Raw genomic sequence first — 57,671 nt, forward strand, 5'->3', positions numbered from 1 at the left:
TCAACAGAACGGGGGACCGAAGCCCCCCGTCGCGAACCACGTCACGCCTTCAGCGCGTCGTCGTGCCGGCCCCAGCTCGGCGGCAGGTCGGCCTTCCGGCAGTTCGCCAGCGCCGTCTTCGCGCCGGCGAACTTGTCCGCGTCGTTGTCCTCCCACTCGATGCTCACCGCGCCCTCGTACCCCACGCGGTTCAGCTCGATGAAGATCTCCTCCAGCGAGTTGGCGTCGCGCTGTGTGCCGGCGGTCACGAACTTCCAGCCGTTGGTCCAGTGGCCCATCGACCGGTGCCCGCCCAGCAGCCCGCCGCGGCAGTGCTCGCGCTCCACCTGCACGCCCTTCACGTGCGCGCAGTGGACGTACTTCTGGAACTCGCGGATGAACTGGATCACCGACACGTTCTGCCATTCCATGTGCGAGCCGTCGAGGTTGAACCCCACGACGCCCTCGTACCCGGCCTTGTTCATGTGGTTGATGTAATCCGCGGCGCTCTCGAGGTCGCCCATCGCGCGCTCGGACGGGTGGCACTCCAGGTCGTAGGTCACGCCTTGCTTCTTGCACTCGTCCCACACCGGGCCGAACCGCTCCACCAGCAGTTCCAGCGACACCTGGTACACGTCCGGCAGCGCGTGCCCGTCAATTTCACCGGGGAGCCACGGGAACAGGAACCAGTGGCTCCAGCAGTGGGCGGGGCTGCCCACGAAGCCGGGCACCGCGACGCGGCGGTTCTGCAACTTGGACAGGTGCCCGGCGTACCGCACCGCGGCCAGGAGGTCGCGCTGCGCCTCCTTGTGCATCAGCGCGCCGACCTCGTCGGGCACGTACATCGGGTTGGTGCGCGGCGGGTTGTTGCCGGCGGCGCGCCACGCCTTATAGGCGCCCCGGGCCTCGCCCTTCCCGGAACAGAAGTTGAGGGTCTTGGCGCTCGGCTCGTCGCCCAGCACCTGCCCCTGGAGGTGCGTTGCGACGGTGAAGATCTCCAGCCCGTGCGCCTTCGCCAGCGCGACCCGCTCCTTGGCGTACTCGGCGGCGCCGGCGTCGGTGTCGCACCGGCGCAGGTCGAGTTCCCAGGACGCCTCTTCCCAGCCGTCGAACCCGGCCCCGGCGATGAACGTGAGCCACTCCGACTCGGGCACCCCGCCGAACTGGCCGCGGACGAGCCCGATCTGGTGGTAGCTGCCCTTGCCGGGCCGGTGAACCGGCTTGCCGCTCTCGTCAACGGTCTGCGCGAATCCCATGAGGTGCCCCCGGAGAGTGAGTGTTCGATGACGTTTAAGCGTGTCAACGCACCGCAGACTTTACGGCAGGCGCGGGTGCGGGGCAAGCGCGCCGCGGTGCGGTTTCCGCCGGCCCGGGACCGGTTCATCGCATTGCACCGGCGGCGGCAACCAGGCACAATAGCGCGCATGACCGACCGCGAAGCGTTCATCGAAGCCATTGCCGCCCGCCGGGACGACGGCACCGTGCGGCTGGCGTTCGCCGACTGGCTCCAGGAGCACGGCGAGGAAGACCGCGCCGAGTTCGTGCGGCTGTCGCACGCTCTCGCCGCATGTTCCCGAGAGCAGGAAAAGCCGAACCCGATTTCGGCCGAACTCCAGCGGCTCCGAAAACAGGTTCTCAACCTGCTGGAGACCCACGGCCCGCGGTGGTTCGACCCGTTCTGTCGCGCGCTCGGTCAGGAATCCGTTTTCGGCCACCGCGGGCGACGCTCGGCTCAGGCCTACTGGACGGGCCGACTACGCCTCGACAATCCGTCTTACCAACGCGATTTCGATTCGGGCCAAATCGACCTGAACGAACTGTCGGCCGGCGTGTTCTCAGGCATCAAACTGCGGCACGGCTTTGTGCAGCAGGCGACCGTTCTTCTCGCATCCGAGTCCCATGTTGGTGACGTAGCAGGTGCGTTCCGATGCGAACCGGTCGAGGAGTTGACCATCCGAACGGCCGCCGCCCCGGACCAGTGGCGCCGTTTGAACGTGCCGTCCCTGGCCCGCATCCAAACGCTCAACGTCGAAGCGCCGCCCGAACCCACTCCCCAAGCAATTGAAGTGTTCGACGAGGTGCTCGCGGGAGAGCACTGGTCAGGGGTGCATGACTTCTACCTCGCGTGCTCGGACGCCGATCTTGAACTCCAAGGCGGATACGCAGCCCGGCTGCTACGGGCGCCACTACTGTCCGGCCTCAAAACGCTCTGGCTCCGTGACGCGCAACACGACCTGATGCCCCTGGTATGTTCGCCACGGCTGACATCACTCCGCTGCTTCATCGCCCTGGGCTGTGAACCGGCTGACGCGGTTTTTCGTGCTCTTCGCGATGCGTCGTTCCGGCCGAACGTAGACGTGCTTATCCTTTCACTCACGTGTCACAGAATTGACGAGAGCGTCGAGGCGCTCACCTCGGCTCCGTGGCCGAAGCTACGTATGCTTGCGCTTGAGGAGGTGACCGACGCCAGCGTCCGTCATCTGCTACCTCTCGTTCCTCAACTCACTTACCTATACCTGAGAGGCAAAATGATGACCGACGCCGGAGCTGCCGCGCTGGCCGCCGCGGTTAACCCCGAGTACCTCCAGACCTTGGACCTGAGTTACAATCCGCTGTCCGAAAGTATGGTAGCCGCGCTTCGCGCCCGATTCGGTAGCCGGTTCAAGTTCACTCCCGCGTAAATGAAACCATATGACTGCTGACCGACTGCTCTGGTGGCTGATGCGTCTCGACGCCTGCGTGGTCCTTTGCGCGGCCCCGTGCGCGCTGCTGCCGTTTGAATGGATGAGTACCGTTCACCGCGACTGGCTCGGGTTGGGGGAACTGCCCGACGCCGTCATCACCCGGTACATGGCGCGGTCGCTGTCGCTGCTGTACGCGCTGCACGGCGCGGTCGTGTTCACGATCACCATCCGCTGGCGCGAGTACCGGTCGATGGTGCCGGTGCTCGCGTACCTCCACACGGCCCTCGGCGCGGGCGTGTTCCTCGCGGACCTGAACGCCGGCGTGCCCTGGTGGTGGGTGGCCTCTGAAGGCCCCGGGCTGGTCGCGTTCGGGTTGGTCAAGCTGTTCCTGTACCGGCGCGCAAGTCGGGCTGGGCCGGTTGCTTCTTGAGTGATGAGTGCCCGGCCACGTGCGGCGCGCGCCGCTCTCCTGACCGCTTGGTCGGCGCCCCGATGGCTTGGGGGCGATGGAATACGCCAGACTACTCGAAGCCCGGCGGGCGCAACTGGCTGGGTTGTGAAGAAGGTCCAGTCAAATGGCCGGATCGAACCCGTCGAGGCCGGCGAGGAACTCGCGGAACCGGCGCACGAGTCCGGCGAGCACATCAGGCGAAACCGGTCGCTCAAGAGCCGCGTGAACCCCGGGCACCCCGAGCCCTTCTCCGTGGGCGGTGAGAGTCACCACGAACGGCTTGCGCCACGCCGACCGCTCCGCAATCGCCGCGGGTACGGACTCCCACCCCGGCGCCGTCGGGACCAGCACAACAGCATCCGGCTGGGCGAGGACGGCGAGGTCCACGGCCCCTGGGCCGACGGTCGTCGTAACCACATCACACCCGACCGTTTCCAGCGTCAGGGCAAGAACTTCGGAGTCACGCTCGCGGTCGGCGGCCACCAGCACCGACAGTCCGCGCTGGGGCAATTGGTTCGAAACCGAGGGCCGAACGGACGGGGTCGTCAGCGCCGCCATGCCTATACTCCACTAAGTTAATTCCTTAAGTAGAGTAACACATTGCCAACCAGACGCAAGCGCAGAGTTTCCCGCCACTGGCTGCTTTGTCAGGTCGCCGCCGACCGCTGCCGCCTGAACCGGCGGAGGGGTCAGGAGAACGGCAGGCATTTGCGGGGTCGCAAACGCGGTCATTCGTGCTGATCCTTTATCAGCCACGGGTCGTTCGTCTTCTTACGCCAGTCGGCGAGCTTCGCACGCAGGTCGTCCAGCACCTTTGCGGCGCCGGCGTCGGCGGCGATGTTCTTCAGTTCGTTCGGGTCGGCCGTGAGATCGTACAGCTCCTCTTTCGGACGGTGCAGAAACGCCCCCACCGCGCGCCGCCCCATCATCGTGTCTTTACGCTTCAGAACGCCCTGCCACATGTCTGAGCCCCACAGGTCGCTGGCCGACGGGAACTCCAGCGGGTGCGCGAGGTTCAGGATGTACTTGTGCGTGCGCGTGCGGACGGCCCGCATGGGGTAGTACATCGTGACCTCGTGGTACTGGTGCGACGCGAACGCCGCGTCCCAGCCGTCCGCCTTTTCGGTCTCCAGCACCGGCAGCAGCGAGCGCCCCGGCAGCGGCGCGTCCTTCTTACCGACGGGCGCCGGCTTCACGCCGCACCAGTCGAGGACCGTCGGGGCGATATCCGTCCAGCTCGCCATCGCACCACACGCGACACCGGGCTTCTGGCCCGGCTTCCGCACGATGAGCGGCAGGTGGATGCCGGCGTCGTAGAGCGTGGCTTTCGCGCCCGGGAACGGGATGCCGTTGTCGCTCAGGAAGATCACCAGCGTGTCGTCGAGCTTCTTGGCGGCCTCCAGTTCCTTCAGCACCAACCCGACGCCGTGATCGAGGCGCGCGACCGACTGGTAGTAGTCGGCGAGTTCGCCCCGGGTTTCGGCGTTGTCGGGGAGGTGGTACGGCACCGGCACCGTTTTCGGGTCGAACGTCACGGCCGGGACACTCGCGGGGTACTTGCCGTCGTTGGCGAAGCCCTTCGCTGCGCGGTGCGGGTCGGTGAACCCCACGAGCAAGAAGAACGGCTTCTCGCCGCAGTCCGCGATGAACGTCTTCGCCTGCTGGGCGATCTGCACCGGGTTGCGCCCGCCCCCCGGCACCTCCACGTCGAACGGGTACACCTCTTTCGGCTGAACGTGCAACTTCGCGATCACGCCGGACCGGTACCCCGCCGGTCCGAGCAGCGCGGGCAGGCCCTTCACGGTCTTGAACGAGGACGCGTTGTGCGTCGCGTGCGCGAGCCCGTACTGCCCGCACTGGTGTGTCGGCATCCCGGTGAGCAGCGTGGCGCGGCTCGGACTGCACGACGCCACCGACGCGAAACCGTGCGTGAACCGGGTGCCGTTCTTCGCCAGGGCGTCGATGTTCGGCGTCTTCGCCACCGGATCGCCGTAGCACCCGACCTGAAAGCCGAGGTCGTCGGCGACGAGCAGCACGACGTTTTTCGGGGCCGCGCCCGCGGGGAACGCGGGCGCGAGCGCAAAGGCCAACGCGAGAAGCAAACGCATAGGGGGGCTCCACGGGCGAGGTGCCGCGAAGTGTAGGCACCCGAACGCCCGGGTGCAAACCGGTTCCGGTCAGGCAAAAAACCGACCGCTCGAACGTTTGCGTCCGCCGCAGCGGGCGTTTACACTCGGCCGTCCCACCCACCGACCCAACAACCAACGCTCTCCACATGAACCGTCGCGAATTCCTGGCCGCCGCCGCCACCGCTTCTTCCGGCCCGATCCTGCTCGGCATGACGCGCAAGGCAGAAGAGAAGAACCCCGTCATCGGGGTCGAGGGGCACAAGTACGAGTGCGTCCACAACTGGGGCGAGTTGCCGGGCGGGTACGAGTGGCAAACGACCCACAACGTCGCACTCGACGCCGCGGGGAACGTGTACATCACGCACCAGGGGTCGAAAGCCACCAGGGCCAATCGCGACACGGTGATGGTGTTCGACCCGAAGGGGAAGTTCGTCCGGTCGTTCGGCAAGGAGTGGATCAACGGCGGGCACGGGATCGCCATCCGCAAAGAGGGCGGCGAGGAGTTCATCTACCTGTCCAACACCTGGGAACAGCCGAAGCTGGTGAAGACCACCCTGAAGGGCGAGGAGGTGTGGCGCAAGGGCCGCCCCGAGTGCAAGGAGTACGAGAACCCGAAGGCCGCGTACAGCCCGACCAACATCTCCTGGCTGCCCGACGGCGGGTTCACCGTCGGCGACGGCTACGGCTCGCACTACATGTTCAACTACGACAAGGACGGCAAGCTCCAGAAGGTGTTCGGCGGCGCGGGCACCGAGCCGGGCAAGTTCAAGACCCCGCACGGCCAGTGGCTCGACGACCGCGACCCCAAGAACCCGGTGCTGGTGGTGTGCGACCGGGCGAACGCGCGCCTGCAACGGTTCACCCCCGACGGTACGGCGATCGACGCCACCGAGGGCGGCAAGGTGGTGCTGTTCCCGGCCCACGCGAAGACCCGGGGCGACGTGCTGCTGGTCCCCGACCTGCACGCCCGCGTGAGCCTGTTCGACAAGGAGAACAAGCCGATCGTTCACCTGGGCGACGACGCCGCGTGGCGCAAGAAGGTGCTGGACGGCTTCAAGGTCCGCTCCCAGCCGAAGGAATGGCTGCCGGGCAAATTCGTCCACCCGCACGACGCCGCGTTCGACGCCGACGGCAACATCTTCGTGGTCGAGTGGGTCAGCACCGGCCGCATCACGCTCCTGCGCAAGGTGTGAGCGCGTTCGGCGCCGCTCACCGCCGGAGGACGAACCGGCCCGAATCGCGGCGGCTGTTGAAAGTCGCGTCGAAGGTCGTGCCGGTGACGACCGCGGTGGTGCGGAACGTGCCGAACGGCCCCAGCGGCTTCTCCGCGGCGAGCACTACGACGCCATCGCCCCGCCCGACCACGTCCATCGTGGTCGAGTAGCGGAACGGGATCACCTTCGCGAACCGCCCGCGGTAGGTCACGCGGTAGGCGTCGTCCCCCTGCGGCGTGAACCGGGCGTGAAGGGGGCCGGTGTGGCCGTTCGCGTCGCTCACCCAGTACCCGGACCACTTCCCCGAAAGCTCGGGCGCCGGTTGTGCGAGTGCCGCCGCGGGCAGCACGCCGGACACGAAGACCGCCAGAAACAGCCGCATGGGTTCGACCTCGTGAGAATCGGGTATCCATCTTGTTATTTCGCGGCGCGGCCGGGCCGGTCCACAGCACTTCGCGGCGGTGAACCGGGCGAGCTGCGGGCGTCCTGCGCGTTATTCCGGTCGTAACGGATTCACGGAGCTTGCTACCATGTTGCGCCTCCTGCCCGTGCTCGCGCTGGCCCTGTGCAGCGCGCCCACAACCGCCGCAGAGCCGGAAAAAATCGACGTGTTCGCGGCCGGCTCGGGCGGGTACGCGATGTACCGCATCCCCGGCATTGTGGTGACCCAAGCGGGCACGGCGCTCGCGTACTGCGAGGCCCGCAAGACGGGCAGCGATTGGGCCACCATCGACATCCTGCTCCGCCGCAGCACCGACGGCGGCAAAACGTGGGACGATCCGAAGAAGGTCGCGGACGTGAAGGGGCCAAAGGAGCGGAACCCGGTCGCGGTCGCGAAGAAGCTCGGGAAGCCGGACGATGTCACGTACAACAACCCCGTCATGATCGCGGACCGGTCGGGCGCCGTTCACCTGCTGTTCTGCCTCGATTACATGCGGTGCTTCTACTCCCGGTCGGGCGACGACGGCAAAACCTGGAGCGAACCGACCGAGATCACCGCCACCGCCTTCGAGCCGCTCAAGAAAGCCCACGACTGGAAGGTCATCGCGACCGGCCCCGGCCACGGCATTCAGCTCAAAGGCGGGCGGCTGGTCGTCCCGGTGTGGCTCGCGCTCGGGACCGGCGGGGGCGGCCACGGCGACAGCGTAGCCGCGACCATTTACAGCGACGACGGCGGCAAAACCTGGAAACCGGGCGAGGTCGCGGCCCCGCGCACCGCGGACATCCTCAGCCCGAACGAATCGACGGTGTGCGAGCTGGCCGACGGGTCGGTGATGTTCAACGCCCGCAGCCCGTCGAAGGCGAACCGGCGGCTGGTCACGATCAGCGCCGACGGCGCCACCAAGTGGAGCAAGCCGACGTTCGTCGACGCGCTGCCGGAGCCCCTTTGCATGGGGTCGCTCCTGAGCGTCCCCGGCACGAAGCTGGTGCTGTTCAGCAACCCCGACAACCTGGATAAGGCCGGTGCCAAGTCGCCCCCGGCGCCCGGCACCGGCCGCGACCGCAAGAACCTGACCGTGCGGCTCAGCGACGACAGCGGGAAGACGTGGGCCGCGAAGCGGAGCGTGGAAGCGGGGTTCAGCGCCTACTCCGACCTCGCGCTCGCGAAGGACGGCACCGTGCTGCTCTTCTACGAGCGCGCCGACGAGAAGGGAACCAAGTACGGGCGGCTCACGGTCACGCGGTTCCCGGTCGAATGGGTCCGCGGGAAGTAGAACGAGTGAGTTCGCCCTCTATCCGCGAGCGCCAGATGATCGACCTCCGCAGCGACACCGTGACCAGGCCGACGCCCGGAATGCTGGCCGCGATGACGGCCGCCCCCGTCGGCGACGACGTGTACGGCGAAGACCCGACCGTCAACGAGCTGGAGCGCCGAACGGCCGCGCTGTTCGGACTCGAAGCGGGCCTGTTCGTCCCGAGCGGGACGATGGCGAACCAGATCGCGGTGCGGGTCCACTGCCGCCCGCAGGACGAGGCGCTGCTCGAAACCACCAGTCACATCCGGCTGTGGGAGGCCGGCGGCGCCGCGGCGCTGAGCGGGGTCACGCTCACCCCGATCGACAGCCCCACGCGGGACGGCCGGCTCGGCGCGAGCGACTTCGCGGGCCGGGTTAGCCCGGACGACATGCACTCGGTGCGCACGCGGCTGGTGTGCCTTGAGGTGACCCACAACCGCGGCGGCGGGACCGTACTCTCACCGGATGCGATCGGCGACATCTCCCGCTGGGCGCGGCAGCACAACCTCGCCATGCACCTCGACGGCGCCCGGGTTTGGAACGCGATCGTGAAGACCGGCGTGCCCGCGGACGTGTGGGGCCGGATGTTCGACACGGTCAACGTGTGCTTCAGCAAGGGGCTCGGGACGCCGGTCGGGTCGATGCTGCTCGGCCCGCGTGACTTGATCGCGCAGGCGCGGCGCATCCGCAAGCTGTTCGGCGGCGCGATGCGGCAAGTCGGGTTCCTCGCCGCCGCGTGTCTGTACGCGCTCGACCACCACATCGAGCGCCTGGCCGAGGACCACGAGAACGCCCAGGTCATCGCGAAGGCGGTCGAAGAGGTGCCCGGATTCACGCTCGCCCCGCGCACGGTCGAAACGAACCTCGTGTGGTTCGAGGTGGACGCGCGCCACGGGAACGCGAAGGCGGTGGCGGAACGGCTCAAGGCGAAGGGGGTACTGGTCGCCCCGCTCGGGGCGCATGTGGTGCGGGTCGTCACACACCTCGACGTGTCCCGCGAGCAGTGCCAGAAAGCGGCCGGTGCGATCCGGGCGCTCGCGGGCTGAAGGCTACTTGTCGCCCGGGTTCGGATCGGGCTTCTTCTTGATCCGGGCGAACTCTTCCTTCAACCCGTCGGGGTCCACAACGATGAGTTCGTGTGTGGTAAGCTTTTTGATGGTCAGCGTCTCTTTCTTAACCGCCCCGCCCTGGTTGACCTCGTAGGGGAGTTCGTTGCCGACGACGCGATACGAGCCCTCGTACAACGACACCCGACCGTTCCCGAGCCGCTGGCGGATCACCATCTTCCCGCCCTGGTGGAAGTCGAGTTCCACGTCGGTGCTCGTGCCCCCACTCGAGTCGAGTGTCATCCGCCAGGTGCCGACCACCTTTTCGGCGTCGGAGCGCTCCTTGGGCACCGGCGCCGCTCCAAGAGCACCGCACACCACACACAGCACGACGAACGCGTGTCGCATAACCGGCTCCAGTGGGGCACTCCAGTCTGGAGCAAACCGCCGCCTCCTGTCAAGCGGCGAGGAGGCGTGGTGAACAAGTGCTCGCGCCGGATTGGAACGACAGCCGGGCTCATGTCACCCGCGGTCACTTCTCGGGCTTCGCCTTCACCTTCTTGAACGCGGCCTCTTCGTTGTCCTTGCTCTTGCCCGCCATTTCGTCGTCGGTCAGCTTGGTCAGGGTAACCGTGTCCTTCACTTCCTCATTGAGCACCTTGAGCGCGAAGGTGAGTTTGTCGCCTTCCAGCTTGTAGGTGCCCTCAATCTTGACTTCCTTCCCCTCCGCCCCGTCGGTCAGGACGACCTTCCCGTCCTTGGTGAACTCCACCACCATGTTCTCGTTCTTCTTGGACTTGTCTTCGGCCTTCTTGGACTTGATCGGCTGCCATTTGCCGATCAGCTTCTTGGCGTCAAACTTCTCGTCGGCCGCTCCCGCCGCGGTTCCGGCGGCCAGAGCGAGTGCCATCCCGATTCCGAGTAAAGTCCGCATCAACGTGCTCCTGTGTACGGGCGCCGCGCGGTGCCGCGCCGGTGAGCACACATTACGTGTCCGTCGAATCGGTGTCTGCGCGGGCCTCCCACTCCCGTTCCGACTCGTCCGCGTCCTCGGTCCGCGGCGGCGGCACGGCCGAAACGCCCAACCCCTTAATCAACAGGGGCAGCGTCAGCCCTTGACCGACGAGGGTAGCAAAGATGACCGCGAACGTGAGCAACTGGATCAGGTCGCGCCCCGGGAACGGTCTCCCGTCTTCGGTCGTGAGCGGCAGCGCCAGCGCCGCGGCGAGCGACACCGCGCCGCGCATCCCCGTCCACCCCACCACCGTCACGCTCCGCCACGACGGGTACGGCCCCGCGCACCCGAGCCGGTTATCAACCCACCGCGGCACGTACGCGCCCGGGAACATCCACAGCAGCCGCGCGACGATCGTCGCCCCGCACACGCCGGCGGCCCCGATGGCCAGTTCGCGGGGCGTGTGGGTGGTGTCCCCGAACTGCTCCAGGATCTGCCGCAGCGCGAACCCCACCAGGATGAACACCAGCCCGTTCAGCAGGAACTCGATCCACTCCCACACGGCGCGGGCTTCCTCGAACAGTTCGTGCGTGAACACTTCCTCGCACCGGTTCCCGATCCACAGCCCGGCGGACACCGCCGCCAGCACCCCCGACAGGTGGAGGTGTTCCGCGGTCAGGTACACCGCGAACGGCGTCAGGAGGGTGACCGTAATCACGAGCTTGCTGTCCGCCACGCCGCTCCGATCGAGCCACCGGTGGAACCGGTACACGAGCCACCCGCCCGCCACACCGACCCCGACCCCGCCGGCGCTGACCAGCACGAACTCCCCGCCGGCGTCCGCCAGGGAGAACGCGCCGGTCGCCACGGCCGCGACCGCGAACCGCAACGCGACCAGCGCGGTCGCGTCGTTGACGAGGCTCTCACCCTCAAGGATGGTGACGATCAGCCGCGGCACCCGGAGCCGCTGGGTGACCGCGACCGCCGCGACCGCGTCCGGCGGTGAGACGATCGCCCCGAGCACGAACGCAACGGCCCACGGCAGGTCGAGCAGGTAGTGGGCCGCCGCCGCGACCGCCGCCGTGGTGAACAGCACGAGCCCCACCGCCAACAGCGTGATGGCACGCAGTTGCGCCCGGAACTCGGGCCACGGGGTCCGGAACGCCGCCGCGTACAGCAGCGGCGGCAGGAACAGCAGGAACACGACCTGGGGGTCGATGCGGAACCCCGGCACCCACGGCTGGAGCCCCAGCAAGAGCCCGCCGACGACCAGGAAGATCGGTTCCGCCACCCCCAGTTTGCGCGCGATCAGGGCCAGCGCCACCGTGACCGCCAGCAGGGCCAGGACCAGTTCGACCGGGTGAACCACCGCGCACCTCCGTGACTCGCATTCACACGAGCATATCCGGTGCGCGTTGACGCCGACAGCCCGACCCGCGTACCCTCTCCTCAACCCCGGAGGTTCTCCCGTGCCCCACCCACGCGCGATCGCACCGCTGCTCCTGTTGCTCTCCGCGTCACCCGCGTGCGCGGGCACGATCGCACTCGTCGCCGGCGCGGTGACGGCCCGACGGCACGGAACCGACCACCGCCAAACTGCTCCAACCGTCCGCCGGTGCGAGGTGTGGGCGGAAGCCTCTTTGACGAGAGGTGCGGGGATCTGTGAGGCAGACGGGTACGTGGATGCGCAGAGCTTTTCAGACGTGATTCTTACTCACGACAAGGGTTGTGGCAGGAGCGGGAGGCGTAAACCGGTAGTGCAATCACGGCCGAACCAAACGCGGCATAGGCGCTTTGGGCGGAATGATTACAATCGTCCTAGACTCACTCGGATACGGACTGTCGTACAGGAGACCATCTTTGTCAAGGAAGCTGGGCATGTACTCCCGGGGATAGGGAGTCCTTTTTTCCTCCCACGCTTGGTGAGCATTCATTCGACCGTGGTGCTCACCCTTGTCCAACGCTTTCTCTCCAGGCGGAGGGGGCACAACCCCGCCAGGGCGCCGAAGAATACAAATGGTTCTGCATGTGTCAACGCCATCCTTGCGATCGTAGTGGATGTAAACCCTGTCGCCAACTTTAACATCAGTAATGCGGTAGGTGTCAGCAGACCACGTCTTGGCATACCCACCTTTGGCCAGCTCGCTAGCGAGTGCGAATGTCTTGGCCGGAACCTCTGGATAGTGCTTCTCCTTTAACGACAACTGGGCACCCGTCCTGGGGTTAAACTCCTCGATGAGCAGCCTATGTTCAGGCCAGTACAACGTAATCCCTTGGGCGTCTGCCTTCTGGACAAATCCAGAAGTGGTACGGTCCGAGAAATTCCACGTGAACGGAACAGAAGGATCGGGCGGAGGTCCCGAATCCCACGGATCTGCCACCTGCGGCCTCGCTTGTTTTTGCCCCCCCGGAACCTGTACCGGGGGGGCAAAAAACATAATCGCAACAGTTAATCCCGTCAGCATACGAGTTACTCCAGATCGCGCATCACTCCCAGCTTAGGCAGGCACAAGATCGTAAACTCCTGTATCGTCCATTACAAGCGTGCTGCCTTGGAGCTTCAAGCTAGGCCCCCCCGGAGGCAAAGCCAGTGTGGTATTACGGCGGCGCGAAAGATAAGCAGGGCTGAAGCGCTGGATATCACAAGCAATAAGGGCCGGACCGCTGGCGTTAATGCGTATCTTGCGCGCCGCCGTAATACCGCGGGTGTAATTTGCGTGAAACTCGCGTGTGGTAACGCAATCATACGTCACACTCGCCCTGGAAAGGCTTTCAGTCAACGTGGGGCAAAGGCGAATAGAAAATGCCGACAATCACCCAATGAAAGTGAAGAAGTTCTACACCATAGAAGAACCCTTGCGGACGCTGGCGCCGATGCTGCGGTCTGTTCGGCCGGTCAACGGCTCGACGGTGTTCCACGGGTTGCTCACTGCATCCGTTTGGTTGCGGTGTAATCAGACACGCTCGTTGACGAGCCGAGTTCCGCGACCGCCGCTGCTTTCATCTTCTCGGTCCAGTAGGTTCTGCATTCCTCCCGCGTCCATGTCCTCGCTGCGACCCGAGGCTTCGGAATGGCGCCGAATTGCTCTCACTGCAACCAAACCATTCCAAGTGCCAGAACCAGTTCGGCCGGGTGAACCACCGCGCCCCTCCGTGACTCGCACGGAGGGGCGCATATCCGGTGCGCGTTGACGCCGACAGCCCGACCCGCGTACCCTCTCCTCAACCCCGGAGGTTCCGCCATGCCATACCCCCGCGCGATCGCACCGCTCCTCGTGCTGCTCTTCGCGTCACCCGCGTGGGCCGACATGATCGCCCTCGTCGCCGGCGGCGGTGACGGCCCCGACGGCACGGAACCGACCACCGCCAAACTGCTCCAACCGTTCGGCGTGGACTTCGACGCCCGCGGCACCACCTACATCGTTGAGATGGCGAAGGGCGAGCGACTCCGCGCCGTCACAGGTGGGAAGCTGGTGACGCTCGCCGGAACCGAGGGCAAGAAGGGCGGTGAGGGCGACGGCGGCCCGGCCGCGCGAGCCACCTTCAACGGGATGCATTCGCTGGCCGTCGGACCCGGCGGCACGGTCTACCTCGCCGACACCTGGAACAACCGCGTCCGCGTGTTCGACCCGGAGGCCGGCACCGTGAAGGCGTTCGCCGGCACCGGAACGAAGGGCTTCTCCGGCGACGGCGGCCCCGCGAAGGACGCCAAGTTCGGGGGCGTGTTTTGCGTCGCTTTCGACCCGGCGCAGAAAAACCTCTACGTCACCGACCTCGACAACCGCCGCATCCGCAAGATCGACATGAAGACGCAGACCGTCACGACGGCCGCGGGGAACGGCGAAAAGGGCGTGCCGAAGGACGGCGAGAACGCGCGGACGCAACCGCTGGTCGATCCGCGGGCGCACGCGGTGGACCGGGACGGCAACCTGTGGGTACTCGAGCGCGGCGGCCACGCGCTGCGCGTGGTGGATCCGAAGGGGACGATTCGCACCGTCGCCGGGACCGGGAAGGCCGGCCGCGGCACGGGTCCGGCGCTCGAGGCCGCCATGAACGGCCCCAAGCACCTCTGCGTCGATAAAGACGGAACGGTCCTGATCGCCGACACCGAGAACCACCGGATCGTGCGGTTCGATCCCAAAGCGAGCACCCTCACCGCCGTGGCCGGAACCGGTAAGAAGGGTAACAGCCTGGGCGGCGGCGATCCGCTGAAGGCCGAGTTCAACCAGCCGCACGGCGTGACCGTTCACCCGAAAACCGGCGACATCTACATTTCCGACGCGAACAACGGCCGCGTGCTCAAAATCACCCGCGAGTAGAGCCCGCGGCGCCCCTCCGGACCGAGGTTGCCAATGACACGCATTTACCTGCTCCTCCTCGCGGTCGGGTTGGCCGCGGTGCCATCAGCCGCGCAACCGCTCAAGCCCCTCGCGAACCGCAACGTGCGGTTCGGGATGCCGGGCGAGGCGAAGGCCGACCCCGACAACAAAGAGGCGTACCTGATCGAGCGCCCGCAGTACGTGCTCTCCTACAACGACAAGCGCAAGACCGCGAACTGGGCCTGCTGGCAGCTCGCGAAGAAGGACATTGGCAAGGTCGCCCGCGGGGCGTTCGCGCCGGACAAGGGGCTGCCGAAGGACTTCACCGCGATCGGGTCTGGCGTCTACACCGGCAGCGGCTTCGACCGCGGCCACCTCGTCCCGTCGAAGGACCGCTCGGACACCGAGGCCGACAACGACGCCGTGTTCCTGATGACCAACGTCGTGCCGCAGTCGCCCAAGTGCAACCAGGGCGCGTGGGAGAAGTTCGAGCGGTACTGCCGCGAACTCGCCGAGGACGGTAAGGAGCTGTACATTGCCGCCGGTCCGTATGGGATCGGCGGGACGGCCGGCGACGGCACCAGGAAGATCACCATCGGCAAGCACGCGCCGTTCGTCACCGTGCCCGCGAGCGTGTGGAAGGTGGTGCTGGTGCTCGACCGCGGCACCAACCCGAACCGGCACAGCCGCGCCATCGCGATCTGGATGCCCAACGACGGCACGGTTGATGAATACGACTGGGCCAAGTACCGCGTCCCCGTGGCCGAAGTCGAGAAGAAAACGAAACTGAAGTTCTTCCCGCTGGTCACCGAAGAAGTCGCGACAGCGCTCAAAGAGAAGGCGGACGCGGTCCGGGTCGCGCCACACAAAAAGTAACGAACGCGAGGCGAAGAATGGCGAAGCAAGACCCTGTCCTGAAGGAACTCCGATCGGCCGCCAAGGGGCTCCTGTTCCCGAGCGAGACGGACGCGCCGCTGGAGGCGTTCGCGTGGCCCGGCGGCGACGGCCCGCCCGACGAGGCCGCCGTTCGTGCGAACGCTAAAGTTGATGCCGAGGCGCCGGTCGAGCGCCTCACGCTGGCGGAACTCACCCGCACCATCCCCGACGAGGGCCGCGGCCCGTTCCTGCCGCTGTTCGCGGTGCTGGCCCACCACCTGAGCGGCGCCGCGGTGTTCAAGGTCGGCGAAACCGAGATCGACGTGTACATCGTGGGCCGCACCACCGACGGGCGGTACGCGGGCGTGAAGACCAAGGTCGTGGAGACGTGATTCGCGGGAGCTGAGGAATGGCCTCGAAGAACTTTCTGGACACCCTGACGCCGACCCAGCGGATCGTGGCCGGCGTGCTGATCCTCATCATCGGCGGCATCGCCGCCCTGCTGCGGATTCAGCAGGAGAAGCACGCGCCGCCGGGCGGGCCGACCAACGACAACCGCAACGTGCGGTTCGGGACGCCGGCGCCGGCCGAACGTGACCCGAACAGCCGGGACGCGTACCTCATCGAACGGCCGCAGTACGTGCTGTCCTACAACGACTCGAAGCGGACCGCGAACTGGGTGTGCTGGAACCTGACGAAAGGCGACATCGGCAACACCCCGCGGCTGTCGCACTTCGACCCCGACCCCGATCTGCCGGGCGCGTTCCGCAAGGTGAAGCACGACGACTACACCGGCAGCGGGTTCGACCGCGGCCACCTGTGCCCGTCGAAGGACCGTACCGACAGCGCGGACAACAACGCGGCCACGTTCTACACGACCAACATCGTCCCCCAATCACCGGCGTGCAACCGGGGCGGGTGGGAGCGGTTCGAGTCGCACTGCCGCGACCTCACCCGGGACGGCAGCGAGCTGCACATCGCGGCCGGCCCGCACGGCACCGGCGGCACCGGTGAGAAAGGCCCACACGACACCGTCGGGGGCGCGAAGGTGAACGTCCCGAGCGCGACCTGGAAGGTTGTGCTGGTGGTCCCGCCCGGAACCGCCCGCCCCGGCCCCGACAGCAAAATGCTGGCGGTCTGGATGCCCAACGATCAGAGCGTCCCGGAGGCGTGGAAGCCGTACCAGGTGTCGGTGGCGACGGTCGAGCAGCGCACCGGGTACAAGTTCTTCCCGCTCGTCCCCGACGACATCGCGGCGCCGCTGAAAGCCCGCGAGCCGTAGCGCCCGCGGTCACCACGCCTCGTCGGTCGGGGGCGGCGCATACGCCCCCGGCTTCAGCTGCTCCGCGTACCGCGAGATCTGGCGCCAGTAGAGGATCGCGTACACGAAGGCGATGGGGTACGTGATGAACGCCGGGTAGAACAGCACGCCGCTCGCCAGCAGCGTGAGCAGGGTGAACCCCCGGGTGCGCCCGTAGGTCTCGCGGCGGCTGTGCATCTGGCGGGCCAGGAACTCGTTCCGCAGGGACTCCGCGACCCGCTCCACGGTCACCGTACACCAGACCAAGTTAAAGATCGGGATCAGGTTCAGCCACACCTGCCCCGGCGACATGCGGCGGTTCTCCGGCTCCACCCGGAGCAGCGCCCGCTGGAGCGCCGACAGGAACCCCGCTCCCAGAACAATTGCCAGCACGATCGAGGTGACGAAGCACCCGAGCCCGCACAGCACGCCGAGGAAATCGCTATCGAACATGGGCGGGCTCACCTGAGCGAACGGGGGTCAGCGCCGCGGACGGTCCCACGGCTTGCGGTCGTCGTCATCATCGTCACGGCCCCGGCCCCGCGGCCGGTCGTCCCCGTCGTCGTACTCGTCATCACGGGAGCGGCGCCGCGGCCGGTCGTCATCATCGTCGTAGTATTCGTCGTCCTCTTCGTCGTCCCAATCCGAGCCACGGTAGGGCCGCTCAATTTGTCGGCTCAAGTTCGCGATCTTGACCCAGTACATGATCCAGCACACCAGCCCGGCCAGACCAAATAACGATCCGCAGTACGGGATAATCGAAGCCAGCATCAGACAGCAGTAGGCGAGCCCGATACCGTACCCGTAGTCCTCGCCCCGGCGGTGCCACCGGCGGTACCGAAACTCGTTCCGCAGCGACTCGGCCACGCGGAGGACGTTAACGAAGATCCACGCGATCCCCACCAAAGGGATCAGCGCGAGCCACACCATACCGGGCTCCATCGTCCGGCTGTCCGGGTGGCACCGGTGCAAGGCTTTGCTCAGCGTGAGCAAAAAGAAGATGTTGATCACAAGGCCGATCAACATCGCTACCACGACGAAAAAAATAACAACCGCGAAAAATTCGACGGGGGGGCCACCGTTGTTTTGCGCGAACAAGGTCGGGGGCGACATCACCGCATCCTCTTGAACCGTCGGGTACAAAGGGAGCGGCCCCGCTCGGGACCGCTCAACGTTCGCGTCACTTCGCGGCGAGCAACTGCCGCAGCACGTACGGCAGGATGCCGCCGTTCTTGTAGTACTGCACCTCTTGCGGCGTGTCGATCCGGCACACCGCCTTGAACGCCACCGTCGTGCCGTCGGGCTTCGCGGCCGTCACGGTCAGCTCGCGCGCCGCGCCGTCGAAGTTCTTCTCCAGCCCCGCGACCAGCCCGCCGATGTCGAACGTCTCCTCGCCGGTCAGCCCGTGGCTCGCGGCGCTCTCGCCGGCCTTGAACTGTAGCGGCACCACCCCCATGCCGACCAGGTTGCTGCGGTGAATGCGCTCGTAGCTCTCGGCCAGCACCGCCTTCACACCCAGGAGGTTGGTCCCCTTCGCCGCCCAGTCGCGCGACGAGCCCGACCCGTACTCCTTGCCGCCCAGGATGATGAGCGGGACGCCGTCCTTCTGGTACGCCATCGAGGCGTCGAAGATGCTCACCACCTCGGTGCCGGGCAGGTGCCGGGTGAACCCGCCCTCGACCGGGGTGCCGTCCTCGCGGGGCGGGACCAGCCGGTTCCGCAGCCGCACGTTGGCGAACGTGCCGCGCATCATCACGTCGTGGTGCCCGCGCCGCGCCCCGTACTGGTTGAAGTCCTTCTGCTCCACCCCGTGGTCGAGCAGGTACTTGCCGGCGGGCGAGTCCTTCTTGATGTTGCCGGCCGGCGAGATGTGGTCGGTGGTGATGCTGTCGCCCAAGAGCGCCAGCACCCGCGCCCCGGTGATCTCGGCGATGGCCGGCGGCATCACGCCCATCCCGCGGAAGTACGGCGGGTTGGCGATGTACGTCGAGCTGGCGTCCCACGCGTACAGGTCGCCGGTCGGGACCCGGAGCGCCTTCCACGACGCGTCGCCCTCGTACACCGCCCCGTAGATCCGCTCGAACGACTCCTTCTTGATGGACGAGCCGACCGCGGACGCGACCTCCTCGTGCGTCGGCCAGATGTCCTTGAGGAACACCGGGGCGCCGTCCGCGCCGGTGCCGACCGGCTCGCTGTCCCAGTCGATGTCCACGCGGCCCGCCAGCGCGTAGGCCACCACCAGCGGCGGGGAGGCGAGGTAGTTGGCCCGCACCTCGGGGTGGACGCGCCCCTCGAAGTTCCGGTTCCCGCTGAGCACCGCCGACACCACCAGCCCCTCGGCCCCGACCTCGCGGGACACGGCCTCCGGGAGCGGGCCGGAGTTGCCGATGCAGGTGGTGCAGCCGTACCCGACCACGTTGAACCGGAGCTTCTCCAGGTCGGTCAGCACCCCGGCGTTCGTGAGGTAGTCGGTGACCACCTGCGACCCCGGGGCCAGCGAGGTCTTCACCCAGGGCTGCGTGCTCAGGCCCTTGGCCACGGCCTTCTTCGCCAGCACCCCGGCGGCCATCATGACCGACGGGTTGGAGGTGTTGGTGCAGCTCGTGATGGCGGCGATCACCACCGAGCCGTCGTGCAGCGCGCCCGGCGGCACCGTCACCGCGGCCGGCTCCTTGGCGCCGAACGGCCCGGTCGCCGGGGCGGCCAGCGCCAGCGGCACGGCGGTCGGCTTCTTCACCCCGGCCTTCAGCTTGGGCAGCGCCTCGGCGAACGCCGCCTTCATCGTCCGGAGCGGGACGCGGTCCTGCGGCCGGGTCGGGCCGGCGAGGCTCGACTCCACCGTGGACAGGTCGAGCTCGAGCGTGTCGGTGTAGCTGGCCTCGGGGGTGTGCGCGTCGTGGAACAGCCCCTGCTCCTTGTAGTACGCCTCGACCAGGTTCACCAGTTCCGCGGGGCGGCCGGTCAGGGTGAGGAACCGGAGCGTCTCGGCGTCCACCGGGAAGATGCCGCACGTGGCCCCGTACTCGGGCGCCATGTTCGCGATCGTCGCCCGGTCCGCCAGCGGCAGGTCGGCCAGCCCCGGGCCGAAGAACTCCACGAACTTGCCGACCACGCCCTTCTTGCGGAGCATCTGCGTGACCGTCAGCACCAAGTCCGTGGCGGTGGCCCCCGGGGACAGCTTGCCGGACAGCTTGAACCCGATCACCTGCGGGATCAGCATGGACACCGGCTGGCCCAGCATGGCGGCCTCGGCCTCGATCCCGCCGACGCCCCAGCCCAGCACCCCGAGCCCGTTGATCATGGTGGTGTGGCTGTCGGTGCCCACCAGCGTGTCCGGGTACGCCACGCCGTGCGCGTCGGTGAACACCCCGCGCGCCAGGTGCTCGAGGTTCACCTGGTGGCAGATGCCGGTGCCCGGCGGCACCACCTTGAAGTTGCGGAACGCGTTCTGGCCCCACCGCAGGAACGTGTACCGCTCCTGGTTCCGCTCGTACTCCAGCGCCACGTTGTCGCGGAACGCGCGGTCGGTGCCGTACTCGTCCACCTGCACCGAGTGGTCGATGACCAGCTCGACGGGCACCAGCGGGTTGATCTTCGCGGGGTCGCCGCCGAGCGTCTTCATGGCGTCGCGCATCGCCGCGAGGTCCACGACGCACGGCACGCCGGTGAAGTCCTGCATGAGCACGCGGGCCGGCGTGAACGCGATCTCCACGTTCGGCTCGGCCTTCGGCTGCCACAGGGCCAGCGCGTCGATGTCGGCCTTGCGCACCGCGAGGCTGACGCCCTCGGTGCGGAGCAGGTTCTCGAGCAGGATCTTGAGCGAGTACGGGAGCTTCTTCGCCTGCGGGTGGACCGCCTCGACCGCCGCGAGCTTGTGGATCGTGTACGGCTTACCGCCGACGGACAGGGTGGAGAGGCTTCCGAAACTGTTTGGCATGACTGAAACCCGCGGGCAGGAGGAGTGAGCGCTGATTCTGATATTGTTGGAGTTGGAGTGGGCAGTGGGTAGGCGGCCGACCGGGTACCGAAGAGGAATGGCCGCAAAAAAGCACAAAAAGCGCAAAACGGAACGGACGGGCACGACCGGCCCGGGCGGACAACGCGTTCTTCGGCGCGGGCCATTCCGCTCGCCTTTTGTGGCTTTTGGGCTTTTTTGCGGCCGTCCCTCGGTCCCGCTTTTCACCCCGTGGCCCGGAGCAGCTTGAGGTACTCGCGCATCCACGCCGGGTTGTCGTGCCAGGTACGGCACGTCACGAGGTTCCCGCTCACCACCACCTCGCGGTTCACGTACACGCCCCCGGAGAAGGTGCAGTCCAGCGCGCACTTGGCAACGGTCGTCACCTCGCGCCCGCGGATCACGTCGGCGGCGGCAACGATCTCGATGCCGTGGCACACGCTGGCGACCGGCTTGTTGGCGGCGAACAGCGCCCGGGTGATGCGCAGCAGGTCGGCGTCGTAGCGGAGGTACTCCGGCGCCCGCCCGCCGGTGATGACCATGCCGGCGAGGTGGTCCGGGTTCACGTCCCGGAACGCGACATCGGCCTGAAGGGTGTAGCCGGGCCGCTCCTGGGTGATGTCCCAGCCGTCGGGCCGCTCGTGCAGCACGAGGTGATAGGGCCGGGCCTCCGGCCCCGCGACGAGGACCGTGTACCCCTCCTCGCGCAGCCGGAACAGGGGGTAATACGTGTCAAGCACCTCGGCCGCGTCGCCGATCGGGAGCAGAACGGTTTTCACGCGAGTCCCCTGAAGCGTAAGGAAATGAGCCGAGTCTGAGAACCAGGAGTGATTTACGGTTCTTTGCGGTCCGCACTGTTAGAAACTCGGGTTTTAAAGCGTACCGTCTGCACGCACCGCCCCGCAACCCGGGAGCCGTGCGACCACGCGCCGTGAGTGTGGGTCGGATCGCAGGGCTCGAACTCTCACAAACTTTTTTGGTTGATTTTCAAAGTCCCGTAACCGAAAGTTGAGTTATCTAGGCCACCCTCACACCGGCGGTACCCCCACACTCGTGGGTTCACGCAAATTGTCTCATCCAATTACTCCCGCCTCAGGAGTCCCATGTCCGCGTCAAACGTTCGGTGTCATCGGCGTGGGTTCACGCTGATCGAGTTGCTCGTCGTCATCGCGATCATTGCGATTTTGATCGGGCTGCTGCTGCCCGCGGTGCAAAAGGTCCGCGAGGCCGCCGCGCGCATGTCGTGCAGTAACAACATGAAACAGATCGGGCTGGCTCTGCACAACTGCCACGACCAGAACCAGAAGTTGCCCCCGGGGTGCTCGAACGACGTGGCCCCGTTCGGCAACGGCTCCAACGGTTGGGGGTCGTCGTGGAAGGTGTACATCCTCCCGTTCCTTGAGCAGGACAACATCTTCCGCCAGTGGCAGTTCAACAACAGTAGCGGCTACACGAACGGCACCAACATGTCCCAGACGGCGCCGCTCGTCCACCGCAACACCATCAAGCCGTACCGCTGCCCGTCGTCGCCGCTCCCGGACTTCTACAGTTCCTCGTACAACGGCGGGGCGATCCAGATGTTCAGCTCCTACGTGGGCGTTGCCGGCTCGGCCATCGCCAGCGATGTGGCGAACATGACCGAGTGCTGCAACGGCAGCGGCAACCTCGTGAGCGGGGCCGGCGTGCTGTACCCCAACAGCCAGGTGAAGTTGACGGACATCTCCGACGGCACCAGCAACACGATCCTGGTCGGCGAGCAGAGCGACCACCTGCGCGACGCCAGCAACCAGCCGATCACCGGCGCGTACACCGCGATCACCAGCCAGGGGCCGCACGGCTGGACGATGGGGTGCGCCACGAGTGGGAGCGGGAACGTGAACATCCGCACGTTCAACTGCACAACGGTCCGCTGGCAGATCAACCAGCGCGGGCTCGGCAACAGTGCGGCCAACGGCACGAACGAGAACGCCGGCACGAACATCCCGTTCTCGTCGGGCCACAGCGGCGGCGCGCAGATGCTGATGGGCGACGCCAGCGTGCGGTTCGTGTCCGCCTCCACGCCCCTTCAGACGCTCCAGTGGCTGGCCACCCGCGCCGGCGGCGAGGTGATCCCGAACTTCTGATCCCGACGAGCCGCGCCCAGCGACCCGGTCCCCGGGTCGCTTTTCTTTTGAACCTCCCCGGACCTCTTCAACGCCCCATTAACATGACCACATACCTGTTCCGCGCTCTCACGTTTTGTGCCGGCATCGCTCTCTTGGGGTGCGGCAAGCCGCCGGAGGAGCGGTCGGCGACCGTGACCGGCAAGGTGACCCTCGCGGGCGGCAAGCCGCTGACCGGGGGCACCATTCACTTCCGCTCGACCGTCGCCGTCCACCGCGTCGGGTCCGGAGACGTTGCCGCCGACGGCACGTACACGGTCAAGTCGGTGCCAATGGGGCCGTGCAAGGTGTTCGTCGAGAACGGGTTCCTGCGGCCCGTCGATAAGTCGTCCGGTTACACCATGCCGGAAGGGGTCAAGCAGCCGCCCCCCGGCGCCAAGTGGGTCCCCATCCCCCAAAAGTACACCGCCGAAAACAGCACCGACCTGACCACCGACGTGAACGCCGACCCGTTCACCTACAACGTCGAACTCAAGTAGCGAAACGAGGGAGGAACCGAATTCTCAGAAAGTTCCCACTTGATTTTCTCACTCGCCCAGATGAAAGTGGGTTCGTTCAGCTCATGCTCACCCCGGCGATACCCCACAGCGACGTGGGTTCACGCAAGTCGACTCATCGGTTTCTCCCCGTCCAGGAGCCCGTCCAATGCCCGTGTCGAACGCCCGGACCAGTAGGCGTGGTTTCACGCTGATCGAACTACTCGTCGTCATTGCGATCATCGCGATCTTGATCGGGCTGCTGCTGCCCGCGGTGCAAAAGGTCCGCGAGGCCGCCGCACGCATGTCGTGCAGCAACAACCTCAAGCAGCTCGGCCTCGCCCTCCACAACTTCCACGACCAGAACAACCGCCTGCCCCCGGGCGCCGCCAACGACATGCCCCCGTTCGGTACCGACACGGCCGTCCGCTGGGGCTCGTCGTGGAAGGTGTACATCCTGCCGTTCATCGAACAGGACAACATCTACCGCCAGTGGTCCCTCACCGGCCACAGCGGGTACAGCAACACGGCCAACGGGGCACTCATCACCAACATCATGATCAAGCCGCTGCGGTGCCCCTCCAGCCCGGTGCCCGACTTCCAGACCGGCGCCGGCGGCACCACCGCGGTCAAGATGAACTCCTCGTACTCCGGGATCGCCGGCTCCGTGATCGTGTCCACCGCCCCGGGCATCCACCAGGTGACCTGCTGTAACAGCGGCACCGGCGCCCTCGGCAGTTCCAACGGCGTGCTCTACGCCGGCAGCCGGCTCCAGTTGACCAGCATCACCGACGGGACCAGCAACACCTGGATGGTGGGCGAGCAGAGCGACCACTTGCGCGACGCGACCGGCGCGCCGATGACGGCCGGGTTCACGACCGGGGTCGGGAACAGCGCCACGCTTTACGGGTGGACCATGGGGGCGGCCCACCCGAACGGGAGCGGTTGGGCGGCCACCGGCGCGGACGGGCGGCACTTCAACTGCACCGCGAACCGCTACCAGCTCAACCAGCGCGGGGTCATCCCGGCCGGGACCGCCGGGAACACGGCGACGGCACAGGCCGCCGGCGTCCACAACGACGCCGGCCCCAACTTCCCGCTCAACTCCGGTCACTCGGGCGGCGTCAACATCGTCCTGGCGGACGGCAGCGTCCGGTTCTTCTCGAACAGCTTGGCCCTGGCCACGATCCACAACTTTTCGACGCGCGACGGCGGCGAGATCATCACGGAGCAGTAATCGGCGCGGACGAAGCAGTCGCTCGGGACCGTTCTTAATGCGATTCCGGGGTTCTGCCCGCGCCCGTCCATAACGAAGCCGCCCGAGCGCAAAAGCTCGGGCGGCTTCGTTGAGATGAGTCACGCGCCGGGCACGTCACATCGTCGCGGTGAGCTTCAGCATGGCCCGCGTCTCGCGCAGCGAGTCCACCACCGCCCGCGACACGGCGGCCCGCACGGCCCGCGTCTTCTCGGGACCGACGTTGGCCAGCAGCCGGATGAAGCCCGGGCACTTCTCGGGCCGGTAGTTGGTCAGCTTGCGCTCGCGCTGGGCGTGGTTGGCGATCCCGTCGGCGACCGCGGCGAGCGCCACCAGCACCGGGAACTCGCGCTCGGCTTGCGGGTAGTGGTGGTTCAGGATCGCGTTCGTGACGGTCGCGGGCAACTGGTTGGCGCGGGCGAACCGCACCCCGATCTCGCAGTGGTCAAACTTGATCGCGTCCCGCTCCCGCGCCAGAACGCCGCCGTCCTCCTGGAACGTGAGCGGGTCCAGGGACGCGAACGCGGCCGGCGCGCGGACGCACATGATGACGCGCCCGATGTCGTGGAGCAGCCCGGCGGTGAACTCCTCGCCGCGGAACCCCAGCTCGCCGGCGGCGTTCAGGCGCGACGCGATGTTGGCGGTGAACAGCGAGTGCCGCAGCAGGGTCTCGCACATCAGCTCCGCCAGCGGCGAGGTGTACTTGAACACCCCGCGCACGCCGACCGTGGCGATGACCTGCTGGCACCGGCGCATGCCCAGCCGCACGGTCGCCTGTTGCACGTTCTCGCTGGCGCGGCGGCCGCGGTTGGCGGCCGAGTTCGCCACCTTCAAAACGCCGACCGACAGCACCGGGTCGTGCCGGATCAGTTCGGCCACGTCCGCCAGCGTGGCCTTCGGGTCGTTGGTCAGCGCCATCGCCCGCACGGTGACGTGCGAGAGCGTCGGGAACGACTCGATGCGCCCGAGGTCCCGCACGAGGTCCGAGGTGTGTAACTGGGGCGACGGTTCGCGTCGGAACAGCCGCCGGAAAGCAGTAAAGAACATCGGCGTACTCACACGCACCGGGGCGCAAAGCGCTAGATACACTTCTCATAGGACAGTAACACACGTTCTGCCGGCTAATAGAAAATATGCGCGGTGGCGCAGAATTCGGCCCGGCGCATGATTTCGGAGCAGCGACGCATGAAAGTCGGTGGAATCGTCCTGTGCGGGGGCAAATCCGCGCGTATGGGGCGTGCGAAAGCGGCCCTCCCCTTCGGCAACGAGCTTTTGCTCCAGCGGGTAGTTCGCGCGGTGCGCGAATCGACCGACCTTGTCGTCGTGGTCGCGGCGCCGGACCAGGAGATCCCACCGTTGCCGGACGGCGTGCCCGTCGTTCGCGACGAGGTGGAGGGCCGCGGCCCGCTCGGCGGGCTGGTCGCGGGGCTTACGGCCCTCGACGGGGCGTGTGACGCGGTGTACCTGTCCGCGTGCGATGCCCCGTTCTTGACGCCGGCGTTCGTGCGGTGTGTGGTCACGGGGCTAAGCGGACCTCCCACCCACACACCGAAGGGAAGAGATGAGAACGACAACCCGCACCCCGGCCCCCTCCCTGAAGGAAGGGGGAGCCAAGACCCTTTAAAACTGCTCAGCGAACTCGATTCGCAAAGCGGAGCGAGCGAACTCCCTCTCCCTTCAGGGAGGGGGCCGGGGGGGCGGTTGTCGCTCTCACCCTCCCTCCAGGAAGAGGGTTGGTGGGTGAGTGTTTGGGCCGCGGTACCTCAAATCGGCGGCCGGCTCCACCCGCTGGCCGCGGCCTACCGCGCGCGCGTGCTACCGGTCGCGCGCGCGATGCTGGCGGCGAACCGGCTGCGTATGACGGACCTCTTCACCCTCGTACCGCCCCGGGCCTTGAGCGCGAGCGAGTTGCGCGACGCGGACCCCGAACTCCGGTCGCTCCGCAACCTGAACACGCCGGAGGAGTACGCCGCGGCGCTGCGCGAACTCGGCGTCATAGAATGCCCCTTTGCCCCCGACCCCTGACCCACGGACGCCATGCACCCGCACAAGCCGAGCTACGACCGCCACGCCGGGACGGACGCCAACAAGGAGTTCCTGCACAAGATCAGCCGCCACCGCATCGACCCGGCGCCCGTCGCGCCGGGCGCCGGGACCGCGGACCTCATCGACGGCGCGTTCCTCTCGTACAACGGCGGCCGGCTGCGGGAGGGGTGCCAGCTCTTCGTGCGCAAGATGCTGGCCGACAACGGCACCATCGGGCTGGCGCTCTCGGGGGCGCTGACGCCCGCCGGCTTGGGGATGTCGTGCTTGGTGCCGCTGGTGGAAGCCGGGTTCATCGACTGGATCGTCTCGACCGGGGCGAACCTGTACCACGACACCCACTACGCGCTGGGCATGGACCTGTTCCAGGCCGGGCCGAGCCTGCCGGACCACGAGCTGCGCGAGAACCAGGTCATCCGCATCTACGACATCGTCTTCGACTACGAGAACCTGCTCGGCACGGACAAGTTCTTCCGCGCCCTGTGCCGCGGGGACGCGTTCCAGCACACGATGGGAACCGCGGAGTTCCACAACCTGGTCGGGAAGTACCTCGCGGAGCGCGAGGACCAGACGGGGGTGAAGGGCAAGAACCTGCTGGCCGCGGCGTACCGGCACGGGGTGCCGATCTTCACCAGTTCGCCGGGCGACAGCTCCATCGGGATGAACCTCGCGGCGCTGATGCTGGAGGGCTCGCAGCTCCGCATCGACCCGCTCCGCGACGTGAACCAGTCGGCGTCGATCGTGTGGGACGCGAAGGCGGCCGGCGGCACCAGTTCCGTGCTGATCCTGGGCGGCGGCAGCCCGAAGAACTTCATGCTCCAGACCGAGCCGCAGATTCAGGAGGTGCTCGGGCTGCTCGAGGCGGGGCACGACTACTTCTTGCAGTTCACGGACGCCCGCCCGGACACCGGCGGGCTGAGCGGCGCGACGCCGAGCGAGGCGATGACGTGGGGCAAGGTGGACCCCGAGAAGCTCCCGGACTCGGTGACGTGCTACGTCGATTCGACGATCGCGCTGCCGCTGCTGACGGCGTACGCGCTGACGCGGTGCGAGAAGCGGGCGCCGAAGCGGCTGTTCGACAAGTTCCCCGAGTTGACCCGCCGGCTCGAAGCCGGGTACGCTGAGACCCGCGCCAAGCGCACGGAGTAGACGGCTCGGCGCCGGCGTGCGATAATTCGTCCGGGGATACGAGATGGGCGAAGGTGCTTTCGATATCGAGAACGCCGGCCGCGAAGTCACGAAGGGCGTCTTGTGCGGCATTTGGGAATGGCTGAAGGACCAATTCAATCGCCCCTCGCGGTCGGATGAAGGGCTTCCGGAACCGAGTCGCGGTGTTCTCATCATCGGTCCTGGTGGCGTGGGTAAAACCACGCTCGCGCGGCTCCTCGCCGGTCAGTTGGACTGGTTCGACGAAAACGCCGGCAAGTACACAGAAAGCGACGGTATCGAGGAGTTCCCACTACAAGACGACGAGACCGTTAAGGTCGTCGTGGCACCGGGCCAAACGTTCCGCAGAGAACACACGTGGCCCGGGTTGCACCGCCAAATTGCGGAGGGCGCGTTCCGGGGCATCATTTTGGTGAGCGCGTACGGATACCACACGTTCAGTACGCCGAGCTACAAATCTCATGCCTTGTGGGCGACGACTGGAACCAAACCGGGCTTCTTGTCGGCTCTCCCCACCGACCGCCGGCAAGAGGAGTTGCGCGTCCTTCGGCAGTTGGCTCCGTTCGTTTCGGTCTGCAAACAAAAGATCTGGTTTCTGTCGGTCGTCGCGAAACAGGATCTGTGGGCCGGGCAACAAGGAGAGGTCGAAAGCCACTACCAAGCGGGCGAGTACATGACCGCGGTGCGGGAGATGCAAAACGCTCTCGGCGCTCACGCATTCCGACACGATTTCGCATTCGTTTCGCTGATCCTCAAAAACCTCGAAACGCTTGCGGGCGAAAAGCTGTACTCGACCGCGTCTGGCAGTTTCGACATGCCACGCCTGGCCGCCACTGTGCAGCGCCTTGTGCGGGTGTTCCAAACGATCCGAGCTTGGGAGGAGAAGCCGTGAGCAAAGAAGTCGTGATCGATCCGCCCGAGACCTTCACTGCCACGGTTGTGCCGCTCTTGCGCGAGTACCAGCAAAAGATGTCCGGCATTCACACACAGCTCAGGGACTTGAAAGAGGCGGCGACGAAAAGCCTCTATGGGAAAGAGACGCAACGGGTGGTCGCGGCAGAGTTCCAAGCCGTCAGAGTTTTTTTGGACCGGTTCCGACCCGCCGCCCGCGGTCTCGCCCAGCAGGTTTCGGGAATGATCGATCAGGGGCGATTGACGCCATTAGAACGGGCGGAACTGCAACTGCGCCTCGCTGAATTTGAGAGCGCGCTCCTCGAACTGCCGCGCCTCTTGACTGCTTACCAAGCCACTTAATCCCGCAAGCGACCGAGAGCATATGCGCAACCCGATGCCCCCGGCCCTCCCACTCGCGCTCCTGCTCGGCTGCGCAGTCGCGCTCGGTGCCGTCGCCCAGCCGCCCAAGGCCGAGGCCCCTCGCGAGCCGAAGTTCGTCGACGACGACGCGGTGTACAACAACCTGTACGAGAAGCTCGAAGAGCTGGCGGAGGCCAAGAAGCCGCTCGCGCACACGAAGCTCCTCGCGAAAATCAAGCCCGGCAGCGCCCGCGTCGCCGCCGCCGAACCGGGCGTCAAGGCCCTCACGCCGGAAGAGGTGTACCGGCTCGCTGAACCGGGCGTGTTCATCGTCGGCAGCGTGTACCCCGATAAGGACGGGAACTGGGAAACCGGTACCTACGCGACCGCATGGGTCGCAGCCGCCGACGGCGTGCTCGTCACCAACTGGCACGTCTTCGAGGACCTCAAAGGCGGCGAAGTGTTCGGGGCCGCCGACCGCAACGGCAACGTGTACCCGGTCACCGACTTCCTCGGCGGCGACAAAACCGCCGACGTCGCGGTGTTCCGCATCCCGGCCCGGGGGCTGGTGCCGTTGGCCGTGTCGCCCGCGTTCGCCGAGGTCGGCTCGTGGGTCGGGGTGCTGAGCCACCCGGGCGACCTGTTCTACGTGTATACCCAGGGCGCGGTCACGCGGTACAGCACCTACACCAACGAAAACAAGCAGCGCGAGAAGTGGATGAGCGTCACCGCCGACTACGCGAGCGGTTCGAGCGGCGGGCCGGTGCTGAACAAGTACGGCGCGGTCGTGGGGATGGCGGCGCTGACGCTCAACATCGACGCGGCCGACGAAGCCCCCCAGAACCCGGCACGCCGGAAGCCGGTGCGGCCCGTCGGTTCGCGTAAGCCGTCACGGGCAAACGAGAAGCGTCAGGAGCAAAAGGACGACAAACCGAAGCCGCCAGAAAAGCACAAGCCGCAGGGGTCGTCGCTCCAGATGGTCGTGAAAATGACCGTACCCGGTCCGATCATCTTGAAGTGGGTTAACAAGTAGGGTGTCGGCGGAGCGCACTCCGCCGACGAACGGCCGTTACGGCTCTTTCTTGGGGTCTTCCTTTTTCGGCTCTTCTTCCTTCTTGGGCTCCTCGGCAACCCGGTTCTCCAGGAACCAGCGGTCGCCGATCTTCTTGAAGTGCAGCGTGCGCCCCTTCACCGTGCCGTGCCCGGCGGACGCCGTCGGGTCGGCCTCCGAGAACTTGCCCTCGCGCAGGATCGTCCGCAAGTCTTTCAGCGCGTGTGGGTCCTCACGGAACTTCTCCTCGATGTCGCGCAGCAACTGCTTGAACGCCAGCTCGCGCGCCTTCTGCTCGGCCGCCGCCCGGAACTCCTTCGGGTCCAGCGGGACGCGGTCCGTCGCCTGCACCTGGTCGGGATGGGCGCGTTGGAACTCTCGCAGCGCGGCCAGTTCACGCTCCACCCCGGCCTCAAACCCCTTGGCGCGATCGGCCACCATGTCGTCCACGAACTTGGGGTCGAGGACGTGGGCCGCGAGGTACGCGTACTGTCCCGCGTCGATCAGCGCGAGGGTGGTTTTGAGCGCCTCTTTCGGGCTCGCTTGCGAATGCACCTTGACCCGCGCGTTGACCCCGTACCGCGGGTCCGGGTCCTTGGACGGTTGCGCGTGCGCCAGTGTCATCGTGCCGAGCAGCACGCCGAACGCGAATGCGGGTCGCATTGGGGTGAGTCCCTCCGGGTTCCAGGTGCCGGCCCCACGTGAAGCTCCGGCGGCCGCGAAACCGCTGGGCGGTTCGTCGCGTCGCCTGATGGAGCCCGCAACCGAAACTTGAAACCATCAAGTTTGGGGCCATGTCTCACATTCAATCTACCCGCGCCGGCCGGGCCGACTCCAGCCCGGGGCCGGTGGAAGCGATACAATTGCGGGATGGCAGGCAACACATTCGGCAAACTGTTTCGCGTCACCACGGCCGGCGTCAGCCACGGCCCCGGAAACGTGGTCGTTATCGACGGGTGCCCCGCGGGGTTGGAGCTCTCGGTTGACGACCTGCTCCCGGACCTGCGGCGCAGGCGCCCGGGGCAGAGCAAGCTCACCACCCAGCGCGACGAACAGGACCTTCCCGAAATCTGGTCCGGGGTGTTCGAGGGGAAGACCGACGGCACCCCCATCGCCATCACGTTCCGCAACAGCGACCAGCGGAGCGGCGACTACGGCGACATCAAGGACAAGTACCGCCCCGGCCACGCGGACTACACGTTCGACGCGAAGTACGGGTTCCGCGACTACCGCGGCGGGGGGCGGTCCAGCGCGCGCGAGACGGTGAGCCGGGTCGCGGCCGGCGCCGTCGCCAAAAAGCTCCTTGCGCGCGACGGGATTCGCGTGCTCGGGTACGTCAAGCAGGTCGGCCCACTCATCGCGCACGTTCCCGACCCGACCGCCGTGACACTGGAGCAGGTCGAAGCAACCCCGGTGCGCTGCCCGGTGCCGGAAACCGCGGCCCAGATGTTTCAGCTCATCGACGACGTGCGAATGGACCGCGACTCGATCGGCGGCGTGTGCGAGTTGGTCGCGACCGGCGTCCCCGCGGGGCTCGGCGAACCCGTCTTCGACAAGCTGAAAGCCGATCTGGCCAAAGCACTTCTGTCGCTGCCGGCGGTCACGGGGTTTGAGTACGGCGCGGGCTTCACGGTCGCCACCATGCGCGGCAGCGAGAACAACGACGTGTTCGCGCCCCCGGAAGCGCACGAGTCCCCGGTCGCCCCGGACGCGGCCGATTGCAACGCGACGGTGTGGGAGCCGAATCACGGCCCGCGGGTGCGCACCGAGTCGAACCGGCACGGCGGGATGCTCGGCGGCATTTCCAGCGGAATGCCGATCGTCTGCCGGGCCGCCATCAAGCCCACCAGCAGCATCCCCCGCACGCAGCGAACGATCGACCGCGACGGCCGGCCGACGGAGATTCTCGTGAAGGGCCGCCACGACCCCTGTCTGCTGCCGCGTTTCGTCCCGATGGGCGAGGCGATGGTTGCCCTCGTGCTGGTCGATCACCTCCTGCGTGCCCGGTCCTCGAAGCTGTCGTCCTGACTCCGACCACGGCACAGCGGTTGCTCCAATGGTTCGCAGTTCCCGCACCTGTAGCGGGGCGCTAACACCAGGAACAACCGCAATGCGCACCTTCGTTTCCGCACTTCTGTTCGCAGCGGCAACCGTGGTGGTTTTGACGGGCTCGCCCGGAACCGCCGACGACAAAAAGGACGAGAAGAAGGCCGCCGGGGAACTTGACGGCGGCTACACGATCGTTTCGGGTCAAAAAGATGGCAAGGCCATTCCCGAGGGCGAAATCAAGGGCTCACTGGTGCGGTTCACCGGCGACAAGATCGTGGGCACCGACAAGGACAAGAAGGAGTTCTTCGCTGCCACCTACACGATCGATAAGGCTAAAACGCCGTGGGCCATCAAGATGACGAGTCACCAACCGAAAGAATCGACCGCGAACGGGCTGATCAAAAAAGAGGGTGATACGATCACAATCGTGTACGCCCTGCCGGGGGGCGAGACGCCGAAAGAATTCAAGGCGGGAGAAAAGCAGCACCTCTTCGTGCTGAAGAATATGAACCCGGTGCCCAACAAATTTACGAAAGAGTGAACGGGTCACCAGTCCGAAACGAACGCCCGGCGCGCGTCGCCGGGCGTTTGGCGTTTCACGCCCGTTACCGCTTCTTCTTGGCAACCACCGTGGCTTTGGGGGCCGGCGGCGCGGGGGCCGGCACGGGAGCGGACTTCGACTTCAGATCGTACTCGTACTCGCCGTACTCGGCCGCGTGCTGCCCCTTTTCGGTGAGCGAGAACGTCGCCTCGAACGGGATGTCGCTCGACCCGGTAACGGCGACCAGGAGCCCCTGATCGACGAGCGCCGTCAGGAACGAACCGTCCTTCGTGTTCCGTGTGGGCGCCAGCCGCAGGTCGCGACCGGTCAAGGGCTTCTTGCTCCGCTTCACAGTGCGGAGCACTTGCCACGTGAAGTGGGTAACGGGACGTACGGGCATCGGGCCTCTCGGAGTAAAGCGGGCGAGTAAACGTCTGCAGGGAGTTCCGGCAGTGTACGAGCGAACGAAAAGAAGGCGAGCGGTATCGCTCGGTTACGCAGGCAGTTGGGCGTGCGAGCGCCCGCTCAACGCGCCGCACCGTGTGGCACGGACCCGCCGCACCGATCGACGCGACGTATGAACAACCGCCTTCACCCCCCGCACACCGCATCGTTTGCGATCCGTAGAACGGCCCGACGTGGTGTTTACGGCAAGGGCCAGCCTATCAGTGGCCCGTTCGCCCGAGGCCGTCGCTCGGGCGAACCGTTTAACCGTGGTCACGCGGCCAGCGCGTCGGTCACCTCTTTAGTGATCGAGTCGAAGAGCGACTTCAGGTCAACGCCCGAGCCCTCCGGCGGGGGCGGCGGGGGACCGTTCGGCCGGCCGGTACGGTCGTAGCCACCAACCCCACCCGGCCCCTGCGAGGGCGGTTCCAGCACGGACACATCCCCCGTTTCCGCCGCCTTCTCGAACTTGGCGGCGAGGTCGGACAGTAACGAACTGGGTCCGGCGGCCGAACCGCTCGAATCGCTCGCCGTTTCTGCGGCTTCCTTGAGTTTGGTGGCGATGTCCGCGGCCACCGCTTTGAACTTCTCGGGATCTTCCGCGGCCAGTTCCTTGAGCGCCGCGAACAGTTTCCCCGGCCCCGAGATGTCGGCGGTGTCACCGACACCGGTGAGTGCATCAGCTCCACGCGCGGCCGAGGTTATTCCGGGCTGTAAAACAGACGCGACCGAGAGCGTTGACGCGGTCGAACCGATGGAACCGATCATGCGAGTCCTCTGGTGATGCGCACAAACGTCGTCTCAACACCAAATACCAAAACGGAAGTGAGCCGCACGAATCGCCAGAACGCCTGGATTTTAAGCAAGTTACGCGGGCACGGGGAAATTCAGTTCGGGTCCGACAGCCGCGCCCAGTTGATGTGCCGTCCGGGCACATACCGTTCTTCCAAACGGGCGGCGGGCGGAAGAGCCTTCTGAGTGCTTTCGCAGCCGCTCCTGACGGCCCGCGTCTCACGTGAAACTACAGAAACTCTTCGTTGAGCTTGCGTCGCACGACGCAGATGGGATTCGGCGTCACTCGCGGCGAGTCGAACGGCGCGCCGAACGCGGCCAATGACCAGAGATGTTGAACGTAGCGGGGCGTGCGCTGGCGGCACCGGGTGTGAGCCCGTGCTCCGACGCGCGGAGGGGAGCGGGTGTGACCCCACGCCCCCAGGGATGGACAGGTTTTCACCGCCATACCCTTCGGCAACCAGGCGACCTGCGGTCGGTGTGGTGGGGAGACCGCAGGCCCGTGGCTTTGCGCCCCCGCTTCGCAGCGGGTTAGCCCTTTCGAGGATGAAAGGTGTGACGCGACAGAACGCGCCGGCACACGCCCCCGGCCGAGAACCAAAATCGCCCTCGGCCGTTGCTAAAGGACGATAGAATACGGGGCGCCGGCACGCAAACCCGGCACCACCGGAATATCTCCCGCAGGCCCCGCTTACGGCCGCACAACCTGCCCGGTCGGCGGTGTGGGCTCCGCAACGGTGACCGGCAACTGTAACGACTCGCGCGGCGGCGGGCCGGGGTTGAACGCCCGCCACACCTCCACGCCGACCGTGTACGGCAGCGTAACCGTGTCTCCGGCGGCCGACAGCCCCAGATCAACCGCGGCCATCAGCGGGAGCACGACGTAATCGATGAGCGACGGGGTCTCGCGCCACGGGTACTCGGTCATCATGCCGAAGTCGCCGCGGACCCCGCCGTACACCCGGCACACGTGCGTGCTCGGGCTGTTCGGGAGCGGGTAGACCGGGCGGCGCACGTTATCGACGGTCCCGCACCCACCGCCCAGCGCCGCCGCGAGCGCCGCGATCACGAGCTTGTTCCGGCCGCCCATACGGATCACCCCGAAAGCCGGCGCCGCGTGACCCGCGCCGCCGGTCCTGTTTATCGGGTTCGGGGAACTGGCGGATGGAGGAAATCAGCCGGAACGGGACGTTTCCGGAGGAATGGGTAAGCACGGCGAACCGCGCCGGAACCCGTCGCGTACCGGAACCATGCGAATCTCGTTCGACCTTGACGACACGCTCATCTGCTACCACGACGGCGCGCGGCACGATCCGAACCGCGTGTGGCGGCTGTTGCGCGGCTGGCTCCACGAGCCGCTGCGGTCGGGCGCGGGCGCGCTGCTGCGGGAGCTCGGCCGCGATCACGAGCTGTGGGTGTACACGACCTCGTACCGCGACCCGCGAACCGTGTGGTGGTGGCTCCGGTGCTACGGCGTGCGGCTCGGCTACGTCGTCAACCAGTACCGGCACGAGCGCACGTTCGGCCGCCGCGGCCCGAGCAAGTGCCCGGCGCAGTTCGGCATTCACCTGCACATCGACGACAGTTGGGGCGTGTGGGAGGAGAACCGGTAGGACCGGAACGTGTGCGTGGTGTCCCCGCACGACCCGGGTTGGGCCGACCGCGTCCGCGCGGCCGTGGCGTGCGTCGCGCGCAAGGAGCCGCCACCGGACGTACCGGAGGAGTACCGCGCCCGCGGTTGGGTATGAGCCGAAGCCCGCCCTTCCGAACCTAAAGTCCGGAACTATATTGAAGCCGCCCGAACTCTCTCACGTTCCGCGGTGCCCCTCATGCCATTGAATTCCGTTTGCGTGTTTTGTGGGTCGGCGGCCGGCACGAACCCGCTCTACGCCGAAGCCGCGCGCGAGCTGGGCGCGGCGCTCGCCGGGCGCGGGCTGGCGCTCGTGTACGGCGGCGGCCGGGTCGGGCTGATGGGCGTCGTCGCGTCGGCCACGCTGGCCGCGGGCGGGGCGGTGGTGGGCGTGATCCCGCACTCGCTCGCGCTCAAGGAAATTGCCCAGGAAGACTGCACCGAGCTGATCGTCGTCAACACGATGCACGAGCGCAAGGCGCTGATGGCCGACCGCGCCGGGGCGTTCGTCGCGCTGCCCGGCGGGTTCGGCACCGGCGACGAGCTGTTCGAGATCCTGACCTGGGCGCAGCTCGGCATCCACACCAAGCCGGTCGCGCTGCTGAACGTCAACGGCTTCTTCACCCCGCTACTGGTGTGGCTCGACCACATCGTGTCGGAAGGGCTCCTCAAGCCGAAGCACCGCGAGCTGCTGCTGGTCGCCGAAACCGTTCCGGAGCTGCTCACGAAACTCGAAACGTGGCGACCGGCGGAACCGCTCACGAAGTGGGCCGCACCCGGCGAGCGGTGAGCCCCCTGTCAGGACCGCTCCGGACAACCGCTCTTGCCCCGCCGCCCCCGTTTCCGTTATCACATGTGCCGCGTCACGGAGCGGTACTATGCGCAGGGTTTGTGTGATCGGCGCCGGCTCGTCCGGGATCGTCGCGGCCAAGACGTTCCATGAGCGTGGCATCCCGTTCGACTGCTTCGAGAAGGGGTCGAACGTCGGCGGGCTGTGGCGGTACGAGAACGACAGCGGCGCGTCGGTGGCGTACCGGTCGCTGCACATCAACACGTCGCGCGCGAAGATGCAGTTCGCCGACTTCCCGATGCCGCGCGACTACCCGGACTTCCCGCACCACTCGCAGATCGCGCGGTATTTCGACGCCTACGTCGATCACTTCGGGTTCCGCGACCGGATCACGTTCCGCACCATGGTGCAGCGGGTCGAGCCACTCGCCGACGGCACGTTCCGGGTCGAAACGACCGACGCAACGGGCCACAGCGAGAGCCGCACGTACACCGATGTCGTGGTCGCGAACGGGCACCACTGGCACCCGCGCGTGCCGACGTTCCCCGGCACGTTCGCCGGCACGACGCTGCACGCCGGCCGCTACCGCACCCCCGAGAGCTTCGCGGGCCAGCGCGTGCTGGTACTGGGCGCCGGCAACTCGGGCTGCGACATCGCGTGCGAGGTGTCGCGCGTCGCCGACCGCACCGTCCTGGCGATGCGGCACGGCGTCCACCTGATCCCGAAGTACCTGTTCGGGCGCCCGCTCGACAAGTTGGTGCCGCCGTGGATGTGGCGCCACCTGCCGCTCCGGGCGCAGCAGCTCATTTTCGGCACCGCCCTCCGGCTCGCGCGCGGCAAGCTCAAGCGCTTCCACCTGCCGGAACCGCGGCACCGGATTCTGGAAGAGCACCCGACGATCTCGTCGGACCTGCTCAACCTGATCGGCCACGGCCGGGTCACGGTGAAGCCCAACATTCAGGAGTTCACCGGCGCCGCCGACGGGCGCGAGGTGCTCTTTACAGACGGCACGCGCGAACCCGTGGACGCGATCGTCTACGCCACGGGCTACGACATCCGGGTGCCGTTCCTCGCGCCGGAGGTGTTCGACGCCCGCGACAACGAGGTGCGGCTCTACAAGCTGGTGGTCCACCCCGAACACCGCGGTCTGTACTTTATCGGGCTGGTGCAGCCGTGGGGCGCGATCATGCCGCTGGCGGAAGAGCAGTCGAAGTGGGTCGCGGACCTCGTTGAAGGCAAGTGCGCGTTGCCGACGCGAGACGAGATGCTGACGGGCATCGGGCGCGACCGCGGGGCGATGCGGCGGCGATACACGGCGTCGTCGCGGCACACGATCCAGGTGGACTTCTACCCGTACCTCGACGAGTTGCGAAAGGAGCGGCGGCGCGGCGCACGCGAAACGGTGCGAGCGGCCTGAGTTGGCGCGTCCGGGCGGTCGGCCAACGTTTGCGCTCCGAACTTTGGCGAGCCGCTACCCCGCCATTTGCTGGCCGCGAGCGCCAACCGTCGGCGTCGGCAGACGGTTCGACACGTCGCGGCATCCCCCCCTCGGCGAGCACCTCTTACTCGAACTTCGGCAGGTCCGCGGGCGGCTTGGCGCCCGACTTCTCCTTGTCCCGCGTAATGGCGTCCCGCAACTTCGTGGTCTTGTTCTCGATGTCGCCGCCGGTGGCCAGGAAGTAGCGCCCGCTCACGGCGCCAGCATCGATGTTGGTGACCGGGTTGGCGTCCGCGGTGAAGCGGGCTTTATCCAGCGGCACCCACTCACCCTTCGCCGGCTTGATCCAGCCGTTGCCGAAGCTCGCGCGGCGTTCCTTCGTCGTGGAGACCTTGTTCCGGCGGAAGTCCTCCACGAACGAGTAGCACCCCTTGAGCAGTTCCCCCTTTGTGAGGGTCGAGAACGTCACGAGGTGCTTCCACTGCCCCTTCGGGGGGGAGCCGCCCGAACCCCCGGCCGTTTTTTCCGGCACGTAGAAGTAGCCGCTGTACGCGGTGCGCGTGTCGCCGTCGGGCTTCGCGGTCACGAGGAAGCGGTAGGTCTCACCGACCTTCCAGTCGTAATCGAAGAACGACTGCCCGCCGGTGCCCTCGCCCCCGAACCGCCCGACGCGGACGGCGGCGTCCTTGTGGAGCATCTTCACCCGCTTCGCTTCGTCCACCTTCTTGGGGTCGTCGCCGGTGGTCGGGTCCCACACGGAGAACAGCACGAGCTTCTTGCCGTTCGCGAGTTCCTGAATGCCGAAATACCCTTTACCCCACCCGGCGGCCATGAAGTACGTGCCGTCGGCGGACTTCTCCACCGTCAACTCGTTGTAAAACGCCACGCCCTCCGGCGCCGGGTAGCCGAGGTGAACCGAGCGGCACGCGACGCCCTTCAGCCTCTCGTCCGCGGGGGTGGAACAGACGGCGAGCGCGAGCAGCGCGACGGCGACCAGCAAAGAACGCATCACAACGGTCCGGAAGGGAATGGGCGCGGCGGGCGGAACCGCCGGCAGCACCTCTGCCGGCAGATGGCAGTGAGTGTACGAACGCGGCGCTACTTCGCCTTTTCCTTCTTCAGCTCGAAGTAGTAGCCGGTCTTGCCGTCGAACTCCTTCGGGCGCTTCTCCTTGTCGAGCGAGTACGCGATCTTGAGCGTGTCGCCCTTCAGCTCGAGGATGCCGATCGCCTTCGTGCCCTTGGTGCCTTCGGGGCCTTCGAGGATCTCCATATCGACCTGAGCGGGGGTCGCCTTGGCGTCGAGCTTGTACCCCATCACGAACGTGATCTCGCCGCCCTTGATGGTGAACTTGTCGGCGGTGACGATGTACTGGGCCTTCTTCGCGGTCGCGTCCACGTCCGCCCCGTTCTTCTTGCCGGCCACCAGGGTGTACGTGCCGGCCAGGTCCAGCTTCTCGTCGGCCGCCCGCGCGATCAGGGCCGAGCACGCCACCAACCCCGCCACCAGTGCGAACGTCTTCATCCGGAGCCTCGTTTCGGGTGCGCGCCGCGGTCCCGGGCCGTCCGGTTCGCGGCGCGACGTGATTGTATGTTCACGTTTCCGGCGCGCCAACGGCGCGGGCTCGTTTCCCGAGATGAGAGTTGCGTGAGAGCACGTGCGCGGTTATACTGACTTCGGTTCGCCCATCGCCACATCGCTCGGGCTTCGCCTTCGCCCCGTTTCGCCCCTGTCGCCACATTCACGAGGCTGCTCCGCTCCGCGGCTCTCGGCCGCGCGGACCCGCCGGGCCACGGGAGAACCCAATGCACCTGACCCACGCGGAACACGAACTGGAACTCGACCTCGGGCCGGTAACGATGAGTTGCACGGCGGACGAGCTCGCGACGGCACTGACGGCCCTGGTCCGTGAGATGCGAGCCGCGGCGCCGTTCATCCGCCCCGACGAGCGGGACGCCCTGCGCGCCATCATGGAGCACGCGGGCGCTCCGACGGTGGGAGAAATCTTCCCCGACTTCGCGCGGGACTCGGACGCGCACACCACGTTGCGCAAGTTGCGAACGGCGCAGTTCATCCGGCCGCAGGACCGCGACCGGTGGGCGGTGCAGGAGCACATCGAGGTGAAACCGTTCGCGCGGCTGCTGTGGGAACGGCTCGGCGAGGCGCACCTTTTCGGGGATTTGAGTGAACCGGTCGAAGAGATCGACTTGGCGCTGCCGGGGGTGAACGACTCCGAACCGCCTCGCGACGACAAACAGAAGGGCAAAACGAACGGCGAGGAGTGGAACGAAGCCGACGTTCTCGATTTCCTCAGCAACGACGACACGAAGGACTAGCCCGACCCGCGGCCGTTCCTTGTTTCATCGTGATGACACGGTGGAACGTGCCAACTCGCCATGCTCATGAGACGCACCGCAGGCCGACGTGCACAGTCGAGAGTACAGGCTCCCGGCTGTTGCCATGTCTGCCACATTTTCCGGGCGCATGGTCGCTCCTCGTGCCCGCAGCACACGTTCCGAGTTCGACAGAGGCATTTCGGGCCGTGAACCGAACCTGACCGTTCCCACTCGCACCCCGAACTTCTCTCCGGAAAAGTCTCGCCCATTGCGGTGAGCTGCGGTGCGGGGTGTCGAATGTGCGTCGGGAACCGGTTAGGGAATGGCCGGCTCAAGTCCCCTTGGTGGCCTCTCGCCCCGCGTTGTTATGGCGCTTCACACGCCCGGTTTCCCCCTTCCGGCACGGCTTCCTTGTCTTCCCGTATCGCGGGCCGATAATCTCCTCTGACCGATTCTTTCAGCGGGAGCCGTGACGCATTACGGCCGGCGCCCCGCCTGCGTCGAATCGTTCCGGCCGGCCTCGCATTCCCGCCCGCGTGCGCGACGGACCCGCCGGGCACCACGATCTCCACACACACGCAAGTGAGTCCCATGTCCAGCGAATACAAGCCGCATCACGCCGTGAACCCGAAGAACCCCACGGTGTTCTTTGACATCGCCATCGGCGGCCAAGCGGCCGGGCGGATCGAGATGGAACTGTTCGCCGACACGTGCCCCAAAACCGCCGAGAACTTCCTACAACTGTGCGTCGGCACCACGAGCAAGGCCGGGACCCCGCTCGCCTACAAGGGTTCGACGTTCCACCGCGTGATCCCCGGGTTCATGTGCCAGGGCGGTGACTTCACCCGCGGGGACGGGCGGGGCGGCGAGTCCATCTACGGCAGCCGGTTCGACGACGAGACGTTCGAGGGGAAGGCCGGCGAACACTTCGGCCCGGGCGCCCTGTCGATGGCCAACGCCGGCCCCAACACTAACGGATCCCAGTTCTTCCTATGCACTACCGCAACCCCGCACCTGGATGGCCGGCACGTCGTATTTGGGCAGGTGGTGAAGGGGTACGACGTGGTGCAGAAGATCGAAGCGGTCGGCTCGCGGAGCGGGCAGACATCGACCAAGGTCACCATCAGTGATTGCGGCAAGGTCGAATAGCCAGACTGAAGCAAGGTCGTATTTTCAATATTACTTCAACCCGGCCTCAGATCTCCTACTCGGCCGAGCGCAACTCGCCTCGCACCAGATTGCTACGAATGAGAACTCCCGGCGCCGCACCTGCGGCGCCGGAAGCGTTCAGCTAGCCCATGAGTCCCAATCCGTAAGGAAATTACGACTTACGACCGCCCGTTTTGACGGTTTGGCGCACAGTCGCATCGCCCTCGGACTCGACCACGGCCTCCTCCTTGCGAACCGTGCCTCTCACAGTCTTGTTCTCTCGCACTTTCCGCTTACCGATAGTCACCTCCTCAGTGACGACCGGCTCTGTGGTGACCCGGACCCGTTCTTCCTTCACCGGGATGCGGATCTCCTCGGCTTCCATTTCCGCCGATGTGGCCCGGCCGCTTGCGGGGCGACGTTCCACCACCACCTCCTCGCGTTCGACCGGCACGGTGATCTGCTTCTGCTCCGTGTGAACCTCCTTGCGCACCTTCACCTGCCCGGTTTCGATCGTATCCTTCTCAGCCCGCAGTTGCTCCTCGCGGAGTTGGATCACGCGCCCGTCGTCCGAACGGAACTCGCCGGCGGCCATGATGTTGGCCCGGTCGGCCCGGACCGCGCCCCACCCGCTACGGTCGAACCCGCTGCGGCGGTGCAAGATGTCGCGCGCCTCGAGCGCCCGCCCGTTCGCCTCGACGGTCACCAGGTACCGGCCGCTCTGCACCTCGTTTTGGTAGTACTCGGCGTCTTCCTCTGGGACGCCCCAGCCGACCAGCGCGCCGGCAATGCCACCGGCGGCGGCACCGGCCCCGGCGCTCAGCAGGGCCGCCGCCAGCGGCCCGACGGCTAGCACCGGCCCGATTACCGGGATCACCCCGAGCGACACGGCCAGCGACCCGAGCGCCATGGCCCCGGCCCCGACAGCAGCACCGGCGACCGCCCCCTCCTCCGCGTATGTGTCGCCGGCTGCGCCGTCGGTCACGGTTTCCCCGCTCTCGTTCTTGTAGACGAGCCCGATTTTGCCTTCGTCGAACCCCGCCGCTTTGAGATCCTCAATGGCCTGCTCGGCGCGGCCCTTCGACTCGAATACGCCGACGGTGGCGGTGTGCTTCTTACGCGTTGGCATGGTGCCGACCTCCCAGGTGCGAATGCGATCCGATCGACCGCACGCCCCACTATTCAGCACAGTGCGTGCCGGCCGCGCATTGAATCGCTCGTGGGTTGGACCGCCGGAACCGGCAATGGAACAGCCGCAGCGTTCGCGCGTCGAGGCTTTTAGAGTTCGAGAAGTGTTGTGCTCGGAAAACCGGAGACAGGAGCCGACCTGCGGTTTGGCTTGTGTTGACGCGCCGGGATCGTTCCCAGCGCGTCAACACAAGCCAAACCGCACCCGTGACTCATTCACGATCCAAACGGTTGTGTCTGTTTTTTGTGGCACGGACCGGAAGGTCTGTGCCACAAAAACAAAAGCAGGCACCAACAACCGGATTGTGACTCAGGTGCGGTGGCCGACCCGGGAGACAGGCGCTCCGGAGCGGCCACCGACCGACGGTTACAGTTCGGTCAGCAGGTCATCCCCGCGAAGACCTGCGACCACGTCCAGAACCCCGCCGCCGGTGGTGTTGGCGAAGTACCAGTCCCGCCCGCTCCCGCCGTACAGGAAGTCGCCGGCCCCGTCGTTGAACACCGTCGCGGACGGCCCGCCGGCCACCAGGAAGGCGTTTCCGTTCGCCCGCGGGCCGGTTCCGGTGCCCTTCAAGTTGGCCACACGGGTGCCGAGGTCCCGGGACGAGTTCCACTCCGCCTGGAGGCCCCACAGGGCCGACTCGTTGGCGTCGAACGCCGTCGAGCCGCCGATCAGCATGTCGTCACCGGCCTGCCCGAACAGCAGGTCCGACCCGGCCCCGCCGATCAGGATGTCTCGGGCGCAGCCGGCGTACAGCAGGTCGTTACCGGCCCCACCGACCAGCACGTTCGGCGCGCCCGCGGTCCCGACCAGGATGTCGTTCCCGGCCCCGCCGAACGCGAACACGGGCACCCGAACGTCGCCGTTCGCCACGATCGAGTCGTTGCCGGCCCCGCCGTACATCACTACCCGGGCGACCGCCCCGGTGAGCGTCTGATCGAACAACTTCCAGCACCCGCTCTCGACCTCGACCGCGTACCGGTTGTTGCAGAGCCCCAGCACTTCGATCTCGTCGTCGCCTGCGGTACCGCCAACGAACAGCGCGTTCTGCCCGGTTACCGGGTCCGCCAGGATCGCCGCCGGCACCACCGACACGCCCACCGAGGCCGCGGCGGTCGGGACCGCGTAGTTGGCCCCGCCGGCGAACGTCGCGGTGATCGTTTTGTTGCCGTACTGGAAGGCGTCGGTGGTCAGTACCGCCTTACCGTTCACCACCGGAGCGGTGCCGAGCACGGTGCTCCCGTCCTTGAACGTCACGGTTCCGGTCACCGGAGCGCCGTTGGCCGCGGCGACGGTGGCGGTGAACGTGACGGCCAGCCCCGGCACCGCGACCGGGCGGTCGGTGACCAGCCCGATCGTTACGGCGGCCGGGGTGATGCTGGCCGTGGTCGTAGCGTAGGTGTTGAACGTGTAGTTGCCGGCGTCGGCGCCGGTCACACTGATCCCGGTCACCGTCACCGACTTACCGGTACCCACGTTCGGATCGGCGAACGCGGCCGACGTGTAGCCCGAGGCGAGTTGATCCCCGCCCACCCGGTTGTCGGCCAGGGTAACGGCCGCCGCGGTGGTTCCGTCGAACACCTTGTTCGTGCCCGTAGCGGTGATCGTCAGCGCCCGCCGGGCGACGCTGGCGGTGGTCGCGCCCACGCCGGTCAGGGTGTAGTTGGCGGCGTCAGCCCCGGTCAGGGTCGCCCCGGTCAGGGTGACCGTCTTACCGGCCCCCGCGTTCTTGTCGGCGAACGCCGCGGTGCCGCCGGTCAGGGTGACCGCGTCCTGGCCGATCACCCCGCCCAGGTTCCGCGTGAGCACGGTCGCGGCCCGGGTGCCGTCGTACACCTTATCGGCCGCGGTGAACGTCCCGCTGATGGCCTTCGCCGTGATGCTGGCGACGGCGCCCGCCGTCGTTACCCCGCTCAGCGTGTAGTTGGCCGCGAACGCCGGGTCCAGGGCGACCCCGGACACCGTCACCACCTTACCGGTGCCGGCGTTCTTGTCGGCGAACACAGCCGACGTGAACGTGGCCGCCGGGGCCTCACCCGCCACCGCGTTTCCGAGCACCAAGCCGGCGCTCGCCGCGGTGCCGCCGTCGTACACCTTGTCCGACGCCGTCGCACTCACCGTCAGCGCCCGCCGGTTGATGGCCGCAGCGGCGTCAGCAACACCGGTCAGGGTGTAGTTGGCGGCATCGGCCCCGGTCAGCGTCGCCCCGGTCAGGGTGACCGTCTTACCGGCCCCCGCGTTCTTGTCGGCGAACGCCGCGATGCCGCCGGTCAGGGTGACCGCGTCCTGGCCGATCACCCCGCCAAGACTCCGGGTGAGCACGGTCGCCGCGGCCCCACCGTCGTACACCTTGTCGGCCGCGGTGAACGCGCCGCTGATGGCCTTCGCCGTGATCCTTGCCGTGGCGGTGAACGCCGTGGTCACCCCGTTCAGCGTGTAGTTGGACGCGAACGCCGGGTCCAGCGCGATCCCGGACACCGTCACCGCCTTGCCCACGCCCGCGTTCTTGTCGGTGAATACAGCCGACGTAAACGTGGCCGTCGGAACCTCGCCGGCCACCGTGTTCCCCAGGGTCAGCGTGGCGCTCGCCGCAGTCGTGCCGTCGTACACCTTGTCCGACGCCGTCGCAATCACCGTCAGCACGCGCGGGGTAACGGTCAGGCTCCCCGCGGTGTAGGTCACGTCGTAGTTCGCCAGCGCCGCGGAGGGGTTGAGGGTGGCGGTGACGGCGTACGGGCCGCCGGCCACGGACTCGCCTGCCGCCCGTGTGTAGGCGGCGGCCACACCGTCGCCCGGCAGGAAGCCACTGAGGGTGCCGGTCAGAACGGGGTCCGCGTCGCCGTAGACTTTCGTCAGCGCGTCCGCCGAAACGGACGCTGCCCGCCGGCCGATGGTGTACACGGCTCCGGTGTTGTTGATGACGAAGTAGTTGGCCGCCAGTTGCGCGGCCGTCAGCCGGCTGCTGGACAGCGTGGCGGTGATGGCGTAAGTGCCCGCGTTCTCACCGGCCTGCCGAGTGTACGCGGCCGTCACCCCATCGGCCTCCACAAAGCCGCTCCCGGTGCCGGTGGTCAGTGAAGCGGCGTCCGCGTCGCCATACGTTTTGCCGGCCGCGTCGGTCACCCAGGAAACCACCCGCGGGTAGATGACGATCGACACCGAGCCGCTGGCGGAAACGTAGTTGGGGCCGGCATCGAACGTCCAGGTGGCGATGCCGCCGGGGGCATCGGTGAACAGGGTGCTGAGGGAGACGAACCCGCTCAGGTCGGCCCCGCCGACGCCGACGGCCTGCACCGCTTGTGAGCCGTGAGCTTGCCCGTCGTACTCGAAGGTCGAACTGGGCACCACCACAAAGGCCGTTGCCGGAGTAATGGCGAAAGAGACCGGACTGCTGACCGCGTTCCGGTAGCCGGCCGCGTCACTGGTGAAGGTGGCGACAACGGTGTAGGTGCCGACGTTGATTGGGGCGCCGGCCAGCGGGGTGGCGGCCGCGACCTGGGCCGCGGTAAGGGCGCCGGCGTAGTAGGTGTACGTCAGCGCCGGGCTGCCGAAACTGGCGATGGTCGCGCCGTTGATGTCGGCGACGGTCGCGGCCGTCACCGTGTAAGCCGTCCCACGATAAACCCCGCCGGCAATGGTCACCCCGACGGTCGACGCTTGCGTCTCGAACGACCCGATGTCGGGGTTGGCGTTCCGCGCCACGCCCCGCTGGTCGGTAGTCGTCGCGCCGGCCCCACCGGCCCCGATGGCCGGGCTGGTGGACAGCAGGGCGATGGTCTGGGTCGGCCCCCCGTTGTCCTTCAGCCCGGACGGGTCCAGACCCGCGGCGGCCACGGTCGGCACCACCACGTTCCCGTTCACCCCGCTGCTCAGCCCGCCCACCGACCCGCTACCCACCAGCAGGTTGTTCGCGCTCGACGCGGACAGGTCGTCGCCGGAGAACGCGTCGGTCAGGATCGTGCTCGTCAGGGTCACCGTGCCCCTGCTGTTGGAGATGCCGCCGCCGGCACCACCGGCGGAGTTGTTAGCGATGGTGCTCGACAACACCGTCAGCGTGCCGAAACCATTGGAGATGCCGCCCCCGCTGATCATGGCCGAGTTGTTGGCAATGGTGCTCGACGACACCGTCAGCGTGCTCTGGCTGAAAATGCCGCCCCCGAGGCTGGCCCCGTTATTGGTAATGGTGCTAGCCGACACCGTCAGCGTACCGTCGAGACTGTTGATCCCTCCCCCGGCGAAGGCCGAGTTGTTAGCAATAGTGCTGGCGGACACGGTCAGCGTACCGCCGAGGAGGTGGATGCCGCCACCGGCATTACTGGCTGAGTTGTTGGCGATGGTGCTCGCCGTCACCGTCGCCGAACCGGAGTTGTAGATGCCGCCGCCGAAGTTGCCGACGTTGTTGGCCACGGTGCTTCCCGTGACCGTCAGTGTGCCCCAGTTGGAGATGCCGCCGCCGAAGTAGGCTCCGTTGTTGGTAATGGTGCTGGCCGACACCGTGAGCGTGCCCTGATTGTAGATGCCGCCACCATCCGAGTTGTCGGCCCAGCCGCGGGTGATGGTCAGGTGGTTCAGGGCGGCACTCGCGCCGGTGTCCACGAAGAGCACCCGGGACGCGTTGTTGCCGTCCAGGGTGCCCCCCCCCGCACCGCCGTCGATGGTGGTCTGCGCCGCGTCCGTAAGCGTGAGCTGACCGCGCGACAGCACGATCGTACCCCCGGCCATGCCCGGGGCGAACGTAATGGTGTCCGCACCCGGGTGGGCGTTGGCGTACGCCACCGCCTCCCGCAAGCTGGTGCCCGAACCGAACCGCGAGTCGGACGTGCCGTCGTCCTCGTCCGCCAGCGTGGTCACCACCAGCGACGGGCGGAAGTCGGTGAACTCGAACGCCCCGATGTCCGGCCGCGCGTCCCGCGCCACGCCCCGCTGGTCGGTGGCACCCGCGTTCGTGGCCGCGCCTCCGACGGCCGGGCTGGTGGGCAGCAGGGCGATGGTCTGGGTCGGCCCCCCGTTGTCCCTCAGCCCGGCCGGGTCCAGGCCCGCGGCGGCCACGGTCGGCACCACCACGTTCCCGTTCACCCCGTTGCTCAGCCCGCCCACCGGCCCGCTCCCTACCAGCAGGTTGTTCGCGCTCAACGCGGACAGGTCGTCGCCGGTGAACCCATCGGTCAGGATCGTGCTCGTCAGGGTCGTCGTGCCACCGATCGCGCCGAAGTTGAAAAGGCCATCGCCTTCGAGGGTGGACGTGTTGTAGTTGTTGGCAATGGTACTCGACGCGACGATGAGCGTGCCCAGGTTGTGGATCCCACCGCCCATAGAATCGGACGAATTGTTGGCCACGGTACTTGCCGTGACCGTGAGTGTTCCCGAGTTGAAGATGCCACCGCCAGTATTACCGGCCGCGTTGTTGTTAATGGTGCTGGCCGACACCGTTAGCGTGCCGCCATCAAGAACGATGCCGCCGCCGTTGCCAAAAAGGACTGAGTTGTTAGCGAAGGTGCTCGCCGACACCGTGAGCGTGCCACCGCTGCTGTACATTCCACCGCCGGCGATTCTAGCGGAGTTGTTGTCTATGGTGCTGGCCGATACCGTCAGCGTGCCATCGTAGTTATAGATGCCCCCGCCAGTGGTGCTGGCCGAGTTGTTAGCAATAGTGCTGGTCGTCACGGTTACCGAGCCAGTACTGTTGTAGATAGCCGCTCCTGAGGTAGCCGAGTTGTTGTTAATGGTGCTGGCCGACACCGTCAGCGTGCCCTGGTTGAAGATGCCGCCGCCAGTGGTGCTGGCCGAGTTGTTGGTGATGGTGCTCGCCGTGACCGTGAGCGTGCCCTCACTGTAGATGCCGCCGCCGCTGTCATTGGCGGCGCGGCCGCGGGTGATGGTCAGGTGGTTCAGGGCGGCACTCGCGCCGGGGCTCACGAAGAACACCCGGGACGCGTTGTTGCCGTCCAGGGTCACCCCCGCCGCACCGCCGTCGATGGTGGTCTGCGCCGCGTCCGTAAGCGTGAGCTGACCGCGCGACAGCACGATCGTACCCCCGGCCACCCCCGGGGCGAACGTGATCGTGTCCGCACCCGGGTGGGCGTTGGCGTACGCCACCGCCTCCCGCAGGCTGGTGCCCGAACCGAAACCCGGGTCGGACGTGCCGTCGTCCTCGTCCGCCAGCGTGGTCACCACCAGCGACGGGCGATAGGCAACGAACTCGTAGGCCCCGATGTCCGGCCGCGTGTCCCGCGCCACCCCCCGCTGGTCGGTGGTCGTCGCGCCGGCCATACCGGCCCCGATGGCCGGGCTGGTAGACAGTAGGGCGATGGTCTGGGTCGGCCCCCCGTTGTCCTTCAGCCCGGCCGGGTCCAGGCCGGCCGCGGCCACAGTCGACACCACCACGTTCCCGTTCACCCCGTTGCTCAGCCCGCCCACCGGCCCGCTCCCCACCAGCAGGTTGTTCGCGCTCGACGCCGACAGGTTGTCGCCGGCGGTCCCGTCGGTCAGAATCGTACTCGTCAGGGTCGTCGTGGCGCCGCTGCTGTAAATACCCCCGCCCCCAGCGGCCCCGCCCCCAATCCGGACCGTGTTGTTGGTAATGGTGCTAGCCAAAACCGCGATCGTGCCGCCAACATTGCTGATGCCGCCGCCGGAATTGTCAGCGTAGTTGTTGGCGATGGTGCTCGCCGTCACCGCCGCCGAAGCATGGTTGAAGATGCCGCCGCCATAGTAGCCCCCGTTGTTGGCCACGGTGCTTCCCGTGACCGTAAGGGTGCCATAGTTCGAGATGCCGCCGCCGAAGTAGGCCCCGTTGTTGGTGATGGTGCTGGCCGACACCGTGAGCGTGCCCTGGTTGTAGATTCCGCCACCATACGAGTTGTCGGCCTTGCCGCGAGTGATGGTCAGGTGGTTCAGGGCGGCAGTGGCCCCGTAACTCACCAGGATCACCCGGGACGCGTTGTTGCCGTCCAAGGTCACACCCGCCGCGCCGCCGTCAATGGTGGTCTGCGCCGAGTCGTTCAGCACGAGTTGGCCGCCGGTCAGCATGATCGTACCCCCGGCCACACCCGGGGCGAAGGTGATCGTGTCGGCACCGGCGCGCGCGTTGGCGTATGCGACCGCCTCCCGCAGGCTGGTGACCCCGTCGAACGCGTTCACCGCGTCCGCGGTGGTGGTGACCACCAGCGAATCGGCCTCCCGCGGGGCGGCGGTCGTCTGGTACGCGCCGAGGTCGATGTTGCCGGCCGCCGGGCGACCGTACCCCCGCTGGTCCACGGTCGCGCCGGCGGCCCCGAACGGCCCGGCCCCGATGGCCGGGCTTGTGGACAGCAGGGCGACGGTCTGAGTCGGCCCCCCGTTGTCTTTCAGCCCGGCCGGGTCCAGGCCCGCGGCGGCCACAGTCGGCACCACCACGTTCCCGTTCGCCCCGTTGCTCAGCCCGCCCACCGACCCGCTTCCCACCAGCAGGTTGTTCGCGCTCGACGCCGACAGGTCGTCGCCGCCGAACGCATCGGTCAGGATCGTGCTCGTCAGGGTCGTACGGGAGTAAAAATTGTTAATTCCCGCGTCCCCATTCTGGGCCGTGTTGTTGGCAATGGTGCTGGCGGACACCGTCAGCGTGCCGCCGCTGTTTTGGATACCGCCGGCATTACCGCCGGAGTTGTTGGCGATGGTGCTCGCCGTCACCGTCGCCGAACCGGAGTTGTAGATGCCGCCGCCGAAGTTGCCGACGTTGTTCGCCACGGTGCTTCTCGTGACCGTCAGTGTGCCCCAGTTGGAGATGCCGCCGCCGAAGGGGGCGTTATTGGTGGTGATGGTGCTGGCCGACACCGTCAGCGTGCCCTGGTTCAAGATGCCGCCGCCATAATAGCGGATGCCGCCACCGTCCGAGTTGTCGATATTGCCGCGGGTGATGTTCAGGTGGTTCAGGGCGGCGGTGGCCCGGTCATACACCCGGACCACCCGGGACGCGTTGTTGGCGTCCAGAGTCATCCCCGCCGCCCCGCCATCAATGGTGGTCTGGCCCGCGTCCGTGAGCGCGAGCTGCCCGCGCGTCAGCACGATGGTGCCCCCGGCTACGCCCGGGGCGAACGTGATGGTGTCCGCCCCCGGGTGCGCGTTGGCGTACTCCACCGCCTCCCGCAAGCTGGTGCCCGAACCGAACCGCGAGTCGGACGTGCCGTCGTCCTCGTCCGCCAGCGTGGTCACCACCAGCGACGGGCGGAAGTCGGTGAACTCGAACGCCCCGATGTCCGGCCGCGCGTCCCGCGCCACGCCCCGCTGGTCGGTGGCACCCGCGTTCGTGGCCGCGCCTCCGACGGCCGGGCTGCCGGGCAGCAGGGCGATGGTCTGGGTCGGCCCCCCGTTGTCCCTCAGCCCGGCCGGGTCCAGGCCCGCGGCGGCCACGGTCGGCACCACCACGTTCCCGTTCGCCCCGCTGCTCAGCCCGCCCACCGACCCGCTCCCCACCAGCAGGTTGTTCGCGCTCGACGCCGACAGGTTGCCGCCGCCGAAGTCAACGAACTCGTCGGTCAGGATCGTGCTCGTCAGGGTCGTCGTGGCGCCGCTGCTGTAAATGCCCCCGCCCCCCCCCCCGCTCACACGACTGGCCGCGTTGTTGGTAATGGTGCTAGACAAAAACGCGATCGTGCCGCCGACATTGCTAATGCCGCCGCCGGAATCATCGGCGTAGTTGTTGGCGATGGTGCTCGCCGTCACCGTCGCCGAAGCACGGTTGAAGATGCCGCCGCCATGGTAGCTCCCGTTGTTGGCCACGGTGCTTCCCGTGACGGTAAGGGTGCCATAGTTCGAGATGCCACCACCGAAGGAGGCGTTGTTGTTGGCGATGGTGCTGGCCGACACCGTGAGCGTGCCCTGGTTGTAGATGCCGGCGCCATCTAGAGTCCGGCCGCGGGTGATGGTCAGGTGGTTCAGGGCGGCACTCGCGCCAGTGCCCACGAAGAGCACCCGGGACGCGTTGTTGCCGTCCAGGGTGACACCCGCCGCCCCGCCGTCAATGGTGGTCTGCGCCGCGTCCGTAAGCGTGAGCTGATCGTCGGTTAGCACGATGGTACCGCCGGCCACGCCCGAGGCGAAGGTGATCGTGTCCGCACCCGGGTGCGTGTTGGCGTACGCGACCGCCTCGCGCAGGCTGGTGAGCCCGTCGAACGCGTTCACCGCGTCCGCGGTGGTGGTGACCACCAGCGAATCGGCCTCCCGCGGGGCGGCGGTCGTCTGGTACGCGCCGAGGTCGATGTTGCCGGCCGCCGGGCGACCGTACCCCCGCTGGTCCACGGTCGCACCGCCGGCGAACGGCCCGGCCCCGATGGCCGGGCTGGTGGGCAGTAGGGCGATGGTCTGGGTCGGCCCCCCGTTGTCCTTCAGCCCGGCCGGGTCCAGGCCCGCGGCGGCCACAGTCGGCACCACCACGTTCCCGTTCGCCCCGCTGCTCAGCCCGCCCACCGACCCGCTCCCCACCAGCAGGTTGTTCGCGCTCGACGCCGACAGGTTACTGTTGCCGCCGAAACCGTCGGCCAGGATCGCGCTCGCCAGGGTCGCCGTGCCGCCACTGTTGTAAATCCCCCCGCCGCCGGCACCACCTGCGGAGTTGTTGGCAATGGTGCTGGCCGACACTGTCAGCGTGCCGCCGGAGTTGAGGATGCCACCGCCGGCATTACCGCCGGAGTTGTTGGCGATGGTGCTCGCCGTCACCGCCGCCGAACCGGTGCTGTAGATGCCGCCGCCGAAGTTGCCCACGTTGTTCGCCACGGTGCTTCCCGTGACCGTGAGCGTGCCATTGAAGTTCGAGATGCCACCGCCGAAGTTGGCCGCGTTGTTGGTGATGGTGCTGGCCGACACCGCGAGCGTGCCGCCGGAGTTGAGGATGCCGCCGCCGTCCAAATTGCCGGCTCGACCGCGGGTGATGGTCAGGTGGTTCAGTGCGGCACTGGCACCGGGGCTCACGAAGACCAGCCGGGACGCGTTGTTGCCGTCCAGGGTCACCCCGGCCGCACCGCCATCAATGGTGGTCTGCGCCGAGTCCGTGAGCGCAAGTTGGCCGCCCGTCAGCACGATCGTGCCCCCGGCCACTCCCGGGGCGAACGTGATCGTGTCCGCCCCGGCCGTGCCGTTGGCCTGGTCGACGGCCCACCGGAGGGTGCCGGCGCTGCCGTTGTCGAGCAGGCTGGTGACGGCGAATGTGGCCGGTACGGCCCGGTCTTCCAAAGCTTCCACCGCCAGTTTTGGGCGGGGGCGGACGATCGGCCGGGCGGGGGTGCGGTCGAACAGCTTGCGGACCCAGGAACGGACGGGCATCGAGCGGACTCCGACGGTTATAGGGGGATGCGCCACCCCCACAGGCGTCGCTGCGGTCCGAAACGCGCAATAGAAAAATGACAAATCTCTGCCGGCCGGCACCGCCCGCGGTCGGCACCGACCGGCCCGCGATCCGGAGTGACGGTTCCGATGCCCGTGTTCACCGAACTGCTCGCGGCCGCGAACGGCGGCAACGCCCGAGCGGTCGAGGACCTGTTCTGCCTCGTCTACGACGACCTGAAGCGGCTCGCCGCCCGCGCCCTCGCCAACGAGACCGTCGGGCACACGCTGCAACCCACCGCCCTGGTTCACGAGGCGTACCTCCGACTGCTCGGCGACCGGCCGGTCGGGGCCGGGGCGCTCGACCTGCCGGGGGACAGCCGCGGGCACTTCTTCACGGCCGCGTCCACGGCCATGCGACGAATCCTGATCGAGTCGGCCCGCCGGAAGAGGCGGGCGAAGCGCGGGGGCGGGCGCCAACGGGTGCCGCTCGACCCGGACCAGATCGCCGAGCCGGAGCGGGCCGACGAGCTGATCGCCCTCGACGAGGCGCTGACGGTTCTGACCGCGGCCGAGCCGAAGGTGGGGGAGTTGGTGCAACTGCGGTACTTCGGCGGGCTGACGCTGAAGGAGGCCGCCGCCGTCCTCGGCATCGCGCCGCGAACGGCCGACGCCTACTGGGCGTACGCCCGCGCCTGGCTGCTGACCGAGATGGCCGGCACCGGCGCTCCGGCACCGTGACGGGCCGCGTTGCGCGTTCCGGCCCCCGGCGGCGCATGGTGTTGTGGCGAATCGGATCTGTGGCAGCGAGAGGCGGGCGTGAGCGAGCTGGACATTTTCACCGGGGCCGTGGTCATCACCGACCCGGCGGCACGCGCCGCCTTCCTGGACCAAGCGTGCGGGGCGAACGCCTCGCTACGGGCGCGCGTTGAGGCGCTCCTGGCCCGCCACGAGTCAGCCGATTCGTTCCTGGAGGACAGCCCGGCGGACCTGCTGCGCGACGCCCCGGCCGCGCCGACGTGGCGGGGCGGCCGGAAGCCCGCGCCGGACCCGGCGACCGCCCCCGGCGCGGTGATCGCCGGCCGGTACGCGCTCGTGCGGTTGATCGGCGAGGGGGGCATGGGCGCGGTGTACCTGGCCGGCCAGACGGAGCCCGTGAAGCGGCAGGTGGCGCTGAAGCTGATCCGGGCGGGGGCGGACTCGCGGACGGTGCTGGCCCGGTTCGACGCCGAACGGCAGGCGCTGGCCCTAATGGACCACCCGAACATCGCCCGCATGTACGACGGGGGCGTCACCCCGGCCGGCCGCCCGTTCTTCGTCATGGAGCTGGTGGACGGCGTGCCGCTGACCGACTACTGCGACCGCCACCGGCTGACCGTCGCGGCGCGGCTGGCGCTGTTCGTGCAGGTGTGCCAGGCGGTCCAGCACGCGCACCAGAAGGGGATCATCCACCGCGACCTGAAGCCGTCCAACGTGCTGGTCGCCGAGGTGGACGGCCGACCGACCCCGAAGGTCATCGACTTCGGCGTGGCCAAGGCGACGGAGCGGAGTCTGACGGATCTGAGCCTGTCGGACGCGGGGGCGGTGGTCGGCACCCCGGCATACATGTCCCCGGAGCAGGCCGACCCGTACTCGGTGGACATCGACACCCGCGCGGACGTGTACGCGCTGGGGGTGATGCTGTACGAACTGCTCACCGGCTCCCCTCCCCTCGGCGCGACCGGGTTCGACCGGGGCGCGTTTTTAGAGGTGCTGCGGCTGGTGCGGGAGGTCGAGCCGCCGCGGCCGAGCACCCGGCTGAGCACCGCCGACGCCCTGCCGAGTATCGCCGCCAACCGGAGCACCGAGCCGGCCAAGCTGGCGAAGCTGCTCCGGGGGGAACTCGACTGGGTGGTGATGAAGGCGCTGGAGAAGGACCGCGCCCGCCGCTACGAGTCGGCGAACGCGCTCGCCGCCGACGTGCGGCGGTATCTGGCCGACGAGATGGTGGAGGCCCGGCCGCCGAGCCGGAGCTACCGACTGAAAAAGTTGGTCAGGCGGAACAAAGGGCAGGTGCTGGCCGCGGCCCTGATCGTGTTCGCACTGGTCGCCGGGCTCGCCGGGACCACCGCGGGTCTCGTCGAAGCCCGGCGGCAGGCGGAGGCAGCGGAAAGCGAGCGGACGAAGGCGGTCGCGGCGGCTGGCGCCGAGCGGCGGGCGAAGGAGGAGGCCGACGACCGGCGGCGGGCGGCCGAAACCAACCTGGAGTACGCCCACAAAGCGAACGACATTTTGGGCGAGGTGTTCACCGGCCTCGACCCGGGCGCCAACTACGCCACCGTCGCCGAGTTCCGCGCCGCTCTGAGGGCGAGCCTGGGCAAGGTCGCCGCCGCCCTGAACGCAGCCGACATCGGCGACCCGCTTGCGTCGGCCGCGCTGCACGAGAAGCTCGGCCTCTCGCTGCTCGCGGTCGGCGACGCTGCGTCTGCCCGCCCGCGGTTCGAGAAGGCCGTTGCCCTCCGCACCGAGCGCCTCGGCGCGGACCACCCGGACACCTTGAAAGCCGCGAGCAACCTCGCCTTCGCGCGGAAGGCGACGAACGGCCCGGTGGCCGCCCTGCCGCTGTTCGAAGACCTCCTCGCCCGGCGGACGCTCGCGCTGGGCGCGGACCACCCGGACACGGTAACGGCCCGAAACAACCTCGGCGTCGCTTGCGCGGACGCGGGGCAAACCGCCCGCGCGGCCGAGCTGTTCGAAACCGTTTACGCTCAGCGCCTGGCCGCGCTGGGCGCCGGCCACGCGGACACGCTCGCGACCTTGAACAACCTCGCGACCGCACACGCCACCCTCGGCGCGTACGACCGTGCCGTCGCCTTGCACCGCAAGGCCCACGAAGCGTCGAAGGCGCTCCGGGGGGCGGATCACGTCGAAACCCTGAAGCTGCTGAGCAACCTCGGGAGCACCCTCCAACTTGCCGGCCGCACAGAGGAAGCGGTGCGGGTGAACGAGCAGGTGCTGCCCGTCCGGCGGAAGGTGATTGGCCCTGACCACCCCGACACCCTGACGACGATGGCCAACCTGGGATACGGGTGTCACCTCCAGAAGAAGTACGACGTGGCCCTACCGCTACTGGAGGAGGCGCTCCGCGGGCGGGAGGCGGTCCTCGGCAAGGACCACCGCGACACGCTGTCCGGGGTCAACAACTTGGCCCTGGCCTACAGCGGGAACGGGCAGGCGGATAAGGCGGTGCCGCTGTTCGAGCGGGCGACCGAGCGGATGGCCGCCACCCTCGGCGCGGACCACCCGGACACGCTCGCCGCGCAGGCCAACCTGGCGTCCGCCTACCGGCAGACCGGCCGCGTCGAGAAGGCCATCCCGCTGCTCGAACGCGGCCTGGAACGGCAGGGGGCAGCCCTGGGCAGAGACCACCCTTCGGTGCTCACCACGATGACCGGTCTGGCCAACGCCTACAAGGTGGCCGGCCGGCACGACAAAGCTATCCCCCTGTATCAGAGCGTTCTCGACCGGCGGAAGGCCGCACAGGGCGATTCACACCCGGACACCGTGGCCAGCATCGGCAACCTCGGCGCGGGCTACGCCGCGGCCGGCCGGCACGCGGAAGCGGTCGCCACGCTCGAGCAGTTCGTAGCGGCCCAGCGGAAACAGTTCCCGCCCGCCCGGCTCGCCACCCTGCTCACCCTGGTAGGGCCGGAGTTAGGCCGGTGCGGCCGGGCCGACCTGCACGAGGCGTATTTGCGCGAGGCCGTCACCACCTACGAGACGAGCGAGCCGGACGGCTGGCGCGCCGCCGGAGCCCGCTCCCAGCTCGGCGCGCTGCTCCTCGCCCAAAAGAAGTACGCCGACGCCGAGCCGCTGCTGGTGAAGGGGTACGAGGGGCTGAAGGCCAAGGAGAGCGAGATCCCGCGGGCGTCCGCCGCCCGCCTCCCCGAAACCCTCGACCGGTTGATCGAGCTGTTCACCGCGACCAAGAAGCCGGACGACGTGGAGAAGTGGCGCCGCGAGCGGGCGAAGTACGCGCCGCCGAAACCGTCGGCCGCGTCTCCCAAGGAAGGGAAGTGATCGTCGTCGCCCGGCCAAGCCGTTCAACGGCGCGGGTGCTCTTTGGTGCTCAACTCCTGACCGAAAACGGCGGCTGCGCCCTCGGCGCGCGGTCGTGGAACCTCGGCGGCCCGGGCCTGTTCGTCCCGCCCTGATCCGCCCCCTTCTGAACCTGCTCCGCCCCGATCGCGTCTGTAGAACAGCTAGATTGCGACGCAGGGAGACGAGCCGTGACCGACAAGCCCCGCTGGTTCCAGACCACCGCCATCGACTACCCGAACAGCCGGCCGCACATCGGCACCGCGTTCGAGAAGCTCGGCGCCGACGTGCAGGCCCGGTACCGGCGGATGGAGGGGTACGATGTCTTCTTCCTGATGGGCAACGACGAGAACACCCTCAAGGTCGCCGACCGCGCCAAGTCGCTCGGGCAGGAGCCGCAGGCGTACTGCGACGACATGGCGCGACAGTTCCAGGAAGTCTGGAAGGCCCTCGACATCAGCCACGACACCTTCATCCAGACGAGCCACGAGCGGCACAAGCAGTGCTGCCGCAAGTTCGTCCAGAAGGTGTACGACAACGGGTACATCTACAAGGGTAGCTACGAGGGCTGGTATTGCCCCGGGTGCGAGGAGTTCAAGAGCGACAAGGTCCATGCGGAGAGCGACGGGCTGTGCCCGAACCACAAGCGCCCGCTCGTGCGCCGGTCCGAGCCGTGCTGGTTCTTCAAGCTGTCGGCGTTCAAAGATCGGCTGCTGGAGCACCTGAAGGGTAACCCCGAGTTCGTGCAGCCGGAGAGCCGGCGCAACGAGATGATCGGGTTCATTGAGGCCGAAGGGCTGCAAGACCTCAACATCTCACGGCACGGCGAGGAGTGGGGCATCAAGCTCCCGTTCGACCCGGAGTTCACCATCTACGTCTGGTTCGACG

Annotated in this window: 47 protein-coding genes and 1 riboswitch (1 of these 48 running past the window's edge); of the genes, 27 read left to right on the forward strand and 20 right to left on the reverse strand. The window is 67.5% G+C overall.

Going from position 1 to position 57,671, the window contains the following annotated elements:
• Window positions 1-41: 41 nt before the first annotated feature.
• Window positions 42-1,235, reverse strand: coding sequence for a sugar phosphate isomerase/epimerase family protein (locus tag R5W23_RS11375; protein ID WP_320686420.1), 1,194 nt, complete (start codon window positions 1,233-1,235; stop codon window positions 42-44).
• 168 nt (window positions 1,236-1,403) lie between these two features.
• On the opposite strand from R5W23_RS11375, the gene R5W23_RS11380 reads away from it, so the two are divergent.
• Entirely contained in the window at window positions 1,404-2,660 is a 1,257-nt protein-coding gene (locus tag R5W23_RS11380; RefSeq protein ID WP_320686421.1) for a TIGR02996 domain-containing protein, read from the forward strand.
• A 10-nt stretch (window positions 2,661-2,670) separates the two neighbouring features.
• Window positions 2,671-3,093 (forward strand): hypothetical protein, encoded by a 423-nt coding sequence (locus tag R5W23_RS11385; RefSeq protein ID WP_320686422.1) that lies wholly within the window; start codon window positions 2,671-2,673, stop codon window positions 3,091-3,093.
• Between the two features lie 141 nt (window positions 3,094-3,234).
• Here R5W23_RS11385 and R5W23_RS11390 read toward each other — a convergent pair whose 3' ends face one another.
• Together R5W23_RS11390 and R5W23_RS11395 are read right to left on the reverse strand one after the other, a co-directional pair.
• The gene (locus R5W23_RS11390; RefSeq protein WP_320686423.1) at window positions 3,235-3,672 is read right to left on the reverse strand and encodes a hypothetical protein; all 438 of its coding nucleotides are present in this window, start codon (window positions 3,670-3,672) and stop codon (window positions 3,235-3,237) included.
• 170 nt (window positions 3,673-3,842) lie between these two features.
• Window positions 3,843-5,222, reverse strand: coding sequence for a sulfatase family protein (locus R5W23_RS11395; RefSeq protein ID WP_320686424.1), 1,380 nt, complete (start codon window positions 5,220-5,222; stop codon window positions 3,843-3,845).
• A gap of 167 nt (window positions 5,223-5,389) precedes the next feature.
• Between R5W23_RS11395 and R5W23_RS11400 the strand changes: the two genes are divergently transcribed.
• Window positions 5,390-6,436: an NHL repeat-containing protein gene (locus R5W23_RS11400; RefSeq protein ID WP_320686425.1), complete on the forward strand. Its 1,047-nt coding sequence runs from the start codon at window positions 5,390-5,392 to the stop codon at window positions 6,434-6,436.
• A gap of 16 nt (window positions 6,437-6,452) precedes the next feature.
• On the opposite strand, the gene R5W23_RS11405 is transcribed toward R5W23_RS11400, so the two are convergent.
• A complete protein-coding gene (locus R5W23_RS11405) occupies window positions 6,453-6,839 on the reverse strand; it encodes a hypothetical protein (protein ID WP_320686426.1) in 387 nt (128 codons plus the stop codon).
• Window positions 6,840-6,987: 148 nt separating this feature from the next.
• Here R5W23_RS11405 and R5W23_RS11410 point away from each other — a divergent pair, with 148 nt between their 5' ends.
• Both R5W23_RS11410 and ltaE read left to right on the forward strand, forming a co-directional pair.
• Entirely contained in the window at window positions 6,988-8,172 is a 1,185-nt protein-coding gene (locus tag R5W23_RS11410; RefSeq protein ID WP_320686427.1) for a sialidase family protein, read from the forward strand.
• A 35-nt stretch (window positions 8,173-8,207) separates the two neighbouring features.
• A complete protein-coding gene (ltaE, locus tag R5W23_RS11415) occupies window positions 8,208-9,239 on the forward strand; it encodes a low-specificity L-threonine aldolase (protein WP_407936119.1) in 1,032 nt (343 codons plus the stop codon).
• Window positions 9,240-9,242: 3 nt separating this feature from the next.
• Here ltaE and R5W23_RS11420 read toward each other — a convergent pair whose 3' ends face one another.
• The 3 genes from R5W23_RS11420 to R5W23_RS11430 form a co-directional block, all read right to left on the reverse strand.
• A complete protein-coding gene (locus R5W23_RS11420) occupies window positions 9,243-9,647 on the reverse strand; it encodes a TIGR03066 family protein (RefSeq protein WP_320686429.1) in 405 nt (134 codons plus the stop codon).
• A gap of 124 nt (window positions 9,648-9,771) precedes the next feature.
• Complete coding sequence (locus R5W23_RS11425) at window positions 9,772-10,173, reverse strand: TIGR03066 family protein (RefSeq protein ID WP_261190484.1); 402 nt, start codon at window positions 10,171-10,173, stop codon at window positions 9,772-9,774.
• Window positions 10,174-10,225: 52 nt separating this feature from the next.
• Entirely contained in the window at window positions 10,226-11,563 is a 1,338-nt protein-coding gene (locus R5W23_RS11430; RefSeq protein WP_320686430.1) for a Na+/H+ antiporter, read from the reverse strand.
• 1,873 nt (window positions 11,564-13,436) lie between these two features.
• Here R5W23_RS11430 and R5W23_RS11435 point away from each other — a divergent pair.
• The 4 genes from R5W23_RS11435 to R5W23_RS11450 are packed head-to-tail and all read left to right on the forward strand — an operon-like array spanning window position 13,437 to window position 16,671.
• A complete protein-coding gene (locus tag R5W23_RS11435) occupies window positions 13,437-14,513 on the forward strand; it encodes an NHL domain-containing protein (protein WP_320686431.1) in 1,077 nt (358 codons plus the stop codon).
• Window positions 14,514-14,546: 33 nt separating this feature from the next.
• Window positions 14,547-15,389 (forward strand): DNA/RNA non-specific endonuclease, encoded by an 843-nt coding sequence (locus R5W23_RS11440; protein ID WP_320686432.1) that lies wholly within the window; start codon window positions 14,547-14,549, stop codon window positions 15,387-15,389.
• Between the two features lie 17 nt (window positions 15,390-15,406).
• Window positions 15,407-15,781 (forward strand): nuclease A inhibitor family protein, encoded by a 375-nt coding sequence (locus R5W23_RS11445; protein WP_320686433.1) that lies wholly within the window; start codon window positions 15,407-15,409, stop codon window positions 15,779-15,781.
• A gap of 17 nt (window positions 15,782-15,798) precedes the next feature.
• The gene (locus tag R5W23_RS11450; protein ID WP_320686434.1) at window positions 15,799-16,671 is read left to right on the forward strand and encodes a DNA/RNA non-specific endonuclease; all 873 of its coding nucleotides are present in this window, start codon (window positions 15,799-15,801) and stop codon (window positions 16,669-16,671) included.
• A 9-nt stretch (window positions 16,672-16,680) separates the two neighbouring features.
• On the opposite strand, the gene R5W23_RS11455 is transcribed toward R5W23_RS11450, so the two are convergent.
• The 4 genes from R5W23_RS11455 to R5W23_RS11470 form a co-directional block, all read right to left on the reverse strand.
• A complete protein-coding gene (locus R5W23_RS11455) occupies window positions 16,681-17,142 on the reverse strand; it encodes a DUF4328 domain-containing protein (RefSeq protein WP_320686435.1) in 462 nt (153 codons plus the stop codon).
• 27 nt (window positions 17,143-17,169) lie between these two features.
• Window positions 17,170-17,715: a hypothetical protein gene (locus R5W23_RS11460; protein ID WP_320686436.1), complete on the reverse strand. Its 546-nt coding sequence runs from the start codon at window positions 17,713-17,715 to the stop codon at window positions 17,170-17,172.
• 154 nt (window positions 17,716-17,869) lie between these two features.
• A complete protein-coding gene (gene acnA / locus R5W23_RS11465; RefSeq protein WP_320686437.1) occupies window positions 17,870-20,626 on the reverse strand; it encodes an aconitate hydratase AcnA in 2,757 nt (918 codons plus the stop codon).
• A 242-nt stretch (window positions 20,627-20,868) separates the two neighbouring features.
• A complete protein-coding gene (locus R5W23_RS11470) occupies window positions 20,869-21,423 on the reverse strand; it encodes a DJ-1/PfpI family protein (protein ID WP_261189520.1) in 555 nt (184 codons plus the stop codon).
• Window positions 21,424-21,747: 324 nt separating this feature from the next.
• Here R5W23_RS11470 and R5W23_RS11475 point away from each other — a divergent pair, with 324 nt between their 5' ends.
• The 3 genes from R5W23_RS11475 to R5W23_RS11485 all read left to right on the forward strand — a co-directional run bounded on the left by R5W23_RS11475 (window position 21,748) and on the right by R5W23_RS11485 (window position 24,519).
• A complete protein-coding gene (locus tag R5W23_RS11475) occupies window positions 21,748-22,767 on the forward strand; it encodes a DUF1559 domain-containing protein (protein WP_261189519.1) in 1,020 nt (339 codons plus the stop codon).
• 83 nt (window positions 22,768-22,850) lie between these two features.
• Window positions 22,851-23,285: a hypothetical protein gene (locus tag R5W23_RS11480; protein ID WP_320686438.1), complete on the forward strand. Its 435-nt coding sequence runs from the start codon at window positions 22,851-22,853 to the stop codon at window positions 23,283-23,285.
• 166 nt (window positions 23,286-23,451) lie between these two features.
• A complete protein-coding gene (locus R5W23_RS11485) occupies window positions 23,452-24,519 on the forward strand; it encodes a DUF1559 domain-containing protein (RefSeq protein WP_320686439.1) in 1,068 nt (355 codons plus the stop codon).
• A gap of 135 nt (window positions 24,520-24,654) precedes the next feature.
• Here R5W23_RS11485 and R5W23_RS11490 read toward each other — a convergent pair whose 3' ends face one another.
• The gene (locus tag R5W23_RS11490) at window positions 24,655-25,584 is read right to left on the reverse strand and encodes an HDOD domain-containing protein (protein WP_261189516.1); all 930 of its coding nucleotides are present in this window, start codon (window positions 25,582-25,584) and stop codon (window positions 24,655-24,657) included.
• A gap of 138 nt (window positions 25,585-25,722) precedes the next feature.
• Between R5W23_RS11490 and mobA the strand changes: the two genes are divergently transcribed.
• The 5 genes from mobA to R5W23_RS11515 are packed head-to-tail and all read left to right on the forward strand — an operon-like array spanning window position 25,723 to window position 30,034.
• Window positions 25,723-26,562 carry a molybdenum cofactor guanylyltransferase gene (gene mobA, locus R5W23_RS11495; RefSeq protein WP_320686440.1) on the forward strand — a complete coding sequence of 280 codons (840 nt, stop codon included), beginning with the start codon at window positions 25,723-25,725 and terminating at the stop codon, window positions 26,560-26,562.
• A 12-nt stretch (window positions 26,563-26,574) separates the two neighbouring features.
• Window positions 26,575-27,729 carry a homospermidine biosynthesis protein gene (locus tag R5W23_RS11500; RefSeq protein ID WP_320686441.1) on the forward strand — a complete coding sequence of 385 codons (1,155 nt, stop codon included), beginning with the start codon at window positions 26,575-26,577 and terminating at the stop codon, window positions 27,727-27,729.
• A 43-nt stretch (window positions 27,730-27,772) separates the two neighbouring features.
• On the forward strand, window positions 27,773-28,639 hold the full coding sequence (locus tag R5W23_RS11505) for a P-loop NTPase family protein (protein WP_320686442.1): 867 nt from the start codon (window positions 27,773-27,775) through the stop codon (window positions 28,637-28,639).
• Window positions 28,636-29,001 carry a hypothetical protein gene (locus tag R5W23_RS11510; RefSeq protein ID WP_320686443.1) on the forward strand — a complete coding sequence of 122 codons (366 nt, stop codon included), beginning with the start codon at window positions 28,636-28,638 and terminating at the stop codon, window positions 28,999-29,001. Before R5W23_RS11505 ends, R5W23_RS11510 begins: the two co-directional genes overlap by 4 nt.
• Before the next feature lie 22 nt (window positions 29,002-29,023).
• Window positions 29,024-30,034: a S1 family peptidase gene (locus R5W23_RS11515; protein WP_320686444.1), complete on the forward strand. Its 1,011-nt coding sequence runs from the start codon at window positions 29,024-29,026 to the stop codon at window positions 30,032-30,034.
• Window positions 30,035-30,070: 36 nt separating this feature from the next.
• Here the strand turns inward: R5W23_RS11515 and R5W23_RS11520 are convergent, their stop codons facing one another.
• Window positions 30,071-30,715: a hypothetical protein gene (locus R5W23_RS11520; RefSeq protein ID WP_320686445.1), complete on the reverse strand. Its 645-nt coding sequence runs from the start codon at window positions 30,713-30,715 to the stop codon at window positions 30,071-30,073.
• Between the two features lie 207 nt (window positions 30,716-30,922).
• Here R5W23_RS11520 and aroC point away from each other — a divergent pair, with 207 nt between their 5' ends.
• Complete coding sequence (gene aroC, locus R5W23_RS11525) at window positions 30,923-32,080, forward strand: chorismate synthase (RefSeq protein WP_320686446.1); 1,158 nt, start codon at window positions 30,923-30,925, stop codon at window positions 32,078-32,080.
• 82 nt (window positions 32,081-32,162) lie between these two features.
• Complete coding sequence (locus tag R5W23_RS11530; protein WP_320686447.1) at window positions 32,163-32,642, forward strand: TIGR03067 domain-containing protein; 480 nt, start codon at window positions 32,163-32,165, stop codon at window positions 32,640-32,642.
• Window positions 32,643-32,706: 64 nt separating this feature from the next.
• Here the strand turns inward: R5W23_RS11530 and R5W23_RS11535 are convergent, their stop codons facing one another.
• From R5W23_RS11535 to R5W23_RS11545, 3 genes are all read right to left on the reverse strand, one after another.
• Window positions 32,707-33,042, reverse strand: coding sequence for a hypothetical protein (locus tag R5W23_RS11535; RefSeq protein ID WP_320686448.1), 336 nt, complete (start codon window positions 33,040-33,042; stop codon window positions 32,707-32,709).
• Between the two features lie 317 nt (window positions 33,043-33,359).
• Window positions 33,360-33,854, reverse strand: coding sequence for a hypothetical protein (locus R5W23_RS11540; protein WP_320686449.1), 495 nt, complete (start codon window positions 33,852-33,854; stop codon window positions 33,360-33,362).
• A gap of 476 nt (window positions 33,855-34,330) precedes the next feature.
• Window positions 34,331-34,425, reverse strand: a riboswitch (cyclic di-GMP riboswitch).
• Between the two features lie 144 nt (window positions 34,426-34,569).
• Entirely contained in the window at window positions 34,570-34,968 is a 399-nt protein-coding gene (locus tag R5W23_RS11545; RefSeq protein WP_320686450.1) for a YceK/YidQ family lipoprotein, read from the reverse strand.
• Window positions 34,969-35,128: 160 nt separating this feature from the next.
• Between R5W23_RS11545 and R5W23_RS11550 the strand changes: the two genes are divergently transcribed.
• The 3 genes from R5W23_RS11550 to R5W23_RS11560 all read left to right on the forward strand — a co-directional run bounded on the left by R5W23_RS11550 (window position 35,129) and on the right by R5W23_RS11560 (window position 37,715).
• On the forward strand, window positions 35,129-35,491 hold the full coding sequence (locus R5W23_RS11550; protein WP_320686451.1) for a hypothetical protein: 363 nt from the start codon (window positions 35,129-35,131) through the stop codon (window positions 35,489-35,491).
• A gap of 216 nt (window positions 35,492-35,707) precedes the next feature.
• Window positions 35,708-36,298 carry an LOG family protein gene (locus R5W23_RS11555; protein WP_320686452.1) on the forward strand — a complete coding sequence of 197 codons (591 nt, stop codon included), beginning with the start codon at window positions 35,708-35,710 and terminating at the stop codon, window positions 36,296-36,298.
• A gap of 88 nt (window positions 36,299-36,386) precedes the next feature.
• Window positions 36,387-37,715 carry a flavin-containing monooxygenase gene (locus R5W23_RS11560; RefSeq protein WP_320686453.1) on the forward strand — a complete coding sequence of 443 codons (1,329 nt, stop codon included), beginning with the start codon at window positions 36,387-36,389 and terminating at the stop codon, window positions 37,713-37,715.
• Between the two features lie 145 nt (window positions 37,716-37,860).
• Here R5W23_RS11560 and R5W23_RS11565 read toward each other — a convergent pair whose 3' ends face one another.
• Together R5W23_RS11565 and R5W23_RS11570 are read right to left on the reverse strand one after the other, a co-directional pair.
• A complete protein-coding gene (locus R5W23_RS11565; protein WP_320686454.1) occupies window positions 37,861-38,745 on the reverse strand; it encodes a DUF3472 domain-containing protein in 885 nt (294 codons plus the stop codon).
• 89 nt (window positions 38,746-38,834) lie between these two features.
• Complete coding sequence (locus tag R5W23_RS11570; RefSeq protein ID WP_320686455.1) at window positions 38,835-39,260, reverse strand: TIGR03067 domain-containing protein; 426 nt, start codon at window positions 39,258-39,260, stop codon at window positions 38,835-38,837.
• A 281-nt stretch (window positions 39,261-39,541) separates the two neighbouring features.
• Here R5W23_RS11570 and R5W23_RS11575 point away from each other — a divergent pair, with 281 nt between their 5' ends.
• Window positions 39,542-40,072: a hypothetical protein gene (locus tag R5W23_RS11575; protein WP_320686456.1), complete on the forward strand. Its 531-nt coding sequence runs from the start codon at window positions 39,542-39,544 to the stop codon at window positions 40,070-40,072.
• A gap of 591 nt (window positions 40,073-40,663) precedes the next feature.
• A complete protein-coding gene (locus R5W23_RS11580; RefSeq protein WP_320686457.1) occupies window positions 40,664-41,221 on the forward strand; it encodes a peptidylprolyl isomerase in 558 nt (185 codons plus the stop codon).
• 172 nt (window positions 41,222-41,393) lie between these two features.
• On the opposite strand, the gene R5W23_RS11585 is transcribed toward R5W23_RS11580, so the two are convergent.
• Complete coding sequence (locus R5W23_RS11585; protein ID WP_320686458.1) at window positions 41,394-42,350, reverse strand: YsnF/AvaK domain-containing protein; 957 nt, start codon at window positions 42,348-42,350, stop codon at window positions 41,394-41,396.
• A gap of 426 nt (window positions 42,351-42,776) precedes the next feature.
• Complete coding sequence (locus R5W23_RS11590; RefSeq protein WP_320686459.1) at window positions 42,777-52,706, reverse strand: choice-of-anchor Q domain-containing protein; 9,930 nt, start codon at window positions 52,704-52,706, stop codon at window positions 42,777-42,779.
• Window positions 52,707-52,856: 150 nt separating this feature from the next.
• Here R5W23_RS11590 and R5W23_RS11595 point away from each other — a divergent pair, with 150 nt between their 5' ends.
• The 3 genes from R5W23_RS11595 to metG all read left to right on the forward strand — a co-directional run.
• Complete coding sequence (locus tag R5W23_RS11595) at window positions 52,857-53,447, forward strand: ECF-type sigma factor (protein WP_320686460.1); 591 nt, start codon at window positions 52,857-52,859, stop codon at window positions 53,445-53,447.
• A gap of 78 nt (window positions 53,448-53,525) precedes the next feature.
• On the forward strand, window positions 53,526-56,765 hold the full coding sequence (locus tag R5W23_RS11600; RefSeq protein WP_320686461.1) for a serine/threonine-protein kinase: 3,240 nt from the start codon (window positions 53,526-53,528) through the stop codon (window positions 56,763-56,765).
• A gap of 209 nt (window positions 56,766-56,974) precedes the next feature.
• Window positions 56,975-57,671: the 5' portion of a methionine--tRNA ligase gene (gene metG, locus R5W23_RS11605; RefSeq protein WP_320686462.1), read on the forward strand. 923 nt of this gene lie beyond the right edge of the window; 697 of the gene's 1,620 nt are visible here — the first part of the coding sequence; it begins with the start codon at window positions 56,975-56,977; its stop codon lies beyond the right edge, outside the window.

This window comes from Gemmata algarum (assembly GCF_034097035.1).
Taxonomy (GTDB): domain Bacteria; phylum Planctomycetota; class Planctomycetia; order Gemmatales; family Gemmataceae; genus Gemmata; species Gemmata algarum.

Coding starts and splice junctions, on each gene's coding strand:
- R5W23_RS11375 (WP_320686420.1), bottom strand. CDS start 1,235: ATGGGATTCGCGCAGACCGTTGACGAGAGCGGCAAGCCGGTTCACCGG.
- R5W23_RS11380 (WP_320686421.1), top strand. CDS start 1,404: ATGACCGACCGCGAAGCGTTCATCGAAGCCATTGCCGCCCGCCGGGAC.
- R5W23_RS11385 (WP_320686422.1), top strand. CDS start 2,671: ATGACTGCTGACCGACTGCTCTGGTGGCTGATGCGTCTCGACGCCTGC.
- R5W23_RS11390 (WP_320686423.1), bottom strand. CDS start 3,672: ATGGCGGCGCTGACGACCCCGTCCGTTCGGCCCTCGGTTTCGAACCAA.
- R5W23_RS11395 (WP_320686424.1), bottom strand. CDS start 5,222: ATGCGTTTGCTTCTCGCGTTGGCCTTTGCGCTCGCGCCCGCGTTCCCC.
- R5W23_RS11400 (WP_320686425.1), top strand. CDS start 5,390: ATGAACCGTCGCGAATTCCTGGCCGCCGCCGCCACCGCTTCTTCCGGC.
- R5W23_RS11405 (WP_320686426.1), bottom strand. CDS start 6,839: ATGCGGCTGTTTCTGGCGGTCTTCGTGTCCGGCGTGCTGCCCGCGGCG.
- R5W23_RS11410 (WP_320686427.1), top strand. CDS start 6,988: ATGTTGCGCCTCCTGCCCGTGCTCGCGCTGGCCCTGTGCAGCGCGCCC.
- ltaE (WP_407936119.1), top strand. CDS start 8,208: ATGATCGACCTCCGCAGCGACACCGTGACCAGGCCGACGCCCGGAATG.
- R5W23_RS11420 (WP_320686429.1), bottom strand. CDS start 9,647: ATGCGACACGCGTTCGTCGTGCTGTGTGTGGTGTGCGGTGCTCTTGGA.
- R5W23_RS11425 (WP_261190484.1), bottom strand. CDS start 10,173: ATGCGGACTTTACTCGGAATCGGGATGGCACTCGCTCTGGCCGCCGGA.
- R5W23_RS11435 (WP_320686431.1), top strand. CDS start 13,437: ATGCCATACCCCCGCGCGATCGCACCGCTCCTCGTGCTGCTCTTCGCG.
- R5W23_RS11440 (WP_320686432.1), top strand. CDS start 14,547: ATGACACGCATTTACCTGCTCCTCCTCGCGGTCGGGTTGGCCGCGGTG.
- R5W23_RS11445 (WP_320686433.1), top strand. CDS start 15,407: ATGGCGAAGCAAGACCCTGTCCTGAAGGAACTCCGATCGGCCGCCAAG.
- R5W23_RS11450 (WP_320686434.1), top strand. CDS start 15,799: ATGGCCTCGAAGAACTTTCTGGACACCCTGACGCCGACCCAGCGGATC.
- R5W23_RS11455 (WP_320686435.1), bottom strand. CDS start 17,142: ATGTTCGATAGCGATTTCCTCGGCGTGCTGTGCGGGCTCGGGTGCTTC.
- R5W23_RS11460 (WP_320686436.1), bottom strand. CDS start 17,715: ATGTTGATCGGCCTTGTGATCAACATCTTCTTTTTGCTCACGCTGAGC.
- acnA (WP_320686437.1), bottom strand. CDS start 20,626: ATGCCAAACAGTTTCGGAAGCCTCTCCACCCTGTCCGTCGGCGGTAAG.
- R5W23_RS11475 (WP_261189519.1), top strand. CDS start 21,748: ATGTCCGCGTCAAACGTTCGGTGTCATCGGCGTGGGTTCACGCTGATC.
- R5W23_RS11480 (WP_320686438.1), top strand. CDS start 22,851: ATGACCACATACCTGTTCCGCGCTCTCACGTTTTGTGCCGGCATCGCT.
- R5W23_RS11485 (WP_320686439.1), top strand. CDS start 23,452: ATGCCCGTGTCGAACGCCCGGACCAGTAGGCGTGGTTTCACGCTGATC.
- R5W23_RS11490 (WP_261189516.1), bottom strand. CDS start 25,584: ATGTTCTTTACTGCTTTCCGGCGGCTGTTCCGACGCGAACCGTCGCCC.
- mobA (WP_320686440.1), top strand. CDS start 25,723: ATGAAAGTCGGTGGAATCGTCCTGTGCGGGGGCAAATCCGCGCGTATG.
- R5W23_RS11500 (WP_320686441.1), top strand. CDS start 26,575: ATGCACCCGCACAAGCCGAGCTACGACCGCCACGCCGGGACGGACGCC.
- R5W23_RS11505 (WP_320686442.1), top strand. CDS start 27,773: ATGGGCGAAGGTGCTTTCGATATCGAGAACGCCGGCCGCGAAGTCACG.
- R5W23_RS11515 (WP_320686444.1), top strand. CDS start 29,024: ATGCGCAACCCGATGCCCCCGGCCCTCCCACTCGCGCTCCTGCTCGGC.
- R5W23_RS11520 (WP_320686445.1), bottom strand. CDS start 30,715: ATGCGACCCGCATTCGCGTTCGGCGTGCTGCTCGGCACGATGACACTG.
- aroC (WP_320686446.1), top strand. CDS start 30,923: ATGGCAGGCAACACATTCGGCAAACTGTTTCGCGTCACCACGGCCGGC.
- R5W23_RS11530 (WP_320686447.1), top strand. CDS start 32,163: ATGCGCACCTTCGTTTCCGCACTTCTGTTCGCAGCGGCAACCGTGGTG.
- R5W23_RS11535 (WP_320686448.1), bottom strand. CDS start 33,042: ATGCCCGTACGTCCCGTTACCCACTTCACGTGGCAAGTGCTCCGCACT.
- R5W23_RS11540 (WP_320686449.1), bottom strand. CDS start 33,854: ATGATCGGTTCCATCGGTTCGACCGCGTCAACGCTCTCGGTCGCGTCT.
- R5W23_RS11545 (WP_320686450.1), bottom strand. CDS start 34,968: ATGGGCGGCCGGAACAAGCTCGTGATCGCGGCGCTCGCGGCGGCGCTG.
- R5W23_RS11550 (WP_320686451.1), top strand. CDS start 35,129: ATGCGAATCTCGTTCGACCTTGACGACACGCTCATCTGCTACCACGAC.
- R5W23_RS11555 (WP_320686452.1), top strand. CDS start 35,708: ATGCCATTGAATTCCGTTTGCGTGTTTTGTGGGTCGGCGGCCGGCACG.
- R5W23_RS11560 (WP_320686453.1), top strand. CDS start 36,387: ATGCGCAGGGTTTGTGTGATCGGCGCCGGCTCGTCCGGGATCGTCGCG.
- R5W23_RS11565 (WP_320686454.1), bottom strand. CDS start 38,745: ATGCGTTCTTTGCTGGTCGCCGTCGCGCTGCTCGCGCTCGCCGTCTGT.
- R5W23_RS11570 (WP_320686455.1), bottom strand. CDS start 39,260: ATGAAGACGTTCGCACTGGTGGCGGGGTTGGTGGCGTGCTCGGCCCTG.
- R5W23_RS11575 (WP_320686456.1), top strand. CDS start 39,542: ATGCACCTGACCCACGCGGAACACGAACTGGAACTCGACCTCGGGCCG.
- R5W23_RS11580 (WP_320686457.1), top strand. CDS start 40,664: ATGTCCAGCGAATACAAGCCGCATCACGCCGTGAACCCGAAGAACCCC.
- R5W23_RS11585 (WP_320686458.1), bottom strand. CDS start 42,350: ATGCCAACGCGTAAGAAGCACACCGCCACCGTCGGCGTATTCGAGTCG.
- R5W23_RS11590 (WP_320686459.1), bottom strand. CDS start 52,706: ATGCCCGTCCGTTCCTGGGTCCGCAAGCTGTTCGACCGCACCCCCGCC.
- R5W23_RS11595 (WP_320686460.1), top strand. CDS start 52,857: ATGCCCGTGTTCACCGAACTGCTCGCGGCCGCGAACGGCGGCAACGCC.